51 protein-coding genes, 1 tRNA gene and 3 pseudogenes (1 of these 55 running past the window's edge) are annotated in these 44,279 nt (G+C 44.1%); 45 read left to right on the top strand and 10 right to left on the bottom strand.

Going from position 1 to position 44,279, the window contains the following annotated elements; translation table 11 throughout:
- The 4 genes from BST99_RS04900 to BST99_RS04915 form a co-directional block, all read left to right on the top strand.
- Nucleotides 1-872, top strand: the 3' end of a protein-coding gene (locus BST99_RS04900) for a RecQ family ATP-dependent DNA helicase (RefSeq protein ID WP_105000804.1). 1,144 nt of this gene lie to the left of the window's left edge; only the last 872 of its 2,016 coding nucleotides appear in the window; its start codon lies off the left edge, out of view; it ends in the stop codon at nucleotides 870-872.
- A gap of 29 nt (nucleotides 873-901) precedes the next feature.
- Entirely contained in the window at nucleotides 902-1,903 is a 1,002-nt protein-coding gene (gene fmt / locus BST99_RS04905) for a methionyl-tRNA formyltransferase (protein ID WP_105000805.1), read from the top strand.
- A 181-nt stretch (nucleotides 1,904-2,084) separates the two neighbouring features.
- Nucleotides 2,085-2,357 (top strand): HU family DNA-binding protein, encoded by a 273-nt coding sequence (locus BST99_RS04910; RefSeq protein ID WP_105000806.1) that lies wholly within the window; start codon nucleotides 2,085-2,087, stop codon nucleotides 2,355-2,357.
- 116 nt (nucleotides 2,358-2,473) lie between these two features.
- A complete protein-coding gene (locus tag BST99_RS04915) occupies nucleotides 2,474-3,034 on the top strand; it encodes a YqgE/AlgH family protein (protein WP_105000807.1) in 561 nt (186 codons plus the stop codon).
- Here BST99_RS04915 and BST99_RS04920 read toward each other — a convergent pair.
- Both BST99_RS04920 and BST99_RS04925 read right to left on the bottom strand, forming a co-directional pair.
- Nucleotides 3,031-3,912, bottom strand: coding sequence for an aminotransferase class IV (locus tag BST99_RS04920; RefSeq protein ID WP_105000808.1), 882 nt, complete (start codon nucleotides 3,910-3,912; stop codon nucleotides 3,031-3,033). The two genes, BST99_RS04915 and BST99_RS04920, sit on opposite strands and share 4 nt — an antisense overlap.
- 60 nt (nucleotides 3,913-3,972) lie before the next feature.
- Nucleotides 3,973-4,356 (bottom strand): START-like domain-containing protein, encoded by a 384-nt coding sequence (locus tag BST99_RS04925; protein WP_105000809.1) that lies wholly within the window; start codon nucleotides 4,354-4,356, stop codon nucleotides 3,973-3,975.
- 164 nt (nucleotides 4,357-4,520) lie between these two features.
- Between BST99_RS04925 and BST99_RS04930 the strand changes: the two genes are divergently transcribed.
- From BST99_RS04930 to BST99_RS04960, 7 genes are all read left to right on the top strand, one after another.
- A tRNA-Met gene (locus BST99_RS04930) sits at nucleotides 4,521-4,594 on the top strand.
- A gap of 135 nt (nucleotides 4,595-4,729) precedes the next feature.
- Nucleotides 4,730-5,437: a suppressor of fused domain protein gene (locus BST99_RS04935; protein ID WP_245916185.1), complete on the top strand. Its 708-nt coding sequence runs from the start codon at nucleotides 4,730-4,732 to the stop codon at nucleotides 5,435-5,437.
- Nucleotides 5,438-5,521: 84 nt separating this feature from the next.
- Nucleotides 5,522-5,998: a GyrI-like domain-containing protein gene (locus BST99_RS04940; protein WP_105000810.1), complete on the top strand. Its 477-nt coding sequence runs from the start codon at nucleotides 5,522-5,524 to the stop codon at nucleotides 5,996-5,998.
- 195 nt (nucleotides 5,999-6,193) lie between these two features.
- Nucleotides 6,194-6,874 carry a hypothetical protein gene (locus BST99_RS04945; RefSeq protein ID WP_105000811.1) on the top strand — a complete coding sequence of 227 codons (681 nt, stop codon included), beginning with the start codon at nucleotides 6,194-6,196 and terminating at the stop codon, nucleotides 6,872-6,874.
- Nucleotides 6,875-6,914: 40 nt separating this feature from the next.
- On the top strand, nucleotides 6,915-7,184 hold the full coding sequence (locus tag BST99_RS04950; RefSeq protein WP_105000812.1) for a hypothetical protein: 270 nt from the start codon (nucleotides 6,915-6,917) through the stop codon (nucleotides 7,182-7,184).
- Entirely contained in the window at nucleotides 7,184-7,561 is a 378-nt protein-coding gene (locus tag BST99_RS04955) for a GNAT family N-acetyltransferase (RefSeq protein WP_105000813.1), read from the top strand. Before BST99_RS04950 ends, BST99_RS04955 begins: the two co-directional genes overlap by 1 nt.
- The gene (locus tag BST99_RS04960; RefSeq protein WP_105000814.1) at nucleotides 7,558-7,929 is read left to right on the top strand and encodes a hypothetical protein; all 372 of its coding nucleotides are present in this window, start codon (nucleotides 7,558-7,560) and stop codon (nucleotides 7,927-7,929) included. The genes BST99_RS04955 and BST99_RS04960 overlap by 4 nt, the downstream gene beginning before the upstream one ends.
- A gap of 3 nt (nucleotides 7,930-7,932) precedes the next feature.
- On the opposite strand, the gene BST99_RS04965 is transcribed toward BST99_RS04960, so the two are convergent.
- Nucleotides 7,933-9,171, bottom strand: a complete 1,239-nt coding sequence (locus tag BST99_RS04965) for a cation:proton antiporter (RefSeq protein ID WP_105000815.1) — start codon at nucleotides 9,169-9,171, stop codon at nucleotides 7,933-7,935.
- A 132-nt stretch (nucleotides 9,172-9,303) separates the two neighbouring features.
- On the opposite strand from BST99_RS04965, the gene BST99_RS04970 reads away from it, so the two are divergent.
- The 20 genes and pseudogenes from BST99_RS04970 (at nucleotide 9,304) to BST99_RS05050 (ending at nucleotide 25,998) form a co-directional block, all read left to right on the top strand.
- Nucleotides 9,304-10,701, top strand: a complete 1,398-nt coding sequence (locus BST99_RS04970) for a S41 family peptidase (RefSeq protein WP_105000816.1) — start codon at nucleotides 9,304-9,306, stop codon at nucleotides 10,699-10,701.
- Between the two features lie 50 nt (nucleotides 10,702-10,751).
- On the top strand, nucleotides 10,752-11,261 hold the full coding sequence (locus tag BST99_RS04975) for a VOC family protein (protein ID WP_105000817.1): 510 nt from the start codon (nucleotides 10,752-10,754) through the stop codon (nucleotides 11,259-11,261).
- Nucleotides 11,262-11,270: 9 nt separating this feature from the next.
- A complete protein-coding gene (locus BST99_RS04980) occupies nucleotides 11,271-11,756 on the top strand; it encodes a DinB family protein (protein ID WP_146106206.1) in 486 nt (161 codons plus the stop codon).
- A gap of 16 nt (nucleotides 11,757-11,772) precedes the next feature.
- A complete protein-coding gene (locus BST99_RS04985; RefSeq protein ID WP_105000819.1) occupies nucleotides 11,773-12,672 on the top strand; it encodes an alpha/beta hydrolase in 900 nt (299 codons plus the stop codon).
- Nucleotides 12,673-12,716: 44 nt separating this feature from the next.
- Nucleotides 12,717-13,817 (top strand): DNA alkylation repair protein, encoded by a 1,101-nt coding sequence (locus BST99_RS04990; RefSeq protein WP_105000820.1) that lies wholly within the window; start codon nucleotides 12,717-12,719, stop codon nucleotides 13,815-13,817.
- A gap of 92 nt (nucleotides 13,818-13,909) precedes the next feature.
- Nucleotides 13,910-14,554 (top strand): response regulator, encoded by a 645-nt coding sequence (locus BST99_RS04995; RefSeq protein ID WP_105000821.1) that lies wholly within the window; start codon nucleotides 13,910-13,912, stop codon nucleotides 14,552-14,554.
- Nucleotides 14,555-14,690: 136 nt separating this feature from the next.
- Nucleotides 14,691-16,382, top strand: coding sequence for a sensor histidine kinase (locus tag BST99_RS05000; RefSeq protein WP_219843806.1), 1,692 nt, complete (start codon nucleotides 14,691-14,693; stop codon nucleotides 16,380-16,382).
- Between the two features lie 228 nt (nucleotides 16,383-16,610).
- Nucleotides 16,611-17,858 carry a hypothetical protein gene (locus BST99_RS05005; protein WP_181044148.1) on the top strand — a complete coding sequence of 416 codons (1,248 nt, stop codon included), beginning with the start codon at nucleotides 16,611-16,613 and terminating at the stop codon, nucleotides 17,856-17,858.
- 170 nt (nucleotides 17,859-18,028) lie between these two features.
- A complete protein-coding gene (locus tag BST99_RS05010) occupies nucleotides 18,029-19,333 on the top strand; it encodes a nucleotidyltransferase domain-containing protein (protein ID WP_105000824.1) in 1,305 nt (434 codons plus the stop codon).
- A 10-nt stretch (nucleotides 19,334-19,343) separates the two neighbouring features.
- Entirely contained in the window at nucleotides 19,344-19,946 is a 603-nt protein-coding gene (locus BST99_RS05015) for a DUF5655 domain-containing protein (RefSeq protein ID WP_245916186.1), read from the top strand.
- A gap of 8 nt (nucleotides 19,947-19,954) precedes the next feature.
- Nucleotides 19,955-20,524: a GNAT family N-acetyltransferase gene (locus BST99_RS05020; protein ID WP_105000825.1), complete on the top strand. Its 570-nt coding sequence runs from the start codon at nucleotides 19,955-19,957 to the stop codon at nucleotides 20,522-20,524.
- 318 nt (nucleotides 20,525-20,842) lie between these two features.
- Nucleotides 20,843-21,289 carry a hypothetical protein gene (locus tag BST99_RS05025; protein ID WP_219843807.1) on the top strand — a complete coding sequence of 149 codons (447 nt, stop codon included), beginning with the start codon at nucleotides 20,843-20,845 and terminating at the stop codon, nucleotides 21,287-21,289.
- Between the two features lie 71 nt (nucleotides 21,290-21,360).
- Entirely contained in the window at nucleotides 21,361-21,774 is a 414-nt protein-coding gene (locus BST99_RS05030) for a hypothetical protein (protein WP_105000827.1), read from the top strand.
- Nucleotides 21,775-21,790: 16 nt separating this feature from the next.
- The gene (locus BST99_RS05035) at nucleotides 21,791-22,621 is read left to right on the top strand and encodes a glycoside hydrolase family 16 protein (RefSeq protein ID WP_105000828.1); all 831 of its coding nucleotides are present in this window, start codon (nucleotides 21,791-21,793) and stop codon (nucleotides 22,619-22,621) included.
- A gap of 113 nt (nucleotides 22,622-22,734) precedes the next feature.
- Nucleotides 22,735-22,977 (top strand): hypothetical protein, encoded by a 243-nt coding sequence (locus tag BST99_RS14445; RefSeq protein ID WP_219843808.1) that lies wholly within the window; start codon nucleotides 22,735-22,737, stop codon nucleotides 22,975-22,977.
- A pseudogene (locus BST99_RS15100) lies at nucleotides 22,950-23,030 on the top strand (alcohol dehydrogenase catalytic domain-containing protein); the annotation flags it as partial. The gene BST99_RS14445 and the pseudogene BST99_RS15100, both read left to right, overlap by 28 nt.
- A 9-nt stretch (nucleotides 23,031-23,039) precedes the next feature.
- Nucleotides 23,040-23,780 carry an NAD(P)-dependent alcohol dehydrogenase gene (locus BST99_RS05040; protein ID WP_245916187.1) on the top strand — a complete coding sequence of 247 codons (741 nt, stop codon included), beginning with the start codon at nucleotides 23,040-23,042 and terminating at the stop codon, nucleotides 23,778-23,780.
- A 101-nt stretch (nucleotides 23,781-23,881) separates the two neighbouring features.
- On the top strand, nucleotides 23,882-24,538 hold the full coding sequence (locus tag BST99_RS05045; protein WP_105000829.1) for a SanA/YdcF family protein: 657 nt from the start codon (nucleotides 23,882-23,884) through the stop codon (nucleotides 24,536-24,538).
- A gap of 733 nt (nucleotides 24,539-25,271) precedes the next feature.
- Nucleotides 25,272-25,427: a hypothetical protein gene (locus BST99_RS14450; protein WP_219843810.1), complete on the top strand. Its 156-nt coding sequence runs from the start codon at nucleotides 25,272-25,274 to the stop codon at nucleotides 25,425-25,427.
- The gene (locus BST99_RS05050) at nucleotides 25,405-25,998 is read left to right on the top strand and encodes a DUF6624 domain-containing protein (protein ID WP_105000830.1); all 594 of its coding nucleotides are present in this window, start codon (nucleotides 25,405-25,407) and stop codon (nucleotides 25,996-25,998) included. The genes BST99_RS14450 and BST99_RS05050 overlap by 23 nt, the downstream gene beginning before the upstream one ends.
- On the opposite strand, the gene BST99_RS05055 is transcribed toward BST99_RS05050, so the two are convergent.
- Together BST99_RS05055 and BST99_RS05060 are read right to left on the bottom strand one after the other, a co-directional pair.
- Entirely contained in the window at nucleotides 25,999-26,424 is a 426-nt protein-coding gene (locus tag BST99_RS05055) for a Dabb family protein (RefSeq protein ID WP_105000831.1), read from the bottom strand.
- Nucleotides 26,425-26,426: 2 nt separating this feature from the next.
- Complete coding sequence (locus tag BST99_RS05060) at nucleotides 26,427-27,398, bottom strand: phytanoyl-CoA dioxygenase family protein (protein WP_105000832.1); 972 nt, start codon at nucleotides 27,396-27,398, stop codon at nucleotides 26,427-26,429.
- Nucleotides 27,399-27,525: 127 nt separating this feature from the next.
- On the opposite strand from BST99_RS05060, the gene BST99_RS05065 reads away from it, so the two are divergent.
- The 8 genes and pseudogenes from BST99_RS05065 to BST99_RS05100 all read left to right on the top strand — a co-directional run bounded on the left by BST99_RS05065 (nucleotide 27,526) and on the right by BST99_RS05100 (nucleotide 32,090).
- Nucleotides 27,526-28,383 (top strand): helix-turn-helix domain-containing protein, encoded by an 858-nt coding sequence (locus tag BST99_RS05065; protein WP_105000833.1) that lies wholly within the window; start codon nucleotides 27,526-27,528, stop codon nucleotides 28,381-28,383.
- Nucleotides 28,384-28,393: 10 nt separating this feature from the next.
- On the top strand, nucleotides 28,394-28,846 hold the full coding sequence (locus BST99_RS05070) for a pyridoxamine 5'-phosphate oxidase family protein (RefSeq protein WP_219843812.1): 453 nt from the start codon (nucleotides 28,394-28,396) through the stop codon (nucleotides 28,844-28,846).
- Nucleotides 28,847-28,883: 37 nt separating this feature from the next.
- The gene (locus BST99_RS05075; protein ID WP_105000835.1) at nucleotides 28,884-29,429 is read left to right on the top strand and encodes a hypothetical protein; all 546 of its coding nucleotides are present in this window, start codon (nucleotides 28,884-28,886) and stop codon (nucleotides 29,427-29,429) included.
- Entirely contained in the window at nucleotides 29,426-29,779 is a 354-nt protein-coding gene (locus BST99_RS05080) for a hypothetical protein (protein WP_105000836.1), read from the top strand. Before BST99_RS05075 ends, BST99_RS05080 begins: the two co-directional genes overlap by 4 nt.
- The gene (locus BST99_RS05085) at nucleotides 29,780-30,580 is read left to right on the top strand and encodes a sulfurtransferase (protein ID WP_105000837.1); all 801 of its coding nucleotides are present in this window, start codon (nucleotides 29,780-29,782) and stop codon (nucleotides 30,578-30,580) included. It begins immediately after the preceding gene.
- 267 nt (nucleotides 30,581-30,847) lie between these two features.
- Nucleotides 30,848-31,396, top strand: coding sequence for an AAA family ATPase (locus BST99_RS05090; protein WP_105000838.1), 549 nt, complete (start codon nucleotides 30,848-30,850; stop codon nucleotides 31,394-31,396).
- A 14-nt stretch (nucleotides 31,397-31,410) separates the two neighbouring features.
- Nucleotides 31,411-31,698, top strand: a complete 288-nt coding sequence (locus BST99_RS05095; RefSeq protein WP_105000839.1) for an antibiotic biosynthesis monooxygenase family protein — start codon at nucleotides 31,411-31,413, stop codon at nucleotides 31,696-31,698.
- A gap of 9 nt (nucleotides 31,699-31,707) precedes the next feature.
- Nucleotides 31,708-32,090, top strand: a pseudogene (locus BST99_RS05100) (VOC family protein).
- 11 nt (nucleotides 32,091-32,101) lie between these two features.
- Here the strand turns inward: BST99_RS05100 and BST99_RS05105 are convergent.
- On the bottom strand, nucleotides 32,102-32,302 hold the full coding sequence (locus BST99_RS05105) for a hypothetical protein (protein WP_105000840.1): 201 nt from the start codon (nucleotides 32,300-32,302) through the stop codon (nucleotides 32,102-32,104).
- A gap of 178 nt (nucleotides 32,303-32,480) precedes the next feature.
- On the opposite strand from BST99_RS05105, the gene bla reads away from it, so the two are divergent.
- The 6 genes from bla (at nucleotide 32,481) to BST99_RS05140 (ending at nucleotide 39,781) form a co-directional block, all read left to right on the top strand.
- Nucleotides 32,481-34,736 carry a class A beta-lactamase gene (gene bla / locus BST99_RS05110; RefSeq protein ID WP_181044149.1) on the top strand — a complete coding sequence of 752 codons (2,256 nt, stop codon included), beginning with the start codon at nucleotides 32,481-32,483 and terminating at the stop codon, nucleotides 34,734-34,736.
- 17 nt (nucleotides 34,737-34,753) lie between these two features.
- Nucleotides 34,754-35,056, top strand: coding sequence for an alpha/beta hydrolase-fold protein (locus tag BST99_RS05115; RefSeq protein ID WP_105000842.1), 303 nt, complete (start codon nucleotides 34,754-34,756; stop codon nucleotides 35,054-35,056).
- A gap of 511 nt (nucleotides 35,057-35,567) precedes the next feature.
- Complete coding sequence (locus BST99_RS05125; protein WP_146106207.1) at nucleotides 35,568-36,257, top strand: TlpA family protein disulfide reductase; 690 nt, start codon at nucleotides 35,568-35,570, stop codon at nucleotides 36,255-36,257.
- A 9-nt stretch (nucleotides 36,258-36,266) separates the two neighbouring features.
- Nucleotides 36,267-36,887 carry a YIP1 family protein gene (locus BST99_RS05130; protein ID WP_105000845.1) on the top strand — a complete coding sequence of 207 codons (621 nt, stop codon included), beginning with the start codon at nucleotides 36,267-36,269 and terminating at the stop codon, nucleotides 36,885-36,887.
- 44 nt (nucleotides 36,888-36,931) lie between these two features.
- Entirely contained in the window at nucleotides 36,932-37,303 is a 372-nt protein-coding gene (locus BST99_RS05135) for a VOC family protein (RefSeq protein WP_105000846.1), read from the top strand.
- Between the two features lie 279 nt (nucleotides 37,304-37,582).
- Complete coding sequence (locus BST99_RS05140; protein ID WP_105000847.1) at nucleotides 37,583-39,781, top strand: amylo-alpha-1,6-glucosidase; 2,199 nt, start codon at nucleotides 37,583-37,585, stop codon at nucleotides 39,779-39,781.
- Nucleotides 39,782-39,802: 21 nt separating this feature from the next.
- Here the strand turns inward: BST99_RS05140 and acs are convergent, their stop codons facing one another.
- From acs to BST99_RS05160, 4 genes and pseudogenes are all read right to left on the bottom strand, one after another.
- Entirely contained in the window at nucleotides 39,803-41,710 is a 1,908-nt protein-coding gene (acs, locus tag BST99_RS05145) for an acetate--CoA ligase (RefSeq protein WP_105000848.1), read from the bottom strand.
- A 21-nt stretch (nucleotides 41,711-41,731) separates the two neighbouring features.
- Nucleotides 41,732-43,503, bottom strand: a pseudogene (locus tag BST99_RS05150) (sodium:solute symporter family protein).
- Nucleotides 43,504-43,518: 15 nt separating this feature from the next.
- Nucleotides 43,519-43,782 (bottom strand): DUF4212 domain-containing protein, encoded by a 264-nt coding sequence (locus tag BST99_RS05155; protein ID WP_105000849.1) that lies wholly within the window; start codon nucleotides 43,780-43,782, stop codon nucleotides 43,519-43,521.
- 236 nt (nucleotides 43,783-44,018) lie between these two features.
- The coding region (locus BST99_RS05160) for a T9SS type A sorting domain-containing protein (protein ID WP_219843813.1) at nucleotides 44,019-44,279 on the bottom strand (261 nt) is incomplete at its 5' end.

Consider the following 44,279-nt stretch of genomic DNA (forward strand, 5'->3'; position numbering starts at 1 on the left):
GCAAAGGAGAGGTATTTGGTTTTGATATTCTGGATTTTACCCGGCGATACAGCTTTGAACCCTTGCCGGTACTCCAAGCCCTTCAGTTCTTAGAACGTTATGGACTACTGGCCTTATCCAATCAAAATGACCCTTTCGCTCAAATTCAGGTTATCGCTGCTCGGGATAAGGTTCTTGAATTCCTGAAACAATCTCCTTTTATGGAGCCGCTTTTCACTCAATTACTCCGAGTTTATGGAGGGATATTAGACCGCCCTACCAAAGTCAATATGTATTTGTTGGCCCGTAAACTGAAAACCCGAACAGGCCTGCTGGAAGAACAGTTGGAATTTGCTGAAATCCAAGGCATGATAACCTACTTTCCTCCTAACCTGCACATGAGTATAACCCTTTTGGAAGCAAGAGAAGACGATATGAGTCTGTCAAGAGTCAAAAAGGAACTCAAGACCTTTCGATCCATGAAATTGCGACGTTTGGAACCCATGCAGCGCTATGCGCAACTCGATAAGGGCTGCCGTATGCATTTCATCTTGCAGTACTTTTCGGAAGAGCACAAAGCCTGTGGCCGCTGCGATCTCTGCGTTGAACGAAGAATAGACTCTCCTTTTGAACGGGCTTTTCGGCGTTGGATGCTCCGGGAATTACAAGAAGAATCCCGAGGCTCCCGTGCCTGGCTCACTCATCTTGCCCAGATTCAACTCAAGGGCAATTCAAAAGAGCTGGGGGACCTGCCTGATATTATTCATTTGCCCGATCTTTTCTTGAAGCAGGTAAAGTACATGCTTGATCATTCCTTTATTGGGATGCAAACCGATATGACCTATCTCATTAAAGAAGAAGGCCTCCGCTTTCTATCCGAAGAGAGCCAATAAGCCAGCAGAAATCAGGATATTTGCCGGCGATGACAAAAGATAAAGAAAACCTCCGCATTGTTTATATGGGGACACCAGAGTTTGCAGTGGCTGGACTAGAAGCACTTCTAGAACAAAACTTCCAAGTGATTGGAGTGGTTACCGCCCCTGATCGTCCCTCGGGACGCGGAAGAAAGCTTCAGTCTTCCGCTGTGAAAAAGTATGCCTTGGAAAAAGGCATTCCCGTACTTCAACCCCAGAAACTAAGAGACAAAGGGTTTTTAATGGAACTCGCTGCGCTTAAAGCAGATCTCCAAATTATCGTCGCGTTTAGAATGCTTCCTAAGGTCGTATGGGGTATGCCTCCCCTGGGTACTTTCAACTTACACGCTTCTCTCTTACCACAGTACAGAGGTGCTGCGCCAATCAATTGGGCCCTGATCAATGGTGAAACAGAAAGCGGAGTAACCACCTTTTTTATTGACGAAAAAATTGATACCGGTGCCATCCTTCTTCAAGAACGCTGTTCCATCCTACCAGAAGAAAATGCAGGTCAACTCCACGATAAATTAATGGCCTTAGGCGCCTCGCTCATTGTCAAGACCGTTGAGCTCATTTCTGATGGAAAAGCAAAGGCAGTAGTTCAAGAAGAAGTAAATCAGCTCAAAGAAGCTCCCAAGATTCACAGAGAAACCTGCGAAATTGACTGGAGCCAATCTCTGGAGCAACTCCATAATTTTACCAGAGGCCTAAGTCCCTATCCGGCTGCCTGGACTACTTTTTATTGGAAGAATGGTCAGGAAACCAAAGCCCTCGGTCCTGTAAAGGTTCTTCAACTCGATTCAAACTCCTCTGCACCAGAATCGATAGAAAACGGACAGACTGATCGCGAGAAGGGTCTGGCTGTTGTGCAAATCGGAAAGCAAATCTGGATTAAACACCTGGAGGGTTGGTTGCGAATTTTGGAAATGCAAATACCGGGAAAAAGAAAGATGCTGGTCCAAGATTTACTCAATGGCTGGCAGCTCGAAGAGGGTACTTGGGTAGAATAAGGCTGAGCCTAGACTGGCTCTAGGCTGGGCGAAATTTGGTTAAAAACTCCTTCCTTTATCAACAAAGGGTTCAAGTTATCAACAAAAACCCCGATTTCCCGCGTCTACACTTGCGTCGGAGCGTTTTCCATATAAATTTGTTCGAAGTATCATTAGTAACACCAATTAATAATATGCTATTATGAACAAAACAGAATTAATCGATGCTATGGCGGCTGACGCCGGTATCACAAAGGCAGCAGCCAAAAAAGCATTGGAATCTTTCTTGGGTAACGTAGAAGGTTCTTTGAAAAAAGGTGACCGTGTTTCTCTAGTTGGATTCGGTTCATGGTCTGTATCGAAGCGCAACGCTCGTGAAGGTCGTAACCCACAAACTGGTAAAACCATCAAAATTGCTGCTAAAAATGTAGTAAAGTTTAAAGCTGGAACTGAACTAGGGAACGCTGTGAACTAATCGCAATATTGTTGATTATCTGAAAAAGCACTTCCGTCGTGAAGTGCTTTTCTTTTTTAGAACGTTTTTGTCATTCAAAATGAGAATAGTAAATTTAGAATAAAGCCATGCACCCAATGCTTTCACAAGAACCCAAAAAAGGAAACCTTCTGATTGCAGAGCCGACTCTTACTGGAGACGTCTCCTTCAATCGTTCCGTGGTTCTTATCGCAGAACACAATGAAGAAGGTTCTGTGGGCTTTATCCTCAACAAACCACTCGAATATCAGATTCACGAACTGATTCCCGATATCGAGGTACCCTTCCCTGTTTTTAATGGAGGTCCTGTAGAACAAGACAACCTCTACTTTATCCACAAGGTACCTGAACTGATTCAAGGCAGTGTGGAGATTTCCGATGGAATCTATTGGGGTGGAGATTTTGACAAAACCATTGAACTTATCAACCAAGGAGTAATTAAACAAGGCGACATTCGCTTCTTCTTGGGTTATTCTGGCTGGGCCAGTCTACAACTTTCAGAAGAATTGAATTCCAAGTCCTGGGTGGTGGTCCCCAATAGCTATGAAAGTAGCATTATCCAAAAGTCTTCTCTTTCTTTCTGGAAGGAAAACATGATTGAATTAGGAGGTGATTACCTGCTCTGGTCCAATGCACCAGAAGACCCTTCGTATAACTAGGCTTCTTCCTTTTCTTCTTTAGGCAAACAAGCGCCCTGAAAAGCCTCTTCTAAGCGTTCCTTCCAACTGAACTGTTGGTAGACGGTCTTTCTGTATTTTTTCCACGAATAAAGACGAGCGTAGGGGTCCATGGTAAAAACTTCCTTGGCTTTGGGTATTTCGAAAGGAGAAATAGCCACTTCCTCAATGGACCAGTCATTTTCCCTGGCCATAGCGTCCAGTAAAATCAAAGCTTGCTTACGAACAACCCAGGCAGGAGACCCACCGGATAATTCTGGAATTTTTATTCCGTCCTCTGAAGCAATAAAAATGAGTCCGCTCAAAGCCCTGACCACTTGTTTACTCTCGTTGAGCAGCGCACAGTCGGCGTATCCATTCTCTATAGCAAAAGAATGTGCAACCGAAATTGCCGCGGGGTTTGGAGATGAAAGATTGGCTAAAAGTCCACTCGGCAAGTAGTGGTCCTTATACAGCTCGCACTCTTCCGCTTCGGCATCTGGACTTAATGTCGCCATTGGTAGGTCTTCAATAGTATGAATCAAGAAGTGTACTCCACCTTCTTTGGACCAAGGCACCTGGGTTTGGCTTCTAACAACTTGTATCTCGAGATATAGTTTCGCTGGTTTACCGGCCTTTTCCCAAAGCGCTAAGCATTGCTGTTCCAGGTATTCCGGAGTAAATTCCATGGGAATCGCGTAACGAAGCTTACGCATCGAAGCCATCAGGTGAAAATAATGCTCCTCCCAAAACGGAATAAAGCCGTCCTGAATCCAAAGAGGTTCGGTTAAAGAATCTCCGAAATAAAAGGATCGATTAAAAAGCGAAACCGGAATCTTATCGTATTCCACAAAATTCCCATCCAGGTTCCATAGTTGCATACCCGAAATTTAGAATCGCAAAATTAAGAAGAAAGCCCTCGATAAAAGGGTTTTACAGTCTTAAACTGAGCCCAGAATGTGCTTGAGGTCTGAGATTTGGTTATCCCAAAGCATTTTGGCCTCATCCATTTCGGACTCTTCCGCAAAATCTGTAATGAATAAGGAAACATCCGAAGTGATTTCATCCACGATGATACGCATCTCAAAATAGCTGTTGTCCTCGCTCTCATCCCAAGCAAATCGAGCGAACTCGTCACTTTTTTTCTTGAGAAGTTTAGCATCTTCTTCCGCCCCATCCCAGATAAAGACAAATTTTTCGCCTCTGGAGTTGACGTTGTCGGCAAACCATTCCGATAAGCCCGAAGGTGTAGAAATGTATTGATAAAGCATTTGAGGGGAAGATTGGATCACAAATTCCATCTCAAATTTGATCTTTTCACTCATGTAATAAGGGGTTATTGACTTGGGGTATTCTATAATTGGAGGTAATATAAAAAAATAAACCACATTTCATAAAATCAATTCTCATTTTGAGTTCGGCAAAACTTTCTTTTATATTTGCACCCGCTAAAAAGCTCTATTGATCGCAAAGAGTATTTGACCACGATGGCGAGGTAGCTCAGGTGGTTAGAGCGCAGGATTCATAACCCTGAGGTCGGGAGTTCAAGTCTCCCTCTCGCTACAGCTTTAGAAGCACGAAAAAAGGACTCCATTTAGGGGTCCTTTTTTTATTCTTTTTTGAGAAAATTTACAGAAAACTACCCTCCTCTTCTTTTCCCGGATTATTACCTTGGCTAATCCTAAATCAGAATCTTCTATGTTCATAGCGGATTCCCAGCTTCAATTAAACTGGATTAATCTTATGGGATTTTTGAAAAGACTATTCGGCAAAAAAGAAACGCCAATTGTAAAAGAGTTTACACAGGAAGAATTTGACAAAGACTATGAATTAAAATCAAAAGGACTCGAAAATGTTTTAGGTAAAATGCACGACCTTGTTGGACATGCCGTTGTACCATTCTCCTTGGGAGGAGGAGTCGATATGTACTACTTCCCTAATCACATAAAAGGAACTGGATTTGCAACGATGGAGCTATTGGATCCAGATGGCAATGGACCAAAAAAAAATAGATTGGGTACTTATGAATTAGTGGCCTTCACCAAACATGGCTACAGCAGTGTGGAAGGAGAAACCAGCCCTTTTAATTTGATTGAGCGAAAGGCCTGTGGTTTCTTAACCGCCATTGGAATGTATTCATCCCAAGCTATTTTAAATCCGAATGAAACCATCGAAGTTCCTAATGGTTCAGGTGAAGAAAATACCTGCCTGATTTTTGATTTGTACGAACCTGATGGAAAAAAATTTAAAATTGGTGATCGCCAGCACCATCTTTTGCTGTGTATGCAGGTTTTTAGGCAAGAAATGGACTATGCAAGGCAAAATGGAAGTGCCGAACTCTTTAAGCTTCTAAAAGAAAAAGAGGTATACCCCTACAGTGATTTAGACAGAGACCCTGTAGTTTAGAAAAGGTAATACGAGTCCAGCTTTGATTTTTTGAGGAGAAGTCCCAACTTGTCTGCCTGAAGCAAGAAGACCTGACAAAGATCTATGAACCCACGAATCATTACCCTTGAACCTAAACAGCTCATTGGCCAAAGCCTGGAAATGAGTTTAATTAACAATACGACCGGTCAACTTTGGGGTCAATTCGCCCCGCGAATCAAAGAAATTCAAAACAGAGCGAGTGAGGACAAAATTTCTCTACAGGTCTACCCCGCTGATTACCCCCAAAACTTCAAACCGACCAACACCTATATCAAATGGGCTGCTGTGGAGGTTACCGCGCTGGATCACATACCTGAAGGAATGAAATCCTTTCATATAGAGGGTGGGCTCTATGCAGTATTTGATTACAAAGGCTCGAGCGCTGACCCTTCTATTTTTCAATACATCTTTTCGCAATGGATCCCCTCTTCCTCCTATTGGGTGGACGACCGGCCCCATTTTGAAGTCTTGGGAACCGAATACAAAAACAATGATCCGGAATCTGAGGAAGAAATCTGGGTTCCTATTCGGACAAAGTAAAAAGAGTAATAAAAGTCCCCATGGAATAGGCTTTCTACTTTTTTGCTAACTTTCTTGGCCAAGCGGAATTATTCTTGCCTCCATTTTTTTATTGATAAAGAATTGATTTGGCACTCCCTGACCTACTTAAGCTAGTATTCCAATGTGAAATAAATTAAAAATGGGCACCTCAATTAATCTTGAAATTAATTTTCCATGAAAAATTTAGTAAGACTGCTAATGCTTGCTTTACTGGTCTCGGCCTGCAATTCGACGCAAAAAGAAGAAGAAAAGCCAACTATAGAACTACAAATGGCCATGGATAGCACGGTTACCGAAAAACAAGTGAATTTCAAAGCCATCGATTCTGATGAGGCACTTATTGCCACAGCCCTTATGGCTGCACCAGCCGAAAGCCGCGAAGGATGCAAAGTCATCGGCATCAATATGGCCGGAGAATGGGTCACCTTTCGCGAAGGCAGCAACGAATTCATTGTCATTACCGATGATCCCAGTAAACCCGGATTTAATGCGGCTTGTTACCACCAGGATTTGGAACCTTTTATGGCCCGAGGCCGAGAGCTAAGAGCCCAAGGCAAATCGGGAGGAGAAATCTTCGACATCCGAGAAGCAGAGGTAAAATCAGGACAACTCGAAATGGGTAATCCTGGATCAACCTTACATATTTACTACGGTTCCAAGACCAACTATGAACCTGAAACCAACAAAGTAGAGGATGCCATCTACCGCTACGTGGTCTACCTCCCCTTTGCTACTTCGGAATCGACAGGATTACCAGAGGTACCGATCAGTCCGGACCATCCATGGATTATGAATCCCGGAACCCACCGAGCCCACATCATGATTTCTCCTAAACCAGAATCTCAGGATTTTTAGAGAGATATTTCCCTCTACTTTACCCATAAGAAGTCTTTTTATGGCCCACGGCAGTCTAGATCAATTTAAAGCCTTTTTAAGGCGAAAGAAAGACCGGAAGAACATAGTTGACGGCAAGTTCGACACTTCTGATCTTGCGCAGTCTGAAGGAGATTTAGAGTTTCCTGAGCCTAGTGAAGTGGAATTGAATTCCATAAAAAGTACTATTAGAAAAAATGCTTCTCGAAGACGAATGCTGGATAAAGTACTCCTTGGTATTGTAATTGCCTGTGCAATAGGGTTTTTAGTATATCTCAATTATTTTACCTGATGAATCATTTTCGATGGCCTCTGGCCCTTTTATTTACATTCCTATCTCACACCAACAGCTTTTGTCAAGAGAAAAAGAAAGGCTATATCAACGAAGCGGTAATAGGACTGGTAAAACTCGCATTTGAGGTGGAAGATGTAGAACGCCTCGAAATTCACTGCGATCCGAAGAATTACGGCAGTAAGGCCATCCCGGAGAGATTGGGCTTTACCCATGAAGCAACCCTTAAAAACAGAGTTAAAGACAGTGAAGGGACCTACCGAGATGCGATGATCTGGACTCTTTTTCGGGAGGATTACAGAGCAGAACGTTATAAAAATCATTTATTTACGGCATTCGATATCGTAAATCAACCCATCAAAACGATTGACACATGAAAAAGTTCATCATTGCCCTCCTCTTTATCTGCACAGCTGTAGCAGGCTATGCTCAGAAAAAACATATTCCACAGAGCACCCCCTTCGAAAATGTACTGAAGGCCCTTACAAAAAATAAACCCTTACTCTTTAAAAACTCTTTTAGTCAGCGGGTCATTGACGGGGAAGAAGATCTCACCGTTTGGGCTGAACGCATAGAAGAAGGGAACGAAAAGTTCGGAAGACGCTTTCCGGATTTTAAGCGCAAGGACTTTCGGTACGGATTTGACTCAGCCGAATCCAAACTCATCATTTACTACAAAGGAGATGAGGCCTTTCGGATAAAAGTCATTCAAGAAGGGAAAAAGTGGAAACTCAACGAAAAATAAGCCCTACTTCAGCACCCGTTTTACCAGTTTCTCTATGGTGAGTCCTTGAACTAAAATAGAGAAAGCCACCACGATATAGGTCAGAATCAAGAACATATCGCGGTGCATATCGGCCGTTAAGGTAAAGGCCAGAGCGATCGATATTCCTCCACGAAGTCCACCCCAGGTCATGATCAGGTTGGTCCGGGGCACAAACTCCAACTTCTTCTCGTATAGCTTAACCGGCACCAAAAGAGAAAGATAACGGCAGAGCAAAACAATCGGAATACACAGAACACCAGCGAGAATGTAGTTGGTATCGTAGACTAAAACCAGCATCTCCATTCCAATGAGTACAAAGAGAATGGCATTGAGAAGAATATCCAATAACTCCCAAAATTTATCCACATAGCGCTCGGTAACCTCCGACATAGCGGCAGATCTCGCTCGGTCATTACCTACCACAAGACCTGCAGCAACCATCGCTAAGGGAGCTGAAACATGCAGCTTATGCGCTAGGACCGTTCCCACCATAACAGTGGCCAGGGTGATGATGATTTCTATGCTAAAGTCATCGATGGATTTCATGAGCATAAAGGCCACCCAGCCGATAAAGACCCCGAGCAGGATCCCTCCGAAGACTTCCAAACCAAAAAGTTCCGCAATTTCTAGAGGATCGATGCTTTCGCTACCTTTGGCGGCAACACCAAAGAGTGTCAAGAAAATAACAACCCCTACTCCATCATTGAAGAGGGATTCCCCCACAATTTTGGTTTCGAGCTTTTTAGGCACATTGGCCTTTTTAAGAATTCCCAACACAGCAATGGGATCGGTAGGCGAGATAAGAGCCCCGAAAAGAAGACACAGCACGTAATTCACTTCAATACCCAGAGCAGCCAGCAAAAAGAAGGTCAGGGTACCCACCAAGAAAGTCGAGATCAGAATTCCCAAAGTGGCAAAGAGTAAAATGGGCCAGCGCTGGTTCTTGAGTTGTTGAAAATGGGTATGTAAGGCCCCCGCAAAAAGCAAGAAACTCAACATATAATTCATCACTACTTCCTCAAAATCAATTTGTTTGATCAAAGAGAGCTCAACCTGGTACAGGGTATCATCAAAATAACTCAGCCCGATTACCACCAAGGAAAACAGGATAGCAATCAGCATTAAACCAATGGCGGTCGGCAGTTTGATAAAACGGGCATTAATGTACCCGAATACAGCCGCTAAAAAGGTAAGGGCTGTGAGGATTTCGTAAAGCTCCATGAGGTGATTAATGATTAAAGTACCAAATTAAAGATCAATTTTGAACTGGCTTAATACAAGGGTCAAAATTAAAAAAGTTCCTTTTTGTTGTTGCGAATTCATCCCTGATTCGTTTACCCCAAAACGCATCACATGAACGCTTTAAAAAAGCTACTTTTCGTCTTGACTGTTCTTGGTTTTCAATTGGCCTTTTCCCAAGGGAACCGTTCTTCATTTTGCCGCGATGAAGTCCTTAAAGACTTCGAATATCTTTATCAGTCTTTGGAAGAAACACACTATGACCTCTACGCCTACACCAGCAAGGAAGAAATGCAGAAACACTACGATCTTCTGAAAAAAGGGATTCACCAAGATTCGCTAAGCATACAAGAAATCACCACTCTCTTTCAAACCTTTACTGCAAAAGTGAACAATGGACATACCGAGGTAATCTTCCCAGTAGCCCAATACTTGGAGTACGCTGAGGGAGGTGGAACTCTGTTTCCTTTAGAACTGGTCATTGAAGATGGTAAGGCACTCGTAAGAAATAACCTGACTCCCCTAAGCGAACTTCAAAAAGGAACAGAAATCCTTTCGATTGACGGAATGCCAATCATGGAAGTGTTTCAGCAGCTTTCTGCCTATATCTCCGCAGAACGTCCCTACTTCAAGTACACCAAGGCAGAAATCATCTCCTTCCCGAGACTGTACTGGCAAGAGTATGGAAGTAAGGCCCGTTATGAGGTCGTAGCAAAAGTAAATGGAGAAGAAATCCACAAGCAGATTAAGGCCGTGCCAGCTATAGAGGGCTTCGAAATGAAAAGATGGGATATTCTGATCAATGCTCCCAAATTCAAGCATTACAAAAAGGTGGCCTACTTGAATCCAGGTGACTTTGGAGGTGATTTAAACCAATTCAAATCTTTTATCGATTCCGCCTTTACCCAAATACGAACAAAGAAATCCCCAACCTTAATCATCGATTTACGCTACAACAGTGGCGGTGATGATATTTTTAGCGATTACATGGTCTCCTATATTGCCGACAAACCCTTTCAATGGAATTCTTCATTTGAACTCAAATCCAGCGCGATTTTAAAAAAGCACGTTCGAGAAAACAGTGATCTGACGACGGAATATGCGAAAAGTATACTGGGTCATAAAGACGGCGAACGCTTTTTATTTCAATTTGAGAGTTACCTTCCTCAACCAAAAAACAAAAGATTTACCGGGAACGTCTATGTTTTAATAAACCGCCAATCCCATTCTCAATCCGCCGTTACTGCGGCTCAAATTCAGGACTACGGCTTTGGCAAAATGGTAGGGGAAGAGACAGGAGATTCTCCTTCTCTTTATGCTTCACAATTGACCTATACCTTGCCGATCACCGGTATCCCAGTCAAAACGGCTAAAGGTAAAATCACACGAGTGAATGGTAGTGAGGCCGTCCAAGGTGTTCAGCCCGACATCTTTATCCGCGATCACCTGAGAGACGATAAGGACGAAATACTCGATGGCTTATTGAAGCGATTGGAAGCCGGTCGCCCCTAAATGAGAATTTCTTTCTGGCTTTCTTGCTACCTTTAAAACAAACCAAAGCCATGAAAAGAATTCTTTCTCTCTGTTTAACCCTTAGCCTGTACTTTTCTCTGAATGCCCAAAGCAATGCCGAATTGGGTGTTGGGGCCATGGGAATTGTAGTGAGTGATATTGAGGCTTCTGAAAAGTTTTACAAAGAGATTCTGGGGCTCAGTCCAATTGGAGGATTTAGCCTCGACGAAGCCTGGAGTAAAGAGGCCGGAGCAGCCAACAACAGGCCCTTCTCTGTAAAACAGTTTAAGTTACAGGACCGTCCATCGGGGACCATTGTCAAGCTAGCTTATTTCGAAAAGACCAAAAGGCAAGCCCGTCCCAAAGGAATCGATAAGCGCTCAGGGGTGAATTACATCACCCTCTATTACACCAAAGAACATTTTGACAAGACCATCGAGCGAATTGAAAAAGCTGGCATAGAGCTTGTGGGATGGGTTAAGCGAGAACGCTATCAATTGGTATTTGTACAGGATCCTGACGGTATCTATGTAGAATTGGTTGCGCCTCCAGGAAACTAATTGAACAGAGTGAGAACCGAACTTGAAAGCCTGATCCAACAGTACCGAGATGTGCAAAACGGAGTGCTTTGGATGGGAGCCAATTATCTACGCCGCTTTAACGAGTTAGAGGGAAAGGACGCTTTTAGACGCCCCCTACCCGATCTCCACAGTATTGCCGAAATCTTATCGCACCTGACTCTTTGGCGTCAAGAGACTATTCTTAAGATTCAAACAGGCAGTGGCAGTAAAACCGAGAAGTGTGAAGAAAATTGGCTGCCCAACGAAAAACTAATTCCCCTGGGTTGGTCTACTGTACGAGCCAACTACGAAGAAAGTCTTGAAACCATTATTGATTTGCTCGCAGATCAAGACGATTCTTTTTTGGATCAAGAATACTTCTATACCGATTTTAAAGGCCATTACCCCTATCGCTTCGTGCTGCAGGGCATGCTGCACCACGACTTATACCACCTGGGTCAAATCGGTCTCATTCTCAAATATTTAAAACACTAAGACCACTATTCTTAAAATGAAAAAACTACTTCGCTTTGTATTTGTACTACTAGTTCTAGCCGCCGGAGGCGGATTTGCCTTCCTTCATCTTAAGGGAGGCGAATTGATTACAAAAAGAGACCGACGATTGAATGAAGGCACACCGGAAGACCTGGAACTGGACTACGACAATTTAGTGCTCATCGGTCAAAATGATCTGGAGTTAAAAGGTTACTGGACCTTAACCAAAGAAGAACCGAAGGCCGTAGTCATCCTGGTCCACGGGATTGGTGGAAACAAAGAACAGATGATGAATAAGGCCGATCTGCTTGCTCAGCAAGGCTACGATGCCATCCTTTTCGATGGTAGAGGACATGGCGAAAGTCAGGGAGAACACATCACTTATGGTTTTTACGAGAAGGAGGATATAAAACGCATCGTTGATTTTATCAAAGAAGAAAACGATAGTATTCCCATTGGTATTTGGGGCAACTCCATGGGGGGAGCTATTGCTTTACAAGCCTTGGAAGCAGATGAACGAATTAATTTCGGTATCGTTGAAAGTACGTTTAGATCACTGGACGAAGTGGTCTTCGAATACGGCAAACGAATGGCGAAAGGCGTCATGATCAAGCAAATTTCGGACTATGCCTTAAAGCGGGCAGCCGAAGAAGCCAACTTCGACCCTACAGCTGTTCAGCCCATTGAATCGGCTAAAGAAATTGAACAAGCCGTCTTGATCGCTCACGGTGATTCGGATAAAAGAATTAGTGTTGACAATGCTCAAGATCTTTTCGACAGTCTTAAAACCGAGAAGAAAGAACTGGTCATTGTACCCAGAGCAGGACATCTGAATATGATGGAAGTCGGTGGAGAAGGCTTTAAGAGTCTGGTCATGGATTTTGTAAACAGTCAAGTTGAAGCTCTTAAAGAATAAGAGCTCTTTCTGAAACAAAAACCGGTACGGTTCATCAATAAGGCATGAACAAACACACACTTTTGGGGTGTACCCTGCTCGCCCTGTTTACCGCCTGCCAATTTCAAATTAATCCTTCAAACGACACCACTTCAGAGACTGAACTTCAACTACCCGACAGCTTATCTGCCCGCAGAATTCAATATGTCCTTGATATGCGGCAAGAGGCAGCACAGCAAGTTTGGCCCGCCTTTGGCGAGAAAAAGGTAGAAGGCCCTTTTATTTATTTTAATGGAGAAGATTCGGAGGTATTCTTTCCAAACCAGCAAGTATTGAATAGCCTTACTACTTCGGAAACCTTTAGTGAGGATTATGTATTGAGTCCACGCACAGATTCCATTCCCTACCATTTCGAACTCATGATTAGTTTTGAAGAAGCCGACTCGACCAAACTGTATTACAACAATCCTGTTCAGCAATTTTTATCGGTGGAAGAAACGGGAATTTATATTCCATCGGTAAGCAGTACAGAAAGTTGGAGTGCGATGGTTTTGCATGAGATGTTCCATCATTTTCAGTACAATACTCCTGAATTCAAGGAGTACACCAAAAAGAGAATCGCGCAATTGCCTTTTGATATTCGAGATTTGCGTAAACTCTGTTTGGAGGACAAGAGCTTTTTAGAAGCGGTTCAAAAAGAGAATGACCTTTTGCTTCAGGCCATCGATCAAGAACCCAACCGAATGGCCTTAATTCGTTCCTATCTAAAAGCAAGAAAGTCGCGAATGGAGCAATACGGGAAGGTCTACCCTTTATTGGAAGAAGTAGAGAATTTCTATGACATTCAGGAAGGTTCTGCCCGCTTTATGGAATACAAGGGTATGAAAGTTATGGAGCAATGGAGCAAGTCCGAGCATGAACCGTCCATTCAAAAGGACTCACTCTTTCATTCTCACAAGGAATTTCAGGATGTTAAATTCACCCAACCGGATTTTGAGTACTTGACCTATGCAGGTCCGGCAACCTATCATTACGCGACAGGCTTTGCTATTTTACGCCTCTTGGAGCTCTTGGAAGTCCCCTTTCAGGATAAGATCTTAAGCTCTCCGGAAATAGGACTTCATACCTACCTAGAGGATTACATCAGTAGGCAAGAGGGTTCTTAAGCACTGAATCGCCGCTTCTCAGCAAATGCTCCCCTCCAATTTCATGGGATGCCTTAAAATTTGTGTATTTTACTGGATAAGAGCGAGCAAACGTGAATACCAACCCGAAAACCGTCGTCTTGTGCGAAGACCATCTGATCGTCAGTGATGGGCTCAGTTCTTTAATTCACAGTTTTAAAGGATTTCAAGTGATCAAGGCAGTATCTAACTACAAAGCCCTGCTCGATTTCTTCTCCAAGGGACTTCCAGATATCCTTGTACTGGATCTCAATCTTCCCGATAAAAACGGAATGGAAATACTACGTGAGTTCCGGGAAAATGGCATTGAAGTTCCCACGCTGGTTTTAACCATGTACAACAAAAGCAGTATCATACAAAAGTCAAAAAGTCTGGGGGCACGCGGCTTTTTGCTTAAAAACTGTAGTTCTGAAGATTTAGAAGATGCCTTGAATCACGTAGTTCAGTCTGAGAAATTTTACTATGGTGAGGGGGTCCGTAGGGCCCTTGAGAATTCTCGAGGACAGGCCGATGATTTTACTAAAAGCGTTCAACTCACACCTCGCGAAAAGGAGATTGTGATTTGTCTTTGTGAAGGTAAAAAGGTACCCGACATTGCTGAAATCATGAACATCAGTCCCCTAACCGTTGAGACACACAAGAAGAATATTTACAAAAAACTCGGGGTCGACAGCAATGTCAAGCTCGTGAACTTCGCTCATGAAAACCAACTCATCTAAACGGAATCTTGGGCTGATCACGGGTTTCCTATTCCTTGGGTTGGCCATACTAAAAGCCCAAACTCCAAATAGGCTGGAAAATTTGAGGTTGTATGGCGAACTCTACACCAGCACACAAAAGGCAAGCCCTTTTCATTTGAATCGACTTAGCGACTTCAAAGAACAAAATGACAAGCGCTCTTTCGTTTATCTTGATTTCGCCGTGTCCCAAGCCTATTTGGATTTTGAACTACTCAATCCAAACACCCAAAGCACAACTTACACTTTGAGCTTTTCTTACCCCTTTATCGAAGATGTTCGAGTTTATAAACGCAAACGAAATACGCTAAAAGAAATTGGATTTTTGGGATTGACTTCGGGGCATAGTCCGAATGGACGCAGCTGGAATACCCAGATCACCCTGGCTCCTCATGAGAGGGCCAACTTCTATGTGGTTTTCACTAAATCAGAGGGCAAGCCCCTGGCCACCGATATGAACTTGCATACCAAAGGCCGATTTGATCAACTTTCAGCCTTGCAAAATACGTTGATTGGTTCCTATTTTGGCCTCACGCTCATTTCCATCTTATTTGCCCTTTTCATCTTCTACGCAACACAATACAGTAACGCCCTGCTCTACGCACTTTATTTAATTTCCTTGGGTGTTTATATGGCGGCTTATCTGGGGTACATCAACCTAATCATACCCGCCTCCAATTTAGATAATGGACGCCTACTCTATGTCTTGGCCATTGAGTTTTCTACATTGATTTTTGTCCTTTTTGCCCAAGAACTTTTACAAGCCAAAAAGTACTTACCGCAATTGAAGCGCGTTGTAGAAATCATCATTGGCGTTCAGGTCGCCCTTCGCCTTGTATTTCACTTTATCACGCCATCACTGTACGAAGCACAGGTCGCCCTATTTATGAAATTTTGGTATGCCACTATACTGTTTTTGGTCTGTGCCGTGATTGCTGAAATTGTGGTCTATCTGCGCTACAACAAAAAAGTTGGTGTTTACTTTGCCATCTCTTACCTGTTCATGACTCTGGCCTCCGTTTTTATGTTGTTGCATCACAGCTTTGGATTGGTCAAAGTCACTTTTTTCGGGCTCTCTCAGATCCTTTTTGCCTCCGTGCTGGAGATCTTATTCTTATCGATTACCCTCTCCTTAATCATACGTCAAATCTACAGCGATCGCAATGCCTTGGCGCAAAAACTATTGGTTCAACAGCAAAAATTCCTAAATGCCTATGTCCAGGGGCAGGAAGAGGAAAGACGCAGACTTGGAGCAGAATTACACGACAACATCGGGAGTCGGGTGTCCAACATTAGACGCCTGTTCAGTACAAAACCCAATAAAAAAGACGTCGAAAAAGAACTTGATCAAGTCTGCACAGAAATTCGGGAGATGGCTCATGCCCTCACCCCAGCTGATATTCAGTTAGTTGGTTTAGCAGGGGTACTTGAAGATCTCTTCCAGGAGGTGGAAGAAACGGAAGGGCTTAAGATGCAATTCAACACCTATCAATTCCCAGAAGATTTAGACGAAGAAAAGGCCACCCATCTCTACCGTATAGTGCAAGAATTAGTACAAAACGTCATTAAGCACGCCAAAGCAAGTACCGTTAGCATGCAACTATTTGGGCACGATGAATCCTTGACGTTGAGTTTTGAAGACGATGGACAAGGCCTATCCGCAACCGATTCCGGAGAAGGCATAGGATTACAAAACATACGCTCTCGGGTAGATCAGCTGAAAGGCCAATTTTGTTGGACTCCAGTCCACAAAACGGCACTTCAATCTTGGTCATTGTTCCCCTTGAATATACCTGAGTTCTGGTATTGACTTAGCCAAGCAGATACTCTTGTTTTGGCATAAACATAAAACCAGAACAAAATGAGATGGAAATCACTCCTCCTCTTCGGGCTATTCATCGTCCAGGGGATGCACTCGCAAAACGACAACTTTAGCACCACCACAAAACTGAAAAGTGAGCCCTATTTTATAGTAGATGAGGAACCTTTTCAAGATGAAATCAATAGGGCTTTCAGGTCTGTTTTAACTAGTCCGGATTTGGCCAAACTAAACTTCTCGCCAGAGTGTAATCTAAAAACCAGTTATGTCAAGCAAGTAATTGATCATCTGCGCAATACAGCGAGTAGTATCAACTTTTACCCAACGGAAAATTTCCAGAAGAAGCCTGAAAATGTAAGCGACTGGACAATTGAGGGTATTTTCAAGCATCTAGAATTGAAATCAGTCGATCGCGGATTCTTTCCGTCTGTTGCTGACCGGGTAGCCCAGGCTTACTCTGACGCAAAAAATTTCTCTGATTTTGCTTTTCGACTCACCAAAAAAGATCTTGGCAAATTAAGCGATGAACAAAAAAATGAAATGCGAGTCGCGTATAACAAGCTCAGTTTTCTCTTGAAAAAAGAGAATCATTGGCGTTATCGTGGCATGGCAAAAACCATTGGCGAATGCAGAGTCTTTCTTGACCCGACGATAAGAGTTAGTAAACTAAAATTTCCTAAAGTTGACTACGAGGTACTCATCAATATCAATTCAACTTGCCCCTGTGGCACAGGCGTCAAGGAGAGTAAATTTACGTACACGGCCAAGCTCCAAGGCATAATGACCAATTCTAAATGGAGTATTTCAACCCCTAAAAAGGTAAAATTCAATACGGAATATATCAAGTGCTGCCCCTCCAAAGAGAATGCTAAACAAGCTTCCTATGATGAATTGTCAGATCGAATAGCAGAATCAATGACTCAAAGAATGCAAGAAAGCCTTGAAGAGTCGCCAAACCGAGAAGAATTCAAAGAGCCTGAACTCGCTGATCGTCCAATTGGGCAACGCCTGAATTATTTTGCCGGGGGTGGTTTGGTTTTGGGCCCCGAAACCGACTTTTTCGGTTTTAATTACCTGGTCAGTATTGCGTATTTAATCCACGCGACGAAGGCATTAGAGATTATGCCAGAATTGGGTTACTCCAGATTTACCGGAAAAGAAACCGACTTTGGCTTCCAGACTGAAGGGGTAGCGTTCGCTCCTGTAAAAGCTCGGGCATTGGTTGAGCTTTCCGATGTATCACCAGGACTCGATGGCTTTACTGTGTCCGCAGGTCTTGGGTATGCCATTGGTCTTACTGAAGGAATATCTGGCGGTATGGCCTATGATATTGGCGGGGGGTACCGAATAAAAAATGCTACTGAAAAGAGTCCATGTCAGTGGGACCTCTCTGCCATGTTTACTGGTATTCAAGTTGAGAATGGCAGTTTTAGCTCGGTTATATTCGGTGTTCGTGTTCGCTATTAAAACAACTTGTCCTAAATCTCGATTTTCAATTAAGTTTTGATTTTGATAAGCCTATATTTTTAGTTAATGGTTAGTGTTTAGTAAAGCTTATCAGTAAAAGGTCCCGGCAAGAACCGGGGCTTTTTTATTCGCTGTGACATTGGTTAATTTTAAGGACACAAAGAACTGAAATGGATACAACTCACGATGCTGATTTTGATGCGTTTCTAAGGGACAAACGTCCGGACGAATACCGACTTCGCAATTTGATCCTGAACCAATACCAAAGTCATCTGCACGACGAAGGAATTATTCAAACAAATGATTTAGAAGGAATCCTGGGATTATTACGCGAATTGGCGTCTGGAAGAGGTCTGCCTTCTACCCCTACTTATCCTTTAAAGGAAGAACTTCGCAAGAACAACCTTTATACCGATCAGAAGGATTTGAAGAACGAGGACTCTATAGTTATGGAGTTTTTTTCGCTTCACTTTCCAGTTCATCTTAAAGAATTGATTCCTGTCGACAAACTGCAAGAGGCCCATTCTAAAAATCAAATGGAAAAAGTCAATTTGTACAGGCTTTATCTGGACCATTTAGTTCCGGAAGATCTCTTACTTCTCCGCATTCGAGAACGAATTTTCAAATTGATTGATCCCAATTGCAAGGACCCGATTTATGTCTATGTTGGTAAGCCTACTTCTCGAGAAATTCATTCTCATCATCAAAAGACGATAGATAAGTTGGTCGCTGCCTATAGGGACCAGCCTTTTGTTGAAGCCATCATTATTGGTGGTTCTGTGGCCAAGGGCTGCGCCCGCGAGGATTCCGATGTCGATTTTATGATGTTGGTTCAAGACGAAGAATACATAAAAAGAGAAGCCGTAAATGACCTCTTTATCATCCGCACAGACCTTTGTGATTACCCCAAGGGATATGTAGATGGAAAGATTATTTCCTGGGACTATTTAAAGTTGGTGGCAGAAAAAGGGAATGAACCGACGAGAGCTGCTTTCGATGGAGCTTTCCCTGCATATAATAAAGACGCAAGGCTTTTAGATCTGTTGCATAAAATACAGCGATATCCAGAGGAAGGACGGGAAGAGCGCATGCGTTCCTTCTATTCCATGGCTTTTATACAACATTGGCTTATGGGCGAGGCTGATCGTCACGATAACCTCTATACCAAAACAAGAGCCGCTTCCCAGTTGACGCTCTTTGCCTCCCGATTAATCTTAGCACACAACCGCATTTTATTTCCCTACCACAAATGGCTGATAACCTATTTAGACAAGTGTCCAGATAAACCAGAGCACTTTAAGGAACAAATAGAACAGCTCCTGCTCCACCCCAATATGGAAAATGCGCATACTCTTTTCAATAATCTAAAAGAATTTCAGGACTGGGGAGTAACTGATTTAGAAGCCTTTACTTGGTTTCTTACTGATGTGGAATGGAGTTGGATGAGGGATCAAACCCCTTTAGAAGACCTGTAATTTATACGTTATGACAAAAAACTTATTCCTGCTCTGCTTGATTCTGCTTGCTTCTTGCGCTACTAAAGAAGAACAAGGCGTGGGCTACATGAACTACCACCAAGAAATCCAAAGGGCTGAAGAGTTCATTGTCAACGAAGACTATCAAGAGGCCCTCACGATTTATGCGAAACAAGCTGAGGGGGTTAAGTATTTAAAAACCGAGCATCAGGTCACCCATGGTTTTGCAAACACCATCGTTACGCTGAGCAAAGAAGAGAACAATTCGGAAGAAGATCTTGTCAGCGCTCAATACAAAGGAAAGGAAAGCCTCTTCCCTATCTACGAGTCGCTGATTGGCTTTGTTAAGACTCTGGGAAGCGATGTTACCATCACCCCTAAAAAAGGCAGTGTGAGTATTATCCGAAAACGGCAATTCATACTGATTAAACCCGCGACCAAAAGCCGAATTGATCTTGGCTTTAAGCTAAAAGACAAGCCCACCACCGATCGTCTTGAAAATTCAGGTCCTTTCGGCACCATGTGTACACACCGGGTGCAATTGACCGATACGGCCCAGGTAGACCCTGAATTAAAGGACTGGATAAAAGAAGCCTACGAGAAGTCTGTTTAGAGATTAAAATGTCCCTTCAAAGTCCTTACTTTTTTACTTCTGAGCGTTTAGGATTCCGCAACTGGACATCCGAAGACTTGGATGAACTAGCGGCACTCTGTGCAGATCCGGCGGTCATGAAGTACTTTCCCGCCACCCTGACCCGAGAAGAAAGTGAAGCTTATCTGCAACGGCTGCAAAAGCATTACGATACCTACGGTTATAATTATTACGCTGTAGAACGCTTAGATAATGGCGAATGGATTGGGCTTATTGGTCTGGCCTATCAGACCTATGAGGTGGATTTTTTGCCGGCTACGGACATCGGTTGGCGGCTCAAGCAGTCCGCTTGGGGAAAGGGTTATGCAACCGAAGGTGCCAAGAGGTGTCTCAGCCATGGCTTTGAAACCCTCGGTCTTGAGCGCATTGTTTCCACCTGTGTCATTCAGAATTCCCCATCGGAAAACGTGATGCAAAAAATAGGGATGACACGCATGAGCGAATTCGACCATCCCAAATTATGGGATTACCCCGAAAACCTGCGTTGTGTTTGGTATGAGATGACTCCTGAGGCAGACCAAATCCAACGATATTCATGAAAGGGTTTCCAAAACGGCAAAACCATTGATTATTTCAAAAGAGTCTATACGTTCTGAAGCCATTACAGACTTAAAAATTGAAGAATAAATACTTTAAAGGTTGGTTGCGATCATGAAGATACTCCAGAACCATTTCACAGATTTTTTTGGCCACTTAATCGATCGCTGGAGGGGCAAAAGAACTTTGGGTTGTTCTAATTTATATATTCGTAAGGATAGCTCTTTATAGGGCTGAGAACACTCACCATTATGAAAATGTATTTTTTAATCCTGCTCCTTCTGTGGGGAGGCCTCCTGTATGCTCAGGACACTTTGAGCGTGAAAGAAGTTTACTTAGACAAGGACTTGGCCTACCAGGAAGACACCAACGGCCTTTTTACGGGAATAGTTCAAGCTAAACGAGGGAAACAAAAGACATTCTACGAGCAAGTCTACAACATGGGTGTCATTCAATCCGAGGTTGTTTATTACCGAGGGGATCACGAAAAACCCCAGTTTAGAACCTATTACCAGCCAAAAAAGCCCTGGGTTTTTCAAAAGATCTACTACTACCATAAAAAGAAGGAAAAATACGAAATCACTTCCTTTGACCAAGACGGTAAAAAAGTGCTCATTCAGCGTTTTGAAAAGGGTAAACTCACCTACAGTTGCGAATACGACGGTATAGTTAAAAACGGCCAAGAAATCTGTTATGCCGTAAATGGAGATCAAACAGTCCTTGAGTTTGAAAAGGGCGAAAGAATCAGTGCTTCCTGTAGAGACTAAGGATCCGGTATATGATTGATTGATTCTTTCTACCTTTAAAATCATTCAATTCAAATCCCGCTTTCGCCTCTATGGAAAGTCACACAAAACTTAGTGATTCTGAATTGCTAAGTCAATTCGAAGAGTGTTCTCTCGTACCTTCCCTTTTTTCACCTCAAGCTCACCTGGGACTGGCCTGGCTACTCATTCAGCAATACGGTGCAGAAGAAGCCGAAAAGTGCATTCAAAAATTACTCAAAGCCTATGTAAATGCATTCGGTGCACAAGACAAGTACAATACTGCACTTACCGTGGGGGCTCTCAAAGCTGAGAACCACTTCATCAGCCGAGATAAATTCAAGCATTTCCAAGCATTTATAAGTACTTACCCTCGCTTAAAAACCGACTTTAAAGGCTTAATGGCTTCTCCTTATGGTTTCGATATTTTCAATTCATCAAAGGCTAAAAGGAGTTTTTTAGAACCTGATCTATTGCTATTTGATTAATATTTTATTCGTAACCATGATAAAAAAAGTCTTCTTCCCATTGCTCTGCGCTGTAGTGGTTCTTTCCGCCTGTATGGATAAACAGAAGAACAATGGTTCCCCGCCATCCAGCGATTGGAAAATAATCTTTGAAGACAACTTCGACCGAGACCTCTCTCAGTGGAACGTTTGGTACGGAGGTGCGTACAATGATGAAATCCAACTCTATAGACCTGAACAGTTAAGTTTAAAAGAAGGTGTTCTACACATCCGGACGGAACGCCAAGTCATTCAAGGCCCAACAACCAATGTGGACTCCACGCAAAAGAGCTTCGAGTATGTATCAGGTCGTATTGAGAGCAAGGAACTCTTTGGCTTTTCCGAGTTGGAAGGAGACCGAGAATATCGTTTTGTAGCGCGGCTAAAGCTCCCTAAAGGTGTGGGGATGTGGCCCGCTTTCTGGACTTATGGAGACCCTTGGCCTACCCAGGGCGAAATTGATATTCTGGAAGCCCGCGGGAATCGGCCAAAACAGTTTCAATCCAACCTCTTCTATGGCACCACCCCTGGAATTAATATGAACAAAGACACCGAAGTTGAATACGAGGCAGACCTTAACCTCACGGATGACTTCTTTGTTTACGAAATGATCTGGAAAGCAGACCGCATTGAAATTTGGTTCGAAGGGGAATTAAAACATACCTACCTGGCCGATGCGAACAACAACATTGATCAAATGGCTCTTAAAAAGCAGAAAGTTGTTTTTAATAATGCCGTTGGAGGCTGGTTTATCGGAAACATGAGTTCTGAGAGCTTCGGGAACTCGGCGGTAATGGAAGTGGATTGGGTACGGGTATATAAGCGATAAAAACCAATTCCTGGCTGAATTTGCCCAATCTCTACTGAAACCATACGAGCCTAACTAGTTATTAATCAATATTCTGTCTACCTTTAGGAACAACCATAGCCAAAATGTAGACCATGAAAGCAGCTGTGTACCGTCGCTACGGTCCCCCAGAGATTGTTCGTGTTGAAGAAGTTCGGGAACCGAAACCCAAAGCGGATGAAATTTTAGTTGAAGTTCATGCCTCCACCGTCACCGCCGGAGATGTTCGCTTGCGCGCATCTGATTTTCCATCCGGTTATTGGTTGATGGCCCGTTTGATGTTTGGACTTTTCAAACCCAAAAAACCATTCTGGGACATGAGTTTTCGGGCACTGTAAAAAAAGTTGGCAAGCGTGTAAAACATTTCCAAGTAGAAGACCAAGTCTTTGGTACAACCACGATGCTAAAGGCCGGAGCGCATGCCGAATATGTTTGCATCCCGGAACAATGGAAACACGGCGTCCTGCTCCATAAGCCAGCTAAACTGGATCACCGACAATCTGCTGCCTTACCTATTGGAGGAATGACCGCTTTATACCTCTTAGAAAAAGCCCGTCTAAAGCCTGGACAAGAAGTCCTTGTATATGGAGCTTCAGGAAGTGTGGGCAGCTATGCCGTTCAAATTGCAAAAATTCTTGGAGCTCGAGTAACAGCCGTCTGCAGTGCGCCAAATAAAGAAATGGTAGTACAGCTCGGGGCGGATGACGTAATCGACTACCACACTGAAGATTACAGCAAGCGCAAGAGAAGTTTTGATCTGGTTTTTGATGCGGTGGGTAAAACCACTAAATCCGATGCCAAACGAGCCTTGAAACGCAGAGGTTCCTTTGTGACCGTTGAAATGATGACCAAAGAAAAGACCGAACACCTCAAGCAACTCAGCAGTTGGGCAGATGAAGGAATGTTAACGGCTTATATTGACAGAACCTACACTCTGGAAGAAATTGTCGCTGCACATCGTCATGTAGACAGTGGACGCAAGAAGGGAAATATTGTTATTGAGATTCAACCAGAATCGCACGATAAGCTCAAACGGATGAAGGAAGAAAAAGAGCAAGATGAACCGATTGAAAATGCTTTACTGGGCATTTATGAATCCGAAGTAGTTTATTCAGAAGGAACCAAAGAATCTTCTTCCTAAGAATCAGTCACTACATTTCCTGTCACCGGTGAACTATTTTACCAATAAGTCTAGACTGATTAAAGTCTAATAATGAGTATTTCCCGTATCTTCAATAAGCAATGAACAAAACCCGACCCAGTAAAAAAACGGTACGCAACACCCTCTTGCTTACTCCTTTGCTTCTTTTACTTTTCGTACTCCGTTCCAACTTGGCCATAGAGTATACCACTCGCGATTTGACATATAATTCGCCTGAAGCAATAGTAAAGAACAAAGTAGGCCTGGTACTGGGTACCTCTAAGTATCTGCGTGATGGAAAAACGAATCTCTTCTTCCTATACCGCGTGGAAGCCGCTGTTAAGCTTTTCAAGCAGGGTAAAATCGATTACATCCTGGTCAGTGGAGATAACCGGCATGTTTCTTATAACGAGCCTAAAGAGTTCAGAAAAGAGCTACTTAAACGAGGGATTCCCAAAGACCAAATCATCCTAGATTTTGCTGGTTTCAGAACCCTAGATTCCATGGTGAGAGCTAAGGAAGTCTTTGGCTTAGAGAAGGTAACAGTCATTTCGCAGGAGTTTCACAACGAAAGAGCCATTTACATCGGCAGAAAATTTGGACTCGAGGCCATAGGTTATAATGCGGAGGATGTTAGCGGTTACAGCGGATTCAAGGTTAAAACAAGAGAGGCTTTGGCCAGAACCAAGGTCTTTTTGGACCTCTTTTTAAACGTACAGCCCAAGTTTCTGGGTGAGCAGATTCCTATTGGAGAGTAGTTTTATTAATAAAATCATATGGCTTAAGGTGGTTCTGATCTTCTACGGATGAAATAACAAAAAATCAGAACTTATGACTGAGGAAATAGAAGACCTTATGATCATCAATTTAGCTTTAGAAATGAGCAATTTGAATGGTTAAGCAAAACAAGACCTCGGAGCTCTTTGGGGTCGCTTCTTTGACGATGGGGTCATGGCTTCAGTACCCCATAAATCTGCAGTCTCTTAACATATTACGAATCCGATGATCGTGGAAAGTATACCCCTATAATTGGTCACCAAGTTTCTTCTCTGGACAGCATCCAGGAAGGACTGATCGGGCGCCATTTCGCGGGCGGTAACTACACTTCATTTAAAACCAAAGGAGAAATACCAATGGCTATTGTCAATACCTGGAAGAACAAAGAACGCTGCCAGGCCATCTTCGTCTATCTCCTAATGAATAAGGGTTTGGGCTTGGTTTTGCGGTAAAAGATCCTGGCGACCCTGGAAGAGTATATGGTTGGGGCGGAGCCGTAGGCACCTACTTCAAAATCCATACGCAACACAATATGGCTTAGGTTATGATAATGCAGCTTTCCCCCTATCGGCTTTTGGGATTGCGAGAGCGCTTTCATCGCATTGTACAAGCATCCCTTGTCGAATAAAGCGCAAGATTATTAGGTAATATCGTAACATAATTAACCTGCTAACGTCTACTAGGCTGAATTAAATCATCAATCAACCGATCCACATGAATCAAAAGTTCATTTTGATGACGGTCCTTTTTTGTTCCGTCAGTTTATTTGCTTCTGCACAAATCATTCAAGATACCCTTCTCTACAAAGAGTTAGCTCAAAGAGCAAAAATAGATCAATACGCGGCTAATGCCTACCCCCCCCGAATCTGAAGACATCAGTCAAAAGCGCTGGAATCAAAAGAAAGACAGCATTTTTAGAGACAATAAGGCCTTTGCAGAACGAATATTGAATGAAAAAGGATTTCCAGGATTCGACCTTGTGGGTAAAAAAGGATCGTATGGCTATTGGCTAATGGTACAGCATGCGGATTTTGATCCTGACTTTCAACAGCGGGTTCTCGACTCCATGAAAGTGCAACTAGAGAGAAATAATGCCAACCCCAACAATTATGCATTTTTAACCGATCGAATCCGCATCAATACTGGGCGTAAGCAGGTATACGGAACTCAGCTAGACATCAAAATGTTTACGGGAAAGGTTAAAAGTTTACCGACCGAAAATTGGGAAACGATCAATGAACGCCGTGCAAGTTTGGGTATGGAAACCATAGAAGAATACCTGGAATTCAATCAAGAGAGCCATATGGAAAGTAACGCCACAATTATCCCTGGCGTCACCAATGTGATGGTTATTCTCTGTATCCTCATCTTCTTCGTTACCTCCTTGATCTTTGTCATTATTCGACGCATCAAAAGAGGAAAGAGGCGAAAGAGATCTTGATTAAGGATTCGCCCAGTAGTCCACCACAAAGACTTTCTCCAGATGAGCACCTAAACTGGCCACAAAGGCCTGATGCGCGGGATGGGGAGTATAGATACTATCCCGGTCTTCTTCCGAGGCAAAAGTCAATAAGTAGCAGTGGGTAAAATCCTGGTGAAATTTCTCGGGACTGTCATTGAGTCCCCATTCAAAATCTTGGATCACCGGAATGGAATCCGCCAGGGCATTGAAGGATTGATTCAATCGTTCTACGTCCTCCGGGGCTGCATCGTCATTGAATTTGAAAATGACGACGTGCCTAAGGCGTTTTTCTTCTTTTGATTCTTTCACGACTTCAGCTTCTTGAGGTTCTTCCTTTCTCTCCTGTACACAGGCGAATACTACCGCCGATAAGGCAATGAGGAATAAGGTGTTTTTCCATTTCATATTTACCATTTTTTAAGGCCTAATAATTTTTCGCCTAGTGGATTCAATTCTGCCGTCTCGTATTTGGTCTGTTCCCAATTCCGCGGGTCTCCCGGAAAGGCATACCCTTCTGGCGCAATCCTGTTCTTCCAGGAATTCACGCGCCAATCACGCAAAGCCTGGTCTTCTTCTTGGGCAGGCATCATCGAAACATACTGGGCTACCCGCACTTTATCACCGGAGTGATTCGGCCGAATCCCGTGTGGCTCAGAACTGTTGAAGATAAGTAGATCCCCAGCTTCTAAAGGCACTTTAACCAATTTGTCTTCCAAGCCTGTTATATCGGGCTGAAAATGATCTCGGTCTTCTGGTTGGGTAAGTTTCCAGCTGTCATAATTTCTAAAGAGCCAGGGAATACACTGAAACCCACCCATGTTCTCATCGGTTTGATCCGCCAAAGCCAACACTCCCTGTACATTCTGAGGTTTGGTTTCGGGATCGTAATCCCAATGAATAAAACCCTTGTATTCAAATCCGGGGCGGATTGGAAAGTTCAGGTTGGCTCTATCGATGGTAACCCACAGTTTTTCAGTCCCCCAGATATCTACGAAGGCATCGTAGACTTTTTGTGTCTGTCGGTTGTTCCATAAGTGCTGGTTGTTATAGACCTCCACCATACCGGTTCCAGCCAGTTCTTTCATTTGCATTTCGGCCCGAGGAGCGGTGTACCAGGTTTCTGGATTCGCCGGATCTTTCTCTTCAAATTCCCAAAGGAAGTCGGCCGTAGCTAGGGCTTGTTCTCGAGGGACCGCATTCTTGATTACAATATACCCGTTGTGCTTCCAGAACTCCCAATCCTCTTGACTGAGTACACGTAGTTGGTCTGGGGTCGCATTTTCTCTTAGCTTCTGATTACTGCTCTTTGCGGTAGATGGGTTTCCGGGGATATCCTTGTGCTGATTATCCGGAACCATGGTTTGTTTGTCTTTACTCATACCTTCGATTCTATAGGTCAAAGATCCGTCTTAATACAGGGAGTGCTTTTCCTGTTTTTAGCCATTACTTGTACTATATTGATATTTTATATCTTTATAGCTACCTCAAAGTCTAATTTAGTATTAAATGAAGGCTCAATTAGAAACCATCACCAATCAGCTCGATCGCTCCTTCAGCATGATGTTTAATCCTCGGCTGAGCGATCTTTTTTTCTGGCATTCGCATCCGGAATACGAATTGGTATACATCAAAGCCAAGGAGGGAACCCGACACGTTGGAGATCATATTTCTAACTATACCCATTTTGATCTGGCCCTGATTGGCTCCAATATTCCTCACCTGAATTTTGATTATGGTTTACGTACAGACTACCAAAAAGTAGTCGTTCATCTCAAGAAAGAGTTCGTGGAGCAACACCTGGTCAATACTCCAGAAATGCAGAAAATTCAGGAGCTCTTCACCCATTCCAAACAAGGCGTTGTCTTTTCTTCTCAAGAGGCAGCGGACATCGGAGAGCAACTGTTCAGCTTAGAGGGTCTTCCGCCCTTTGAGCAGTACTTACAGTTGATACAGAGTCTTCAGGCTCTGGCATTGGTAGAAGAAAAAGAATTCCTCCACGCTACACCCTACTTGAACAGGGCCCGAAATAAGGAACAGGAACGCATGCGTCTGATTCACGCTTTTATCGATCAAAACTATCAACGCAAGATTGATCTACAGGAATTGGCGGAGCTGTGCTTTATGACTAAAGAAGCTTTTTGCCGCTACTTTAAAAAGAGTAGCCAATACACCTTTGTCGAGTTCTTAAATCGGTACCGGGTGAGCCAATCCAAACGCTATTTGATGTCTGGGGCTAGTGTGAGTGAAGCTTGCTTTAAATCGGGCTTTCAAAGTCTTTCTTATTTCAATCGTATTTTTAAAAAGGTGACCACTGAGAACCCCAGTCACTTTCGCAACCGATACCAATCCAATAGCAACCCATAAAGTCAAAGTCGTGGAATTAACAGAAGACATGAAAAAAGCGATCGACCAAAGTGTTCTATGCTGGTTAGCCACGGCTTCTGCCGAGGGTGTGCCCAATGTATCCCCCAAAGAAATTTTTTGTTGGCAAAACCAGAGTACCATTTTGGTAGCTAATATAGCCTCTCCAGGGAGTGTTAAGAATATCAAACAGAACCCCAGGGTATGTCTGAGCGTCTTGGATATATTGGTTCAAAAGGGGTATCAACTCAAAGGAACTGCCCAGATTATAACGGAAAAAGAGGAAGAGTTTAAATCCTTATCGACTCCCCTTCGGAATCTAGCAGGACCTGATTTTCCCTTCTCGTCTCTGACCAAAATAGTGATTGAAACCGCTAAACCGATTATTGCACCGCGCTATCTACTGTTTCCGGAGACAAGCGAGAAAGACCAGATTAAATCGGGTAGAAAACTGTACGGGTTTTAATTTTTGTCTGCTTAACTTAGTAAGCAAACTGATGTCAATGAGCACCTTAGATGCCAAGTTAAAAAAAGACCGCATCCCCTTTACCAAAGAAGGGAGCCGCTATATTCTTCAGTCGGCCAAAATTGATTTTTTGCGCTATCTCTGGGCTGTAGTCTTGCCGGGGCTAGCTGGCATAGGAATTCTGGCCTACAATATTTTACAATTGAGTATCGAAGGGGGCCGTAGTCGATTATGGATTGCTTCAATCGGTTTTATTGCAACCTGTCTGTATAACTATAATCATCACCGTAAAACGAGAAAGGCCAATAGCAATACGATCATCCTGGAAAACAACCTTATTCGGATCAAGGACCAACAGAGCTTTCAATCTTTCGACTCTCACAATACCCACAGTATTCAAGGCCTTGTCGAATCGATGGATGATGGTATCACCATTGGTCAAGTACAACTCCTTGACCACAGCGGAAAAGCCCACACCCTCTTGGGGTTTAAAGACAAAGGAGAAGAATTCGTTAAGTCCAATTTACAGTGGTACATGAACTACTTTGAATCGCATTTACAATTAGAAACTCATTCGAAATGAATAAAAAACTGAGCTCTCGGCTGATTGCTTTATTAGCGGTTTTTGCCTTGCTTCTTCTCTTGGTAAAAATCTCTACCTATTTTGTCTCTTACAGTGCATCAACGGTAGAATGGATAAACATTGGGATGTTTTGTCTTATTGGAATCGGTTACCTCATTTATGCCTTTACCCTCGACAAACCCGGGATTCAAATCCTTGTTTTTGCCTGTGGGTGCTTCCTCATTGCGATGAACTTTATCCAGTGGGAGTACGGAAGTCCTGTAGGGATTGCCTGTATTTTGATTCCCGCTTACTTCATCAAAAGGTTTTCGAAAAAAGAAGATTTGGAACGTTTAGATGCTTCCAATTAAATGAACAACCTCGTCAGCGTACAGTGGCTTAGAGCCCAACTCAAAGACCAAGACCTCGTTATTCTCGATGCCAGTATGGCCCAAGAGAGTTCAGCCGGAATTCCTGGTGCAAAATTCATGGAACTCAAGACAGCCTTTGCCTCGCGCGAAAGTGATTTACCCAACACCTTCCCTTCCAATCAACAATTTGAAGACGAATGCCAAAAACTAGGAATCAATTCGAATTCCAAAATCGTAGTCTACGACCAAAAGGGTATTTTTTCAAGTCCTAGGGCCTGGTGGCTGTTCAAGACGTTCGGGCATGAGCAAGTCGCGGTACTCGATGGTGGCTTGCCAGAGTGGCAAAATCAGGGCTATTCAACCGCTGGTCTAAGCCATGAATCAACGGCAAAGGGCAACTTCAAAGCAGAGCTAAGGAAAGACCATATAAAGTTCTACGAGGATGTCCTGGAGAATACACAAGACCAGGCATTCACCGTTGTAGACGCCCGTTCAAAGGGCCGCTTTGAAGGGACTGCACCTGAACCTCGTGAGGGATTATTGAGCGGATGCATTCCTGCATCGGTCAGCTTGCCGTATACAGAGGTATTACACAAGGGGCTCTACAAATCCCCGGAACAACTACGCCAAATATTTGAAGATCTAGACTTGCTCGATAAGAACTTGGTGTTCAGCTGCGGTTCAGGGATATCGGCCTGTATTATCCTCCTCGCCCGGGAACAGGTTCTACGAGGTGACCTCAACATCTACGATGGCTCCTGGACGGAATGGGCTATTCGTCAAGAACTTCTTAAAAAGTAAGACTTATTGGCCGTTACGCACAGGATATCCCTCCTGAGCCCAAACCAGAATTCCCTCATCCATAATCGCCGTCTTCTTAAAGCCCATTTTACGCAGCTTACTCACGACTTGTCCAGAAGCTGCATGTGGGCAAGTTCACATAATGGAGTTGTTTTCATGGTGGTTGCGCTTGTCCTTTACAAGCTACTAAATTGAAAACAAGTGGAAAATTCTCTCCTTCTGGATGGTCTTTAATCGTTTACCTTTAAACCAATAATTACGGATAAGTTGAAAATACTCGTCTTTGGCGCATCGGGCTCGGGCACCACTACCTTAGGGAAAGCCATCGCAGAGGCATGGAATGCCGAACACCTGGATGCAGATGACTACTATTGGGAAAAGACCGACCCTCCCTTTCAAAAGAAGGTCCCGCTCGAAATAAGGAATCAAGCCCTTTGGGACGACTTTGATCGGTATCAAAAAGTCATTGTCAGCGGCTCCCTAGTTAGCTGGGGCGAAAAATGGACTGAGGTTTTTGATTGGGCTGTTTTTCTGCGCTTAGAGAATGCCACCCGTATGAATCGTCTACGCCTTCGGGAGGAAGAAAGACTCGGTGACAAACTCAAATGGGATCCGATGACGCAAGAACAGTCTGACGCTTTTTTGGATTGGGCCAATCAGTATGACGATCCAGCATTTGAAGGGCGTTCACTGCGCCTACATCAGCTCTGGGCAACAAAACTAAAGGCCCAAATTATAGAACTGAATAGCCATAAACCCATACGAGAACTGGTGGATCAACTAAAATACCATTGGGCTGATTCTGGCTATCTTTAGGGAAACCATAACCCATGTTTTTACAAATCATCCGTCTTAAATCTAAACTCGCAGAGGAGGAATTATTGAAAAGAGCCAAAGAGCGTGAACCCCAATTTCAGGCGATCCCAGGATTACTCCAAAAATATTACGTGCGTCTGGACGAACCGGACTCTTATGGGGGCGTTTACGTCTGGGACAGTCCTGAATCCATGCAAGCTTTTCGAGCAAGTGATTTAGCCAAGAGTATCCCGGGTGCCTATGAAATTACGGAACCACCAGCCATTGAAATGATGGATATCATGTTTAAGCTTCGGGATTAATTGGAACATATGAAACTCAATCAGATTACAGTACCTTCCCTTGATTTGGCCGTTGCTGTACCCTTCTACCAAAAGCTGGGGCTAAAGATCATTGTGAATGCCCAACCCCATTATGCCCGTTTCGTCTGCCCCGATGGCGATTCCACCTTTTCTCTATCCAAAGTTGAGGAACTGCCTTCAGGACATGGCATCCACGTTTATTTTGAATGTGATCCCCTAGACGCACAAGTAGAGGCCCTTAAAGCAAAGGAAATTTCGTTTGACCTCGATCCTACCGATCAACCCTGGAATTGGCGTGAAGCCGTTTAAAGGATCCTGACGGAAATCTCCTGATACTTTATTCGGCAGGTGAAAACCGATTGAATCCCCCTTGGCGAGTTCAAGAAGACTGAGTCACCTGGCGTTAAAGGGTCATAAAATAGAGAATACCCAATAGGCCAAAAACCAGCATGGAAACTGCAGCGCAATAGACGAGGAATAAGTCTTGTTCTTCCTTTTTCTTTGCCGAACGTATTTCTTCCTTGATCAAACGGATTTCGACCGTTGAGAGCTGCTTAAACTCCAATTCCGTTTTACCCGAAGATTCCAATAACAAATCCTTCATTTTTCGAACCTCTCTGCCTCGAAGTAAGGACTTGTTATACTTTGTGCTCGCACTTGGCCAATTCCCTTGCATATGAATTCCTTTCTTTATCTGTAGAAATTTTGGCTAATTGTTACACTTCAATCAACCCAGACTTACTTAACTTGAGGCTACAACAAGTATGCCTAAGACTCCGAATATGAAAAAAACAGGCCTTCTACTTATCCTGTTCACCCTGCTTTATTCCTGCAAAGACTACACCGAACAAGACCTCCAAAGTGGAGCTGTATTTGAACAGGAATTGGAGGAGCTTAAAAGCTTCTATGAAATTCCTGGCATGAGTGCGTTGATCGCTCGTGGAGACGAGGTCGTTTTTGAAAAGCAATGGGGGTTCGCCGACTGGGAAATGAGTCGAAATGTTCAGGCTAACACCGAGTTTCCGATCGCCTCGATTACCAAACTCTATTCTGCGGCTTTGGTGCTCAAAATGACCGAAAAAGGAGTGCTAGATCTGAACAAATCTGTCACATCTTATTTACCTGAATTCCAGATAGATAAATCAATACAATTAAAGCATTTGTTATCTCATAGCTCCGAAGGGCAAATCGGGAAGCAATTTCATTATAGCAGACGCTTTGGATTGCTTTCGGCTGTACTGGAAAAAGCCACAGGAGAGCCCTTCGATCAACTTCTTCAAAAAGAGATCCTCGAACCACTTCAGACCGAGAATACCTACTTCCTAAAGAATGATATTCAAGTGGCCAGAAGACGGGACCAATTTGCCTTCCCCTTTAATTTTAACGGAAGCGCCGAGCCTGGTCGGGTGGAGTTCGGCTTTTCTTCTTCAGCGGGCTTAGCAGCAAATCCTCAGGAGCTTTTGCGTTTTAGTCAAGCGCTGGATAACAACAGTCTTTTGTCTTCTTCTTCGAGGACAGAACTATTCAGAGGCATTTCCGAAGATCTGCCCTATGCTTATGGATTGTTCAAACAAAAAATAGAGGGTCTCGATGTATATTGGGTTTACGGACAGTACGACAGCTACTCCAGCCTATTGATTAAGGTTCCGGAACGAGATCTGCACTTGGTTCTTTTGGCCAACAACAATCACCTCAGTGATCCTGCTCGCCTGATTATGGGGGATCTCGAATCTTCCCTTTTTGCTTTGAGCTTTCTCAAAAACTACCTCTTCGATCAAACAGATACTCCCTTGGACCCGAACCCCTCCGCTCCTGTGAACACTTCTCTGGAGCAAAAAATTCAACTGGCCAGGGCCTTAGGCGAATCTTTTATGAGTCGCTACCGTGAAGAAGACTGGCAGGCTGCAAAAAGTCGGCTGCATGGATTATTCAAAACGGAATCCCTTGCGCATATTAACCTATTACATTCTTTGAGCTTTTTAAAGACGGTGGCCTACCACACGGGTGCTGGAGACCAACATCACTTTGACGCTCAACTACTAGAAATGGCTAATACCCTTTTACAGCAAGAACCCAACAACCCCTATCTCTATGCCTATTTGGGGGATTTCTATCAACTTAACGGAGACGCTGAAAGCGCTCAGTATTATGCAAAGGAACTTCTTCAATTGTCCAATTTTGAACCCAATTGGTACACCCAGGAAGCCAAAGCTCGACTTCTTGATCAAATCGCCGCCGTAGACAAAAACTTGGACGGTCAACTTGGTTTTTCGGTTCTGCACCTGGAGTCCGGCCAAGAAATCAGTCATTTCGGAAACAAGCGTTTCCCGATGCAGAGTGTCTATAAATTTCCGATTGCTTTGGTCATGCTACAAGCGGTTGATCGAGGTGAATTTTCTTTGGATCAAATGGTAGAGATCTCACCTTCAGAATACATCCCTTCCAACGGTCACAGTCCTTTACGGGATCGCTTTCCTCGAGGGACCTCAATGAGCATTAAAGAACTCCTGAGGTATAATATTTCGGAAAGCGATGGAACCGCTTGCGACGTACTCCTTCGTTTGCTTGGAGGCACCAAGGAAACCGAGAAAAAGCTTCACGCATTAGGGATCACCGATATGGCCATTGCCACAACAGAAATGGTACAGATGAAAAACGACACCATTCAGTACCAAAATTGGGCGACCCCTAGAGGCATGAACCAACTCCTAAAAGTATTTCACCAAGGTGAGGTACTTTCAGAGCCAAGCGGAAACTTACTCAAAGAATTCATGTCGATATCGACTCCCTGGTTTGATCGTCGCCTAAAAGGAAAACTCCCCCCTGGCACTAAACTCATTCACAAAACGGGGACATCAAACACCTACCAAGGCCTTAATCGGGCCACAAACGATGTTGGAATTATCGAACTGCCCAATGGTGAGCACCTGGCGGTTTCTGCATTCATCATGGATTCTCGCGACCAGCATCAAGAAAGAGAAAACGCCATTGCCCAGGCTGCTCGATTGGCCTATAACTTTTGGACAAGCACAAATTAACATCAATCAAAATCAATATGAGAAAAAACATTACGCAACTTGTTATAAGCAGTATTACCGGGCTTCTACTGTTTTCTTCCTGCAAAAACCAAAAAGAGACGGCTTTACAAGAATCCCAATTCTACACCGATTCGATTTATAGTCAGAATCTCGAAACTTATCGCAAGCACAAGGTTTATTTGCCAGTGAATTTCAGCAAAGAAAGGCAGTATCCCATTGTGTATTCGACCGATGGGGATGAGAAATTGTCTTATGAATTTATTCGCAAAACATTGGACTCCTTGATCAGCAATCAGGTAATAGAACCCATCATTTTATAGGGAGTTATGCCAACACCAACGAAGTCCCAAATTCCTCAATCCAAACCGAAGACGGACAAGTTTTTACCATGCATTACTGTCTGTTCGAATATGTAGAACCCGATCCACAATATCCCGCTTTTCCAGGAACAGAAAACCTTTTCAGCAATCACATGAAGTACTTTAAGGATGAACTCATAAAAACATACATTTGTTTTTCTACACTAGGTTCAGCCGTGAATAGGAATGAATGGACTACAGTAAGAAAATACCCGATGCTTTACTTGCAATACGGGAGTGAGGAAGACGGAGTTTATAAGTGAAGCTGAAGGAATCCGAAAAATATATTCCGAGAGTAATTCACCAATTCAATTCAACATTTACAAAGGCGGACATGAGGTTGAGCGCTGGAATAAAAGTTTACAGGAAGTTCTCGTTGATCGATTTAAATTAAAGTAGTCTGCCTAATGTATAAAGCGGTCTTAAATTTGTTTATCGCGTAAAGGATCGCTAAACCAACCGACAAAAAGCTGTGAATAAAATCGATAAAGCCACTATTTCACGTTCCCTGATCACTTTTTTACTAAAAAGTGCAGGCGGGCTTTTGATCTTTCTAGGGGCTGCCTACTACCTGCTCATCGCTTACAACAACATAGAAGTAGACCGAGAACTTCCTCAACACCCCATGCTGAATCAGTTTCGAACTATCGACCGCATTAACAGCTTTCGAGGTAAGGTAGTCTTAGTGGATTTCTGGTTTCAGTCCTGTGAGCCTTGTTTGGCCGAAATGAAACAATTCCCCTACCTGCTCGAGAAGTATGGGGATCAGTTGCAAATCATGAGCATCGGTATTGATCCTCCCGCAATGACCAAGCAACTCCTTCAAGAAAAAAAGGCGCCTTGGACTTTTATTCAAGACGACAACCCCCAATGGACCTTCTATTCCGACAACCGGAGGTTTAAAAGCTATGTTCGTGACTTAGAAATCACCACTTACCCTTCTTATCTGCTTATCGATCCCGACGGAAAGATCATCGGTACTCCAAAAAGCGGTGCGCTGGCCGTAGACATTCATTTTCAAGGCTACCCCAGCATCCAATTGGCCGGAAATTATCTCTGGGCTAAATTTTGGACCCTGCGCCGGGCCTGGATTCCTCTGCTTATCGTACTCGGGCTTTGGGAGATCGTGAAATACCGAAAACGCGTATCTTCACATTCCTAAAAAAACGCCATGACTGCCCAAAATGTATTGACTAAAGTGTGGAGGAAACCCCGCTGGGTGATGCAGAATATTTCGACCGAAAGCATGCCCCTTAGTTTAATGCTCTTGTTGATCTTTTTTACCGGGGTAAGTACGGGTTTAAGTCAAGGTTCTGTGCGCCAATTGGGAGGTTCCATTGAACTTTCGGAAAAAGTAATCAATGCCTTTTTGTTCGGTGGCTTGGGCATGCTATTGCTCGCTCCTCTATATTTCGTTCTGCTGCACTTTGTCTGCAAACGGTTTTTTGGAGGTTCAGGCGCCTTTGAGTACACGCGGTATGCAGCCGTACTGGCCATGGTGCCTTCTTTTTTCACCGTCATCCTCGGAGTTCTCGCCATTTTATTATTTGGTGATGAGGCCTTTACAGCCGAAACTCCCGTAATCAATGACAATTTTCTGCTGCTTGCCATTTCGGCCCTGATCGGTCTTCTTCAAATGATCTTATCGATCTGGAGCATCTTTATTTTTTTAACTACACTATCCGAGGCGCACCAGTTCTCTCGTTGGAAATCATTTTTCTCTTTGATCACCACGGCTTTCATCATTGCGGTTCCGGTAATCATAGTTAGTGTAATTCTGCGCATGATTTAAGTAAAAGTTGATATCTTCCAAGGGCAATCCTAATTGATATCATCATGAACTTCAGTATGCCTTGGTTTGAGATTCCCGTCGCCGACATTGAGCGCGCCGCCAAATTCTACGCCACCCTTTTTCAACAAGAGTTTAAAATCATGGAAGCCATGGGAATGAAGACGGCCTTCTTGCCCATAGATCACCAAAAAGAAGGAAGCGGTGGCAGTTTAACCCAAGGGGAAGCCTACCAGCCCGGTAGCGGAGGAACAATCATCTATTTGCAGGTCAGCAACTCGCTGGAAGAAGCCCTGGGGCGCGTTAAAGATGCCGGAGGGCAGACCCTTTTACCAGCGATCAAAATTCCAGACGGTTACATGGCCCATTTCGAGGATTCTGAAGGGAATCGCATGGGCTTGTATTCCAAGGATGCCTGATCTATTTTTAGACTGTAATAGCTTTGCTCCCCATTAGGGTGGCCCTTAAATTTTGCCTGAATTCTATTTTATGAAGCGGATTTCATCCTGGGCCTTGGGCCTCACCATAGCACTTGTCATTCTCTCTTGCTCCAAAGAAGAAAGCACTTCCTTTGCCCAATCTCTTGAGGACGTAACCTTTATTGAAGGAAAAGAAAAGTACCTGGCTTCGCCTTATGTTACAGCTGGAGATCGCCTATACTCCGTCGGACATCAAGATGGGAGCTTCCCTCCTCTGGGATGCATATCAAAGGAGAGATGGGGGGCGTTTGGAATCATCCCATTAAGCTTCTGGATGGCTTCGCAGCCAAGATCAGCTCAGGGGATCAGGAGTACAGTTTAGATAAGGCCGACACCTTTGTCAATTACCCTTTTGCCAATTTGCACCGTTATACCCTGACCGAGGATCTTAAAGTAGAGCGTACCCAGTATGTACCAGACGGCAAAGAGGGCATGCTGGTTGAATTTACCATCGAAAACTCGGGAGACGAAAGTGTGGAGTACCTCTTCGAATTCAAAGTAGACAGTGATCTTCGACCGACCTGGTTAGGAGAAGAAAACGGTGTGGTCAACGGCAACGACAAAGCCGAATTCTACGCGGACAAAGGTTACTGGCAAATCAAGGACGAAAAGAACCCCTGGTTTGTCCTCACTGGCTCTAATCTTCCCGTGATCAAAACAGACCAAGCGCCTCGGGAAGAAGGAGAAAGCGGCGTACAGGCATCATTGGGATACAAACTGCTTATTCCTAAAGGCGAAAAAAAGAACATCACCCTGGCCATTGCCGGCTCTTATACCTCTTCTGAAAGCGCTTTAGAGACATTGGAAGATCTACTTGCAAGACCCCTGGAGCTCTTGGAGGAGAAGAAAAGCCGCTATGCCAGCATCGAGGCCAACACCCGCTTACGTATTCCAGACAGCAGCTTACAGCAGTGTTTTGAATGGCTTAAATACAACAGCGATTGGTTGATTAGAGAGGTACCTGAAGTAGGACGTGGAATTGGCGCTGGTATTCCCGACTACCCCTGGTGGTTTGGCGTAGACAGCGAATACGCTTTGCAGGGGTATATGGCCATTGGACAAGACGAAATCGTACACCAAACCATTGCCCTCCTAGACAGTCTTTCTGAAGTCACCAATGGTAATGGACGCATCATTCACGAGGTTTCAACCAATGGAATCGTCTTCAATCCGGGGAACATCAATGAGACCCCGCAATTTGCTCTTCTCATTGCCGAAATATACCGCTGGAACGGGGATGAAGACTTCTTAAAGCGCTACTACCCGACCATAGAAAAAGGCTTGGATTGGTTGATGCGTGAAACCGATCAGGACCAAAATGGATTCCCAGATGGTTTTGGCATGATGGAAATCCACGGACTGGACAGTGAGATGATTGATGTCGCGGCCTATACCCAAAAGGCTTTCGAGGAAGCCGCCTTCCTCAGTAAAGAAATGGGCAATACGGAAAAGTCCAACGCTTATAGAAGCAAAGCGGAAAACCTGAAAAAACAGATCAACGAAAAGTTTTGGTCTGCCGAGTTCGGCTCTTATGCTGATTTTATAGGAACCGACAAACAAAGCCTGCACTTGATCGAAGACGCCCTTGTTCGTGCAGACACCTTGAACAAACCTTGGGCGATGGAGGAATTGGAAGAAACCCGCAAGCGGATATTGGCCAATCCCTCTTCGGAAGCACGTCCGTTTGTATTATACCACAACTGGGTGGTCAACACCCCGATGGAAATGGGCATTGCCGACCCCAACAAGGCAGTCCAAGCCTTAAAAACAGCCGAAAAATTTGTCAATCCCTTTGGAGTTTTCGTAACGGGAATCGACCGGGACGAAAGTGCGGGTTCTGACGATGGCAGCTTCGAAGGCAGTAAGGTCTTTTCTTATACAGGGGCCGTAATGACCCTGCCCACCGGAGTACAGGCGATTTCTGAAAACAACTATGGGCGTCCGGACCAAGCCCTGAATTACCTCAACAGAATGACCAGAACATTCAGCTATGCCTTGCCCGGGAGTATGTATGAGGTTTCTCCAGATTACGGAATGGTCGTGCAGGCCTGGAATATCTATTCCTTTGCCGTACCGATTGTTCGCCAATTCTTTGGCATACGTCCGATGGCCTCTAAAAAAGAAATCCTCTTCACTCCCCAAATGCCCAGTACCTGGGAGTACGCCCGACTAGAATCTGTAAAAATAGCAGACAACACCATCGATATTGATTACAAGAAGGAAGGGAAGAAGATCAGCCTTTTCATTGAACAGACCAACAAGGAGTTCAAACTCATTTTGGATCCGACAAATCTACTGCCCGGCAAAACCGTGCAGGTTATTAGTCAGAACGGTCAAGATTTGGAAGCCCCAGTTGGGAAGCAAATCGTCGAGCTGATCAACGGAACCAAAATGGAATTGGAGCTGGAGATTCTCTAAGCCCTGCCTTTTAGGAATGGCTTACTGTCTTTCTTCTATAATCTGATCAACCACTTCCGGATTGAGCAAAGTCGAGGTGTCACCCAAGTTTCCTAACTCATTGGAAGCGATTTTACGCAGAATACGGCGCATAATTTTACCACTTCGCGTCTTGGGCAGTCCGGGTACAAATTGAATCTTGTCCAATTTTGCGATGGGCCCTATGTGATCGGTAATCATCTGGTTAATTTCCTTTTTCAAATTGTCTCTATCGCGGTCCTCTCCGTTTTCCTTTAAGATCACAAAGCCGTAGAGGGCATTTCCTTTGATGTCATGAGGGAAGCCCACAATCGCAGATTCTGCCACTGCTGGGTGTTCGTTGATGGCATCCTCTATGGGAGCCGTACCCAGGTTGTGTCCGGAAACGATAATGACATCATCTACCCGGCCGGTAATGCGGTAGTACCCCACTTCATCCCGAAGCGCTCCATCACCGGTAAAGTACATACCAGGAAAGGCCGAGAAATAGGTCTCTTTATAGCGCTGGTGGTTACCCCAAATGGTTCGGGCGATTGAGGGCCAGGGAAACTGAATGCACAGGCGTCCATCGGTCTGGTTGCCTTTTAAGATTTTTCCGTGCTCATCCATCAAGACCGGTTGAACTCCTGGCAAGGGCAAGGTAGCGTAGGTCGGCTTGGTCGGTGTTGAAAATGGGATGGGCGAAATCAACATTCCCCCCGTCTCGGTCTGCCACCAGGTATCGACAATGGGGCATTGCTTATTCCCGATATGATCATTGTACCAGTGCCAGGCTTCTTCATTGATCGGCTCCCCTACGGTACCCAATATTTTTAATGAACTGAGGTCGTGGCGTTCAACCAGATCCAGGCTTTCTTTGGCCAGGGCTCGAATGGCCGTTGGAGCCGTATAGAACTGGGTAACCTTGTGTTTTTCGACCACCTCCCAAAAACGCCCAAAGTCCGGGTAAGAAGGCACGCCTTCAAACATCACTGTCGTCGCTCCATTGGCCAGAGGGCCGTAGACGATATAGGAATGCCCCGTAATCCATCCAATATCCGCGGAACACCAGTAGATATCTTCTTCACGGTACTGGAATACGTTCTTAAAGGTGTAGGCGGTATAAATCATATAGCCTGCCGTGGTATGCAGCATCCCTTTGGGTTTACCCGTCGATCCTGAGGTGTAAAGAATAAACAAAGGGTCTTCCGCTTCCATAATTTCGGCGGCACAGTCGGCGTAGGCTTCCTCTAACAAGGGTTGCAACCAATGGTCTCTGCCGGCCTCCATATGGATATCCGTGTTGATTCTTTTGGCCACCAAAACACTTTGTACCCCTGGACAATCTTGTAGGGCTTCGTCCACGATTCCCTTGAGATCAATGGTTTTTGCGCCTCGGTACGAGCCGTCTGAAGTAATCACCATCTTGGCATCACAATCGTTGATCCGGGTAGACAAGGCTGTTGCCGAGAAGCCAGCAAAAACAACCGAATGGATCGCTCCAATACGGGCACAAGCCAAAAGAGAAAACGCAAGCTCAGGAATCATAGGCAGGTAGATGCACACCCGGTCTCCTTTACCTATCCCCTGGTTCTTCAACACATTGGCAAAACGACATACGCGTTCGTGCAACTCCCGGTAAGTGATGTGCTGTGCACCCCCCGAGGGGTCATTGGGTTCAAAAAGAATGGCCGTCTTATTTCCTCGACTAGGGAGGTGACGATCCAAACAGTTCTCGGTGATATTCAACTGGGCCCCGTCAAACCATTTGATTTCCGGCTTTTCAAAATCCCAGGAAAGAACCTCGTTCCATTTTTTTTTCCACACAAAATGTTCCTCGGCAATTTCTTCCCAAAAACGCTTGGGGTCTTGAACAGATTTGCGGTACACCTGAAAGTACTCTTCTAGATGCTTGATGTGATAATTACTCATGAATTGGAAGGTCTCGTATTGTTAATGATCAAGGGCTTCCCCTGCTCCTTTGGGTATCCGTATATTCTCAACCATCTCTTGCACTTGATATGGCGGAGGACTAGTCAATCGGGATACGACCAAAGATACCACTGTATTCATTATCATCGAGATGGTGCCAAATCCTTCGGGTGACGTACCGAACCACCACTCCGAGGACGGTCTGGGCGGGATTCCAAAAAAGCCCGTTTTGAAGCGGATCATATAAAACATCATCAAGCTGATGCCTATGATCATGCCCGCAATGGCGCCTTCCTTGTTCATTCGTTTATCAAATATTCCCAGAATGATGGCCGGAAAGAAGGAGGCGGCGGCCAAACCAAAAGCCAAAGCCACAACAGCGGCTACAAATCCAGGTGGATAAATCCCAAAAAGGCCTGCAATAATAACCGCCACCAAAATAGCGATACGGGCAGCCATCAATTCTCCTTTATCCGATATGCTCGGTCGGAGTTGTTTTTTAATCAAATCCCTCGAGATGGAGGTCGAAATCACCAACAAAAGACCTGCAGCGGTTGACAAAGCAGCAGCCAAGCCTCCCGCGGCAACCAGGGCGATGACCCAAGGTGGAAGTTGTGCGATTTCCGGATTGGCCAGAACCATGATATCGCGATCGACATAAAGCTCATTCGCGGAATCACTGGCGTTGGCGATCAGTCGTTCCCCATTGGGGCCTCGTTTCTCTAAAAACTCCGGTTTCTTTGAACTCAAAGCAGCTCCATGGACGTATTGAATCTTTCCATCCATGTTTTTATCGGTCCAAGCGATTAGACCCGTGTTTTCCCAATTGGTAAACCATTCGGGCATGGAAGTATACTCTTGATCGCGAACGGTTTCAATCAGATTAACTCGGGCAAAAACAGCGATGGCCGGTGCTGTGGTATAGAGAATGGCAATAAAAAGCAATGCCAGACCAGCTGATTTCCGAGCATCACGAACTTTCTTAACGGTAAAAAAGCGAACAATAACATGGGGTAAACCTGCCGTCCCGACCATCAATGCACAGGTAATAGCAAAGACGTCCCAGGTGGATTTACTCCCGGTCGTGTACTCTTTAAATCCCAAATCCGTGTGTAGTTTATCCAGCTTATCGAGGAGGTATCCGCCCTCTTCTACCGTTCCTCCCATACCAAACTGAGGAATCGGGTTGCCCGTCATCTGCATCGAGATGAAAAAAGCAGGAACCATAAAGGCAAAAATCAAGACGCAGTATTGCGCTACCTGGGTATAGGTGATTCCTTTCATCCCTCCCAAAAAGGCAAAAACCAAAACCACAGCCATTCCGATGAGCACTCCCCATTCAATATCCACCTGGAGGAATTGAGAAAAGACTACCCCCACTCCGCGCATTTGTCCCGCGACGTAAGTGAAAGAAACAATAAGGGCACAGATTACCGCAACCGTTCGGGCCGTATTGGAGTAATAGCGATCACCGATAAAGTCCGGCACAGTGAACTTTCCGAATTTGCGCAGATAAGGCGCAAGTAACAGGGCTAACAACACATACCCCCCGGTCCAACCCATCAGGTATACCGATCCGTCATAACCGGCAAACGAAATAATACCCGCCATCGAAATAAAGCTAGCCGCTGACATCCAATCCGCAGCCGTAGCCATTCCATTTGCCAAAGGGGAGACTCCCCACCCGCAACATAAAATTCTTTAGTCGACCCCGCTCTGGCCCAAATGGCAATGCCAAAATAAAGCGCAAAACTCAGCCCCACCAAAATCCATGTCCATGTTTGAATACTCATCTTCCTAGACTTTACTTATTCTTCATCAAATCCATACTTCTTGTCCAGACGATTCATCAATCGAACGTAGACAAAAATCAAAACAACAAACACATAGATAGAACCCTGTTGAGCGAACCAAAAGCCCAGCTTAAAACCGCCCAGACGAATCGAATTCAGCTCTTCACGAAAGAGTATTCCGGCACCGTAAGAAACAGCAAACCAGATCAATAAGAGTACAGCTAGATAGCGTAGATTAGACTTCCAATAGGCTTTGGAAGGAGAGTTATTTGACGACATGAATCGTATGATTAGAACTTAATGCGATTCCTCCAATTAGAATTCGAGCACATTCCATATTTAGGTATGTTTGCAAGCTTCTTTCCCTAAACTTAGTAAAATCTAGATACTCATCAACTTAGAATAAGTCAATCGGATCGTTATAGGTACCATCTGCACACTAACTTTTAACGATTATTAATGTTGAACAATAAACTGCCTTTTGAAAATAGATCTTCCTGAAGACTGAATATCGATTACATAACGCCGTTCGTTAAATCAGATGTATCTAAATTAATTCCAGAACGTAAGGAACCCATTTCTTTCAATTCATTGGCTCTAAGAAAAATCACCCTTCTGCCTGTCACATCAAATACCGAAAGTTGATCAGCTTCGTTATTGATTTGATCTGTTCCTCCATAGCTTTGAAGTGTTAGGAAGTTATTTGAAGGAACTGGAAACATTCGAATATCACTTTCTAAACGAATCCTAGCCCTTAATGTAACGGCACTTGTAGA

The organism is Aureicoccus marinus, from assembly GCF_002954325.1.
GTDB lineage: Bacteria > Bacteroidota > Bacteroidia > Flavobacteriales > Flavobacteriaceae > Aureicoccus > Aureicoccus marinus.

Excerpts from the sequence above, each read along its gene's own strand:
- fmt (WP_105000805.1), top strand. The coding sequence starts at position 902 with ATGACAAAAGATAAAGAAAACCTCCGCATTGTTTATATGGGGACACCA.
- BST99_RS04910 (WP_105000806.1), top strand. The coding sequence starts at position 2,085 with ATGAACAAAACAGAATTAATCGATGCTATGGCGGCTGACGCCGGTATC.
- BST99_RS04915 (WP_105000807.1), top strand. The coding sequence starts at position 2,474 with ATGCTTTCACAAGAACCCAAAAAAGGAAACCTTCTGATTGCAGAGCCG.
- BST99_RS04920 (WP_105000808.1), bottom strand. The coding sequence starts at position 3,912 with ATGCAACTATGGAACCTGGATGGGAATTTTGTGGAATACGATAAGATT.
- BST99_RS04925 (WP_105000809.1), bottom strand. The coding sequence starts at position 4,356 with ATGAGTGAAAAGATCAAATTTGAGATGGAATTTGTGATCCAATCTTCC.
- BST99_RS04935 (WP_245916185.1), top strand. The coding sequence starts at position 4,730 with ATGTTCATAGCGGATTCCCAGCTTCAATTAAACTGGATTAATCTTATG.
- BST99_RS04940 (WP_105000810.1), top strand. The coding sequence starts at position 5,522 with ATGAACCCACGAATCATTACCCTTGAACCTAAACAGCTCATTGGCCAA.
- BST99_RS04945 (WP_105000811.1), top strand. The coding sequence starts at position 6,194 with ATGAAAAATTTAGTAAGACTGCTAATGCTTGCTTTACTGGTCTCGGCC.
- BST99_RS04950 (WP_105000812.1), top strand. The coding sequence starts at position 6,915 with ATGGCCCACGGCAGTCTAGATCAATTTAAAGCCTTTTTAAGGCGAAAG.
- BST99_RS04955 (WP_105000813.1), top strand. The coding sequence starts at position 7,184 with ATGAATCATTTTCGATGGCCTCTGGCCCTTTTATTTACATTCCTATCT.
- BST99_RS04960 (WP_105000814.1), top strand. The coding sequence starts at position 7,558 with ATGAAAAAGTTCATCATTGCCCTCCTCTTTATCTGCACAGCTGTAGCA.
- BST99_RS04965 (WP_105000815.1), bottom strand. The coding sequence starts at position 9,171 with ATGGAGCTTTACGAAATCCTCACAGCCCTTACCTTTTTAGCGGCTGTA.
- BST99_RS04970 (WP_105000816.1), top strand. The coding sequence starts at position 9,304 with ATGAACGCTTTAAAAAAGCTACTTTTCGTCTTGACTGTTCTTGGTTTT.
- BST99_RS04975 (WP_105000817.1), top strand. The coding sequence starts at position 10,752 with ATGAAAAGAATTCTTTCTCTCTGTTTAACCCTTAGCCTGTACTTTTCT.
- BST99_RS04985 (WP_105000819.1), top strand. The coding sequence starts at position 11,773 with ATGAAAAAACTACTTCGCTTTGTATTTGTACTACTAGTTCTAGCCGCC.
- BST99_RS04990 (WP_105000820.1), top strand. The coding sequence starts at position 12,717 with ATGAACAAACACACACTTTTGGGGTGTACCCTGCTCGCCCTGTTTACC.
- BST99_RS05010 (WP_105000824.1), top strand. The coding sequence starts at position 18,029 with ATGGATACAACTCACGATGCTGATTTTGATGCGTTTCTAAGGGACAAA.
- BST99_RS05015 (WP_245916186.1), top strand. The coding sequence starts at position 19,344 with ATGACAAAAAACTTATTCCTGCTCTGCTTGATTCTGCTTGCTTCTTGC.
- BST99_RS05020 (WP_105000825.1), top strand. The coding sequence starts at position 19,955 with ATGTCCCTTCAAAGTCCTTACTTTTTTACTTCTGAGCGTTTAGGATTC.
- BST99_RS05030 (WP_105000827.1), top strand. The coding sequence starts at position 21,361 with ATGGAAAGTCACACAAAACTTAGTGATTCTGAATTGCTAAGTCAATTC.
- BST99_RS05035 (WP_105000828.1), top strand. The coding sequence starts at position 21,791 with ATGATAAAAAAAGTCTTCTTCCCATTGCTCTGCGCTGTAGTGGTTCTT.
- BST99_RS14445 (WP_219843808.1), top strand. The coding sequence starts at position 22,735 with ATGAAAGCAGCTGTGTACCGTCGCTACGGTCCCCCAGAGATTGTTCGT.
- BST99_RS05040 (WP_245916187.1), top strand. The coding sequence starts at position 23,040 with ATGCTAAAGGCCGGAGCGCATGCCGAATATGTTTGCATCCCGGAACAA.
- BST99_RS05045 (WP_105000829.1), top strand. The coding sequence starts at position 23,882 with ATGAACAAAACCCGACCCAGTAAAAAAACGGTACGCAACACCCTCTTG.
- BST99_RS14450 (WP_219843810.1), top strand. The coding sequence starts at position 25,272 with ATGAATCAAAAGTTCATTTTGATGACGGTCCTTTTTTGTTCCGTCAGT.
- BST99_RS05050 (WP_105000830.1), top strand. The coding sequence starts at position 25,405 with ATGCCTACCCCCCCCGAATCTGAAGACATCAGTCAAAAGCGCTGGAAT.
- BST99_RS05055 (WP_105000831.1), bottom strand. The coding sequence starts at position 26,424 with ATGAAATGGAAAAACACCTTATTCCTCATTGCCTTATCGGCGGTAGTA.
- BST99_RS05060 (WP_105000832.1), bottom strand. The coding sequence starts at position 27,398 with ATGAGTAAAGACAAACAAACCATGGTTCCGGATAATCAGCACAAGGAT.
- BST99_RS05065 (WP_105000833.1), top strand. The coding sequence starts at position 27,526 with ATGAAGGCTCAATTAGAAACCATCACCAATCAGCTCGATCGCTCCTTC.
- BST99_RS05075 (WP_105000835.1), top strand. The coding sequence starts at position 28,884 with ATGAGCACCTTAGATGCCAAGTTAAAAAAAGACCGCATCCCCTTTACC.
- BST99_RS05080 (WP_105000836.1), top strand. The coding sequence starts at position 29,426 with ATGAATAAAAAACTGAGCTCTCGGCTGATTGCTTTATTAGCGGTTTTT.
- BST99_RS05085 (WP_105000837.1), top strand. The coding sequence starts at position 29,780 with ATGAACAACCTCGTCAGCGTACAGTGGCTTAGAGCCCAACTCAAAGAC.
- BST99_RS05095 (WP_105000839.1), top strand. The coding sequence starts at position 31,411 with ATGTTTTTACAAATCATCCGTCTTAAATCTAAACTCGCAGAGGAGGAA.
- BST99_RS05105 (WP_105000840.1), bottom strand. The coding sequence starts at position 32,302 with ATGAAGGATTTGTTATTGGAATCTTCGGGTAAAACGGAATTGGAGTTT.
- bla (WP_181044149.1), top strand. The coding sequence starts at position 32,481 with ATGAAAAAAACAGGCCTTCTACTTATCCTGTTCACCCTGCTTTATTCC.
- BST99_RS05115 (WP_105000842.1), top strand. The coding sequence starts at position 34,754 with ATGAGAAAAAACATTACGCAACTTGTTATAAGCAGTATTACCGGGCTT.
- BST99_RS05130 (WP_105000845.1), top strand. The coding sequence starts at position 36,267 with ATGACTGCCCAAAATGTATTGACTAAAGTGTGGAGGAAACCCCGCTGG.
- BST99_RS05135 (WP_105000846.1), top strand. The coding sequence starts at position 36,932 with ATGAACTTCAGTATGCCTTGGTTTGAGATTCCCGTCGCCGACATTGAG.
- BST99_RS05140 (WP_105000847.1), top strand. The coding sequence starts at position 37,583 with ATGCATATCAAAGGAGAGATGGGGGGCGTTTGGAATCATCCCATTAAG.
- acs (WP_105000848.1), bottom strand. The coding sequence starts at position 41,710 with ATGAGTAATTATCACATCAAGCATCTAGAAGAGTACTTTCAGGTGTAC.
- BST99_RS05155 (WP_105000849.1), bottom strand. The coding sequence starts at position 43,782 with ATGTCGTCAAATAACTCTCCTTCCAAAGCCTATTGGAAGTCTAATCTA.